Source organism: Qipengyuania sp. (genome assembly GCF_048550555.1).
In the GTDB taxonomy this organism is placed as follows: domain Bacteria; phylum Pseudomonadota; class Alphaproteobacteria; order Sphingomonadales; family Sphingomonadaceae; genus Qipengyuania.
Genome location: NZ_JBLYYF010000017.1, coordinates 1 through 55,869, shown reverse-complemented (window position 1 = coordinate 55,869; position 55,869 = coordinate 1). Strand labels below are relative to the sequence as shown.

Annotated in this window: 53 protein-coding genes and 1 other RNA gene (1 of these 54 only partly in view); 21 read left to right on the top strand and 33 right to left on the bottom strand. The window is 66.3% G+C overall.

Features of this window, described 5'->3' with window-relative positions; all coding sequences use genetic code 11:
• Positions 1–758: the 3' portion of a crotonase/enoyl-CoA hydratase family protein gene (locus tag ACN4E0_RS03910; RefSeq protein ID WP_419565775.1), read on the top strand. The gene continues 1 nt to the left of window position 1, outside the view; only the last 758 of its 759 coding nucleotides appear in the window; the start codon is cut by the window's left edge — 2 of its three bases fall inside, at positions 1–2; it ends in the stop codon at positions 756–758.
• A gap of 43 nt (positions 759–801) precedes the next feature.
• A complete protein-coding gene (locus ACN4E0_RS03905) occupies positions 802–1,965 on the top strand; it encodes an acyl-CoA dehydrogenase family protein (RefSeq protein WP_221600577.1) in 1,164 nt (387 codons plus the stop codon).
• Positions 1,966–2,017: 52 nt separating this feature from the next.
• Here the strand turns inward: ACN4E0_RS03905 and ACN4E0_RS03900 are convergent, their stop codons facing one another.
• The 11 genes from ACN4E0_RS03900 to tsaD form a co-directional block, all read right to left on the bottom strand.
• Entirely contained in the window at positions 2,018–3,028 is a 1,011-nt protein-coding gene (locus tag ACN4E0_RS03900) for a fumarylacetoacetate hydrolase family protein (protein ID WP_419565772.1), read from the bottom strand.
• A gap of 12 nt (positions 3,029–3,040) precedes the next feature.
• Positions 3,041–3,682: a maleylacetoacetate isomerase gene (maiA, locus tag ACN4E0_RS03895; protein ID WP_419565804.1), complete on the bottom strand. Its 642-nt coding sequence runs from the start codon at positions 3,680–3,682 to the stop codon at positions 3,041–3,043.
• Positions 3,682–4,857 carry an acyl-CoA dehydrogenase gene (locus tag ACN4E0_RS03890; RefSeq protein ID WP_419565802.1) on the bottom strand — a complete coding sequence of 392 codons (1,176 nt, stop codon included), beginning with the start codon at positions 4,855–4,857 and terminating at the stop codon, positions 3,682–3,684. The genes maiA and ACN4E0_RS03890 overlap by 1 nt, the downstream gene beginning before the upstream one ends.
• Positions 4,858–4,940: 83 nt before the next feature.
• Positions 4,941–5,327: a four-helix bundle copper-binding protein gene (locus tag ACN4E0_RS03885; protein WP_419565769.1), complete on the bottom strand. Its 387-nt coding sequence runs from the start codon at positions 5,325–5,327 to the stop codon at positions 4,941–4,943.
• Positions 5,328–5,414: 87 nt separating this feature from the next.
• Complete coding sequence (locus ACN4E0_RS03880; protein ID WP_419565767.1) at positions 5,415–5,777, bottom strand: response regulator; 363 nt, start codon at positions 5,775–5,777, stop codon at positions 5,415–5,417.
• A 64-nt stretch (positions 5,778–5,841) separates the two neighbouring features.
• The gene (locus tag ACN4E0_RS03875; RefSeq protein ID WP_419565765.1) at positions 5,842–6,321 is read right to left on the bottom strand and encodes a hypothetical protein; all 480 of its coding nucleotides are present in this window, start codon (positions 6,319–6,321) and stop codon (positions 5,842–5,844) included.
• 107 nt (positions 6,322–6,428) lie between these two features.
• Positions 6,429–7,187 (bottom strand): OmpA family protein, encoded by a 759-nt coding sequence (locus tag ACN4E0_RS03870; RefSeq protein WP_419565763.1) that lies wholly within the window; start codon positions 7,185–7,187, stop codon positions 6,429–6,431.
• A 24-nt stretch (positions 7,188–7,211) separates the two neighbouring features.
• The gene (locus tag ACN4E0_RS03865; protein WP_419565761.1) at positions 7,212–8,909 is read right to left on the bottom strand and encodes a vWA domain-containing protein; all 1,698 of its coding nucleotides are present in this window, start codon (positions 8,907–8,909) and stop codon (positions 7,212–7,214) included.
• 88 nt (positions 8,910–8,997) lie between these two features.
• Positions 8,998–10,500, bottom strand: a complete 1,503-nt coding sequence (locus ACN4E0_RS03860; RefSeq protein ID WP_419565759.1) for a lipopolysaccharide biosynthesis protein — start codon at positions 10,498–10,500, stop codon at positions 8,998–9,000.
• Positions 10,497–11,489 (bottom strand): NAD(P)H-dependent glycerol-3-phosphate dehydrogenase, encoded by a 993-nt coding sequence (locus tag ACN4E0_RS03855; RefSeq protein ID WP_419565757.1) that lies wholly within the window; start codon positions 11,487–11,489, stop codon positions 10,497–10,499. The genes ACN4E0_RS03860 and ACN4E0_RS03855 overlap by 4 nt, the downstream gene beginning before the upstream one ends.
• Complete coding sequence (gene tsaD / locus ACN4E0_RS03850) at positions 11,486–12,514, bottom strand: tRNA (adenosine(37)-N6)-threonylcarbamoyltransferase complex transferase subunit TsaD (protein ID WP_419565755.1); 1,029 nt, start codon at positions 12,512–12,514, stop codon at positions 11,486–11,488. The genes ACN4E0_RS03855 and tsaD overlap by 4 nt, the downstream gene beginning before the upstream one ends.
• A gap of 96 nt (positions 12,515–12,610) precedes the next feature.
• Here tsaD and hemC point away from each other — a divergent pair, with 96 nt between their 5' ends.
• Genes hemC through ACN4E0_RS03835 form a run of 3 tightly spaced genes read left to right on the top strand, consistent with a single transcriptional unit; the run spans position 12,611 to position 15,114 of the window.
• The gene (gene hemC / locus ACN4E0_RS03845) at positions 12,611–13,489 is read left to right on the top strand and encodes a hydroxymethylbilane synthase (protein WP_419565800.1); all 879 of its coding nucleotides are present in this window, start codon (positions 12,611–12,613) and stop codon (positions 13,487–13,489) included.
• Positions 13,486–14,178: a uroporphyrinogen-III synthase gene (locus ACN4E0_RS03840; protein WP_419565753.1), complete on the top strand. Its 693-nt coding sequence runs from the start codon at positions 13,486–13,488 to the stop codon at positions 14,176–14,178. The genes hemC and ACN4E0_RS03840 overlap by 4 nt, the downstream gene beginning before the upstream one ends.
• Before the next feature lie 45 nt (positions 14,179–14,223).
• Positions 14,224–15,114 (top strand): hypothetical protein, encoded by an 891-nt coding sequence (locus ACN4E0_RS03835; RefSeq protein ID WP_419565751.1) that lies wholly within the window; start codon positions 14,224–14,226, stop codon positions 15,112–15,114.
• A gap of 4 nt (positions 15,115–15,118) precedes the next feature.
• On the opposite strand, the gene ACN4E0_RS03830 is transcribed toward ACN4E0_RS03835, so the two are convergent.
• A complete protein-coding gene (locus tag ACN4E0_RS03830) occupies positions 15,119–16,333 on the bottom strand; it encodes an FAD-dependent monooxygenase (RefSeq protein ID WP_419565748.1) in 1,215 nt (404 codons plus the stop codon).
• A gap of 25 nt (positions 16,334–16,358) precedes the next feature.
• Between ACN4E0_RS03830 and ACN4E0_RS03825 the strand changes: the two genes are divergently transcribed.
• Positions 16,359–18,464 (top strand): protein-disulfide reductase DsbD family protein, encoded by a 2,106-nt coding sequence (locus tag ACN4E0_RS03825; RefSeq protein WP_419565746.1) that lies wholly within the window; start codon positions 16,359–16,361, stop codon positions 18,462–18,464.
• Here ACN4E0_RS03825 and ACN4E0_RS03820 read toward each other — a convergent pair.
• From ACN4E0_RS03820 to ACN4E0_RS03810, 3 genes are read right to left on the bottom strand one after another with little or no spacing between them, the layout of a single operon-like run.
• Positions 18,412–18,990: a hypothetical protein gene (locus ACN4E0_RS03820; RefSeq protein ID WP_419565743.1), complete on the bottom strand. Its 579-nt coding sequence runs from the start codon at positions 18,988–18,990 to the stop codon at positions 18,412–18,414. The genes ACN4E0_RS03825 and ACN4E0_RS03820 overlap by 53 nt on opposite strands.
• A 55-nt stretch (positions 18,991–19,045) precedes the next feature.
• Positions 19,046–20,545 carry a S10 family peptidase gene (locus tag ACN4E0_RS03815; protein WP_419565741.1) on the bottom strand — a complete coding sequence of 500 codons (1,500 nt, stop codon included), beginning with the start codon at positions 20,543–20,545 and terminating at the stop codon, positions 19,046–19,048.
• Between the two features lie 46 nt (positions 20,546–20,591).
• The gene (locus tag ACN4E0_RS03810) at positions 20,592–21,389 is read right to left on the bottom strand and encodes a class I SAM-dependent methyltransferase (RefSeq protein ID WP_419565739.1); all 798 of its coding nucleotides are present in this window, start codon (positions 21,387–21,389) and stop codon (positions 20,592–20,594) included.
• A 194-nt stretch (positions 21,390–21,583) separates the two neighbouring features.
• On the opposite strand from ACN4E0_RS03810, the gene ACN4E0_RS03805 reads away from it, so the two are divergent.
• Complete coding sequence (locus ACN4E0_RS03805) at positions 21,584–22,486, top strand: CPBP family intramembrane glutamic endopeptidase (RefSeq protein WP_419565736.1); 903 nt, start codon at positions 21,584–21,586, stop codon at positions 22,484–22,486.
• A 9-nt stretch (positions 22,487–22,495) separates the two neighbouring features.
• Here ACN4E0_RS03805 and uvrB read toward each other — a convergent pair whose 3' ends face one another.
• Positions 22,496–24,682, bottom strand: a complete 2,187-nt coding sequence (gene uvrB / locus ACN4E0_RS03800; protein ID WP_419565734.1) for an excinuclease ABC subunit UvrB — start codon at positions 24,680–24,682, stop codon at positions 22,496–22,498.
• Positions 24,683–24,778: 96 nt separating this feature from the next.
• Here uvrB and ACN4E0_RS03795 point away from each other — a divergent pair, with 96 nt between their 5' ends.
• Entirely contained in the window at positions 24,779–25,327 is a 549-nt protein-coding gene (locus ACN4E0_RS03795; RefSeq protein ID WP_419565731.1) for a DUF3617 domain-containing protein, read from the top strand.
• Positions 25,328–25,382: 55 nt separating this feature from the next.
• A complete protein-coding gene (locus ACN4E0_RS03790) occupies positions 25,383–26,150 on the top strand; it encodes an esterase/lipase family protein (protein ID WP_419565729.1) in 768 nt (255 codons plus the stop codon).
• Between the two features lie 30 nt (positions 26,151–26,180).
• Here the strand turns inward: ACN4E0_RS03790 and ACN4E0_RS03785 are convergent, their stop codons facing one another.
• Both ACN4E0_RS03785 and ACN4E0_RS03780 read right to left on the bottom strand, forming a co-directional pair.
• Complete coding sequence (locus ACN4E0_RS03785; RefSeq protein WP_419565727.1) at positions 26,181–26,807, bottom strand: extensin family protein; 627 nt, start codon at positions 26,805–26,807, stop codon at positions 26,181–26,183.
• 118 nt (positions 26,808–26,925) lie between these two features.
• Positions 26,926–27,294 carry a VOC family protein gene (locus ACN4E0_RS03780; RefSeq protein ID WP_419565725.1) on the bottom strand — a complete coding sequence of 123 codons (369 nt, stop codon included), beginning with the start codon at positions 27,292–27,294 and terminating at the stop codon, positions 26,926–26,928.
• A gap of 257 nt (positions 27,295–27,551) precedes the next feature.
• Between ACN4E0_RS03780 and ACN4E0_RS03775 the strand changes: the two genes are divergently transcribed.
• The 4 genes from ACN4E0_RS03775 to ACN4E0_RS03760 are packed head-to-tail and all read left to right on the top strand — an operon-like array spanning position 27,552 to position 31,526.
• Positions 27,552–28,979 carry a circularly permuted type 2 ATP-grasp protein gene (locus ACN4E0_RS03775; RefSeq protein ID WP_419565722.1) on the top strand — a complete coding sequence of 476 codons (1,428 nt, stop codon included), beginning with the start codon at positions 27,552–27,554 and terminating at the stop codon, positions 28,977–28,979.
• A gap of 16 nt (positions 28,980–28,995) precedes the next feature.
• Entirely contained in the window at positions 28,996–29,940 is a 945-nt protein-coding gene (locus tag ACN4E0_RS03770) for an alpha-E domain-containing protein (protein WP_419565720.1), read from the top strand.
• The gene (locus tag ACN4E0_RS03765; RefSeq protein ID WP_419565717.1) at positions 29,940–30,755 is read left to right on the top strand and encodes a transglutaminase family protein; all 816 of its coding nucleotides are present in this window, start codon (positions 29,940–29,942) and stop codon (positions 30,753–30,755) included. The genes ACN4E0_RS03770 and ACN4E0_RS03765 overlap by 1 nt, the downstream gene beginning before the upstream one ends.
• Before the next feature lie 21 nt (positions 30,756–30,776).
• Entirely contained in the window at positions 30,777–31,526 is a 750-nt protein-coding gene (locus ACN4E0_RS03760) for a peptidase (protein ID WP_419565715.1), read from the top strand.
• Between the two features lie 55 nt (positions 31,527–31,581).
• Here the strand turns inward: ACN4E0_RS03760 and ggt are convergent, their stop codons facing one another.
• Both ggt and putP read right to left on the bottom strand, forming a co-directional pair.
• Positions 31,582–33,366 carry a gamma-glutamyltransferase gene (gene ggt / locus ACN4E0_RS03755; protein WP_419565713.1) on the bottom strand — a complete coding sequence of 595 codons (1,785 nt, stop codon included), beginning with the start codon at positions 33,364–33,366 and terminating at the stop codon, positions 31,582–31,584.
• A gap of 40 nt (positions 33,367–33,406) precedes the next feature.
• The gene (gene putP, locus ACN4E0_RS03750; protein ID WP_419565710.1) at positions 33,407–34,888 is read right to left on the bottom strand and encodes a sodium/proline symporter PutP; all 1,482 of its coding nucleotides are present in this window, start codon (positions 34,886–34,888) and stop codon (positions 33,407–33,409) included.
• Positions 34,889–35,165: 277 nt separating this feature from the next.
• Here putP and ACN4E0_RS03745 point away from each other — a divergent pair, with 277 nt between their 5' ends.
• Complete coding sequence (locus tag ACN4E0_RS03745; RefSeq protein ID WP_419565708.1) at positions 35,166–36,005, top strand: outer membrane protein; 840 nt, start codon at positions 35,166–35,168, stop codon at positions 36,003–36,005.
• A 73-nt stretch (positions 36,006–36,078) separates the two neighbouring features.
• Here ACN4E0_RS03745 and typA read toward each other — a convergent pair whose 3' ends face one another.
• Positions 36,079–37,899, bottom strand: coding sequence for a translational GTPase TypA (gene typA, locus ACN4E0_RS03740; RefSeq protein ID WP_419565706.1), 1,821 nt, complete (start codon positions 37,897–37,899; stop codon positions 36,079–36,081).
• Positions 37,900–38,157: 258 nt separating this feature from the next.
• On the opposite strand from typA, the gene ACN4E0_RS03735 reads away from it, so the two are divergent.
• Positions 38,158–40,857 (top strand): TonB-dependent receptor, encoded by a 2,700-nt coding sequence (locus ACN4E0_RS03735; RefSeq protein WP_419565704.1) that lies wholly within the window; start codon positions 38,158–38,160, stop codon positions 40,855–40,857.
• 397 nt (positions 40,858–41,254) lie between these two features.
• On the top strand, positions 41,255–41,851 hold the full coding sequence (locus ACN4E0_RS03730; RefSeq protein ID WP_419565701.1) for a phage tail protein: 597 nt from the start codon (positions 41,255–41,257) through the stop codon (positions 41,849–41,851).
• 48 nt (positions 41,852–41,899) lie between these two features.
• Here ACN4E0_RS03730 and ACN4E0_RS03725 read toward each other — a convergent pair whose 3' ends face one another.
• Both ACN4E0_RS03725 and ACN4E0_RS03720 read right to left on the bottom strand, forming a co-directional pair.
• Positions 41,900–44,407, bottom strand: coding sequence for an ABC transporter permease (locus ACN4E0_RS03725; RefSeq protein WP_419565699.1), 2,508 nt, complete (start codon positions 44,405–44,407; stop codon positions 41,900–41,902).
• Positions 44,404–45,093 (bottom strand): ABC transporter ATP-binding protein, encoded by a 690-nt coding sequence (locus ACN4E0_RS03720; protein ID WP_419565698.1) that lies wholly within the window; start codon positions 45,091–45,093, stop codon positions 44,404–44,406. The genes ACN4E0_RS03725 and ACN4E0_RS03720 overlap by 4 nt, the downstream gene beginning before the upstream one ends.
• 47 nt (positions 45,094–45,140) lie before the next feature.
• Between ACN4E0_RS03720 and ACN4E0_RS03715 the strand changes: the two genes are divergently transcribed.
• Positions 45,141–45,842, top strand: coding sequence for an arylesterase (locus ACN4E0_RS03715; protein WP_419565696.1), 702 nt, complete (start codon positions 45,141–45,143; stop codon positions 45,840–45,842).
• On the opposite strand, the gene recF is transcribed toward ACN4E0_RS03715, so the two are convergent.
• Positions 45,839–46,918: a DNA replication/repair protein RecF gene (gene recF, locus ACN4E0_RS03710; protein ID WP_419565798.1), complete on the bottom strand. Its 1,080-nt coding sequence runs from the start codon at positions 46,916–46,918 to the stop codon at positions 45,839–45,841. The two genes, ACN4E0_RS03715 and recF, sit on opposite strands and share 4 nt — an antisense overlap.
• A 231-nt stretch (positions 46,919–47,149) precedes the next feature.
• Between recF and ACN4E0_RS03705 the strand changes: the two genes are divergently transcribed.
• Both ACN4E0_RS03705 and ACN4E0_RS03700 read left to right on the top strand, forming a co-directional pair.
• Entirely contained in the window at positions 47,150–47,269 is a 120-nt protein-coding gene (locus ACN4E0_RS03705) for a recombination protein F (RefSeq protein WP_419565693.1), read from the top strand.
• Between the two features lie 153 nt (positions 47,270–47,422).
• Positions 47,423–47,644: a PspC domain-containing protein gene (locus ACN4E0_RS03700; protein WP_419565691.1), complete on the top strand. Its 222-nt coding sequence runs from the start codon at positions 47,423–47,425 to the stop codon at positions 47,642–47,644.
• 105 nt (positions 47,645–47,749) lie between these two features.
• Here ACN4E0_RS03700 and ACN4E0_RS03695 read toward each other — a convergent pair whose 3' ends face one another.
• From ACN4E0_RS03695 to ACN4E0_RS03675, 5 genes are all read right to left on the bottom strand, one after another.
• Complete coding sequence (locus ACN4E0_RS03695) at positions 47,750–48,532, bottom strand: SDR family oxidoreductase (protein ID WP_419565689.1); 783 nt, start codon at positions 48,530–48,532, stop codon at positions 47,750–47,752.
• Between the two features lie 3 nt (positions 48,533–48,535).
• Positions 48,536–49,114 (bottom strand): NUDIX hydrolase, encoded by a 579-nt coding sequence (locus ACN4E0_RS03690; protein ID WP_419565688.1) that lies wholly within the window; start codon positions 49,112–49,114, stop codon positions 48,536–48,538.
• A gap of 162 nt (positions 49,115–49,276) precedes the next feature.
• A complete protein-coding gene (locus tag ACN4E0_RS03685; protein WP_419565686.1) occupies positions 49,277–49,951 on the bottom strand; it encodes a TPM domain-containing protein in 675 nt (224 codons plus the stop codon).
• The gene (locus ACN4E0_RS03680; protein WP_419565684.1) at positions 49,951–50,769 is read right to left on the bottom strand and encodes a TPM domain-containing protein; all 819 of its coding nucleotides are present in this window, start codon (positions 50,767–50,769) and stop codon (positions 49,951–49,953) included. Before ACN4E0_RS03680 ends, ACN4E0_RS03685 begins: the two co-directional genes overlap by 1 nt.
• Positions 50,770–50,780: 11 nt before the next feature.
• Positions 50,781–51,404: a LemA family protein gene (locus ACN4E0_RS03675; RefSeq protein ID WP_419565682.1), complete on the bottom strand. Its 624-nt coding sequence runs from the start codon at positions 51,402–51,404 to the stop codon at positions 50,781–50,783.
• A 137-nt stretch (positions 51,405–51,541) separates the two neighbouring features.
• On the opposite strand from ACN4E0_RS03675, the gene mscL reads away from it, so the two are divergent.
• Both mscL and ssrA read left to right on the top strand, forming a co-directional pair.
• The gene (gene mscL / locus ACN4E0_RS03670) at positions 51,542–52,009 is read left to right on the top strand and encodes a large conductance mechanosensitive channel protein MscL (protein WP_419565680.1); all 468 of its coding nucleotides are present in this window, start codon (positions 51,542–51,544) and stop codon (positions 52,007–52,009) included.
• A gap of 48 nt (positions 52,010–52,057) precedes the next feature.
• Positions 52,058–52,403, top strand: a transfer-messenger RNA (tmRNA) gene (ssrA, locus tag ACN4E0_RS03665).
• Positions 52,404–52,635: 232 nt separating this feature from the next.
• On the opposite strand, the gene ACN4E0_RS03660 is transcribed toward ssrA, so the two are convergent.
• The 4 genes from ACN4E0_RS03660 to ACN4E0_RS03645 form a co-directional block, all read right to left on the bottom strand.
• Positions 52,636–52,896 (bottom strand): hypothetical protein, encoded by a 261-nt coding sequence (locus ACN4E0_RS03660; protein WP_419565677.1) that lies wholly within the window; start codon positions 52,894–52,896, stop codon positions 52,636–52,638.
• A 145-nt stretch (positions 52,897–53,041) separates the two neighbouring features.
• On the bottom strand, positions 53,042–54,310 hold the full coding sequence (locus tag ACN4E0_RS03655) for an N-succinylarginine dihydrolase (RefSeq protein WP_419565674.1): 1,269 nt from the start codon (positions 54,308–54,310) through the stop codon (positions 53,042–53,044).
• Complete coding sequence (locus ACN4E0_RS03650) at positions 54,292–55,308, bottom strand: arginine N-succinyltransferase (RefSeq protein ID WP_419565671.1); 1,017 nt, start codon at positions 55,306–55,308, stop codon at positions 54,292–54,294. The genes ACN4E0_RS03655 and ACN4E0_RS03650 overlap by 19 nt, the downstream gene beginning before the upstream one ends.
• Positions 55,305–55,869 (bottom strand): M20/M25/M40 family metallo-hydrolase (locus ACN4E0_RS03645; protein WP_419565668.1); only part of this gene is annotated, 565 nt, incomplete at its 5' end. The genes ACN4E0_RS03650 and ACN4E0_RS03645, both read right to left, overlap by 4 nt.

The following is a 55,869-nucleotide window of genomic DNA, read 5'->3' as shown; positions in this document are numbered from 1 at the left end:
TGAGCGAAGAGGTACTGACGAGCGAGGAGGACGGCATCCTGGTCGTCACGATCAACCGTCCCGAAGCCAAGAACGCGATGACCAAGGCCGCGGCCGAAGGCATCGCGGCGGCGATGGACCGGCTCGACAGCGACGACAGCCTGCGCGTCGGCATCCTGACCGGGGCGGGCGGCACCTTCTGCTCGGGCATGGACCTCAAGGGCTTCCTGCGCGGTGAGTCGCCCAGCGTGGAAGGGCGCGGATTCGGTGGAATCGTGCAGAAGCCGCCCGAAAAGCCGCTGATCGCCGCGGTCGAGGGTTATGCGCTCGCCGGCGGGCTCGAACTGATGATCGCCTGCGACCTCGTGGTCGCCGATGCGGGCGCGAAATTCGGTATTCCCGAAGTGAAACGCGGCCTCGTCGCCGCCGCCGGCGGGGTGATGATGTTGCCCGACCAGATACCCGAGCGGATCGCCATGGAACTGGCGCTGACCGGCGATTTCATCACCGCTGCGCGCGCCTACGAGCTCGGCCTGATTAACCGCGTTACCGACGACGCGCTGGCCGGCGCGAAGGAACTCGCCAAGAGCATAGTCGCCAACGGCCCGCTCGCGGTGCGCGTCTCGAAGCAGGTCATCAAGCAGTCGCGCGGCTGGCCGATGGACGAGCGCTACACTCGGCAGACCCAGCTGATCGCGCCGGTCTTCGTCTCCGAGGACGCACGTGAGGGCGCCGCCGCCTTTGCCGAGAAGCGCGCGCCGAACTGGAAGGGCAAGTAAGACCCTTCAGCGCGACACGAGAACACCCGAGAGGACCCGAGAGATGCCCGTAATCGACGTACCCCAGCCCGAGTTCATGGAAGACGAGGAGATCGCCATCTTCGCCGACGCCGTGGGCAAGTTCTACCAGCAGCACGCGCCGCAGAAGCGGATCATGAAATGGCGCGAGGACGGCCAGGTCGAACGCGAATTCTGGAACGAGGCGGGGGCGGCCGGGCTGCTCGGCGTCTCGGTGCCCGAGGAATACGGTGGCCATGGCGGCGACTTCCGCCACGACATGGTGGTGATCGACCAGCAGGCCAAGCACGGCGTCGAAGGCTTCGCCGCGAGCCTGCACAACACCATCATCCTGCCCTATCTGGTGCGCCACGGGACCGAGGAGCAGAAGCAGAAGTACCTGCCAAAGCTGGTCACCGGCGAATTGGTCAGTGCCATCGCCATGACCGAACCGGGCGTCGGCAGCGACCTCCAGAGCATCACCACCACCGCGCTCAAGGACGGCAACGGCTACCGCATCAACGGGTCCAAGACCTATATCTCCAACGGCCAGACCGCCGATTTCATCATCGTCGTGGCCAAGACCGATCCCAACGAGCGTGCCAAGGGCATCTCGCTGATGCTGCTCGAGACCGAGGGGGCCGAGGGCTTCCAGCGCGGCAAGAAGCTCGACAAGGTCGGGCTCGACGCGGCGGATACCTCGGAGCTGTTCTTCGACAACGTCTTCGTGCCGGCCGAGAACGTGCTCGGCGGGGTCGAGGGCAAGGGCTTCTACCAGTTGATGGGCGAGCTGGCGCAGGAACGCCTGGTCATCGCGATGGGCGCGGCGACGGGGATCGAGAAGGCGCTCGAAGTCACGCTCGACTACGTCAAGAACCGGAAGGCCTTCGGGCAGACGATCTGGGACTTCCAGAACACCCAGTTCGTGCTTGCCGACCTCAAGGCGCGCGGCACCGCGGCGCGGGTCTTCGTCAACGATTGCATCGCCAAACTGCTCAAGGGCGAGCTCGACGTGGCGACCGCGGCAATGGCCAAATACTGGGTCACCGAGCTGCAGAGCGAGGTCGTCGACAAGTGCCTCCAGCTGCACGGCGGGGCTGGCTACATCAACGAATACCCGATCGCGCGCATGTATCGCGACACGCGCATCGCGCGCATCTTCGGCGGTTCGAACGAGGTCATGAAGATGCTGATCGCCCGCTCGATGTAAGCGAAGCGAGCAGCCGAGTGGGAAGGGCGGCCGGCTGGCCGCCCTTTTCGTATCAGGCCTCGACGACGGCCTGTTCGATCGCGCCGAAGATCGAATGCCCTTCTGCATCCCTCATCTCGACGCGGACGGTGTCGCCCGGCGCCATGAAGCGCGTCTTGGCCTCGCCCTGGGCGATGGTTTCGATCATGCGGATCTCGGCGATGCAGCTGTAGCCGAGGCCGCCTTCGGCCACCGGCTTGCCCGGATCACCGTCGGGCCCCTGATTCGAGACGGTGCCCGAGCCGATGATCGTCCCCGCGCCGAGATCGCGCGTCTTGGCGGCGTGGGCGACAAGATCGGCGAGGCTGAAGGTCGCATCGACGCCCGCATTTGCGCGGCCGAAGGGCTGGCCGTTGTAATCGACCATCAGCGGCAGGTGGATGACGCTGCCCTGCCAGGCATCGCCGAGTTCGTCGGGGGTCACCGCGACCGGGCTGAAGGCACTGGCGGGCTTCGACTGGAAGAAGCCGAAGCCCTTGGCCAGCTCGCCCGGGATCAGGCCGCGCAGCGAGACGTCGTTGACCAGCATGACCAGCTTGATGTGGCTCGCCGCATCCTCCTTGGATACACCCATCGGCACGTCGTCGGTGATCACCGCGATCTCGCCTTCCATGTCGCAGCCCCAGCTGGTGTCCTTGAGCGGGATATCGTCGCGCGGGGCGAGGAAGGTGTCGCTGCCGCCCTGGTACATCAGCGGGTCGTGATAGAAGCTCTCCGGCACCTTGGCGCCGCGTGCCTTGCGCACCAGTTCGACGTGGTTGATGTAGGCCGAACCGTCGGCCCACTGATAGGCGCGCGGCAGCGGCGAATGGGCCTCGCGCTCGTGGAAGCGCTCGCACGGCACCGCCTGGTGCTCGACGTCGATGTAGAGCGCCTCGAGCCTGGGTGCGATTTCCTCCCAATCGTCGAGCGCAGCCTGCAGCGTCGGCGCGATATTGTCGGCGGCGCAATAGCGGGTGAGGTCCTTCGACACGACCACCAGCTTGCCGTCGCGGGTTCCGTCCTTGAGTGTGGCGAGCTTCATGGTTGGCCTCTCTTACTGGTTTTCTGGATTGTCGGGCTGCGCGTCGGGATGGGCGCGCTGGAATTCGGTCAATGCGAGGCAGGCCCTTTCGATCCGTTCGATATGCGGCTTGTCGCCGAAATCGAAGTCGAAGCGCCGCGCGTTGTAAACCTGCGGCAGCAGGCAGACCTCAAAGAAACCGGGGGTGTCGAACAGAAAATCGCCCGTGCCGAGCTGGGCAAGGCGCGCCTCGAGAGGATCGAGCGTCCGGGCGAGCCAATGGCGGTACCAGATCCCGATCTCGTCCTGCGATTTGCCGTATTCGTTCGCGAGGTACTTGAGCACCGGCAGGTTGAGCGGAGCATGCAACTCGGTGGCGATGGCATAGGCCAGCTCGCGCGCGAGATAGCGGTCCTCGATTCCCTCGGGCAGCAGCGGGCGGTCGGGATAGGCCTCGTCTAGCCACTCGATCTGCGCCATCGATTGGACGTAGTCCCTGCCGTCGACCTCGAGCAGCGGGACCGAACCGAACGGGTTGCGGCTGGTGAAGGCCTCGCCCTTCTGTTCGGAGGTCAGCAGGTTTACCGGGACATATTCGTATTCGAGCCGCTTCAGCTCCAGCGCGATGCGCAGGCGGTATGAGGTCGAGCTGCGATAATATCCGTGAAGGCTGATCAAAACGCGGCGATCCCCGTAATGGCGCGGCCGAGGATCAGCGCATGGACGTCATGCGTACCCTCGTAGGTGTTGACCGTTTCGAGGTTCACCATGTGGCGGATGACCTGGTATTCCTCCGAAATGCCGTTGCCGCCGTGCATGTCGCGCGCCTTGCGTGCGATATCGAGCGCCTTGCCGACGTTATTGCGCTTGACAATCGAGATCATCTCCGGCGCGAACTTGCCTTCATCCATCAGGCGACCGACGCGCAGGCTCGATTGCAGGCCGAGCGAAATTTCGGTCATCATGTCGGCGAGCTTCAACTGATAGAGCTGCTTGCTGGCGAGCGGCACGCCGAACTGGTGCCGGTCGAGCCCGTATTGCCGGGCGGCGTGCATGCAGAATTCGGCGGCGCCCATCGCGCCCCAGCTGATGCCGTAGCGCGCGCGGTTGAGGCAGCCGAAGGGCCCCTTCAGGCCCTGAACATCGGGGAGTATTGCGTCTTCGCCGACCTCGACCTCGTCCATCACGATCATGCCGGTGGTCGAGGCGCGCAAGGACAGCTTGCCCTTGATCTTGGGTGCACTGAGGCCCTTCATGCCCTTTTCGAGCACGAAGCCGCGGATCCCGCCGCCATGCGCCTCGCTCTTCGCCCAGACGACGAAGACATCCGCGAAGGGCGAGTTGGAGATCCAGGTCTTCGAACCCGAGATGACGTAGCCACCGTCCACCTTCTTCGCGACGGTCTTCATGCCCGCGGGGTCGCTGCCGGCATCGGGCTCGGTCAGGCCGAAGCAGCCGATCAGTTGGCCGCTGGCGAGGCCGGGGAGGTATTTCTTGCGCTGCTCCTCCGATCCATAGGCATGGATCGGGTACATCACCAGGCTCGACTGGACGCTGGCCATCGAGCGGTAGCCAGAGTCGACCCGCTCGATCTCGCGCGCGATCAGGCCGTAGGCGACATAGCTCGCGCCCGCGCCGCCATATTCCTCGGGCACCGTCGCGCCGAGCAGACCGGCTTCGCCCATCATTGGGAACAGTTCGGGATCGTCGACTTCGTTGGAGAAGTTCTCGATCACTCGCGGCTGCAGCTCGCCTTGTGCGAAGGCGTGGGCGGCATCGCGGATCATCCGCTCGTCCTCGGTCAACTGGTTGTCGAGGTTGAAGGGATCGTCCCAGGCGAAAGGCACCATACCGGCCATGTGGTCTCCTCTGTTTCAACCGTGCCAGTGGCAGGGTTGCCCGCGCGGGGCAAGACCCGCGCGGAGGGGAAGGCTTACTTCACCAGCGGCAGCGCCTTGCGGCAGTCTTCCGCGCATTCGCGGCACATTTCGGCGCAGAGCCGGCAATGCGGGTTGTCGTGGTCGGCGCATTCCTCGGCGCAGGTCTCGCAGGCCACGATGCAGGCCTCGATCTGCGCGCGCAGCACCTCGATATTCTGGGCGGTCCGACGCGTCGCGAGGCGCGCCGTCGCGGCGCATACGTCAGCGCAGTCGAGGCAGTTGCGGATACATTGCGCCATGTCCATCTGCTCGGCCACACAGGCGTCTGCGCAGCTGGTGCAGAACAGCGAACAGAGCATGGCGTGGCGTGCGGCGAGGACCAGTTCTTCGGTCTCGTCCTTCACCTGCGGGTGGGCGGCGATCATCTTTGGGAGCGACATTGAGCATCCTTTCCTGACAGAACATGGGGTCTGCCTGGAGAATGGCTGGCGCCGCCCAGACGTTCCGGCGGCGCCGGAACGGACCCGTCAGGCCGCGTCGGCTGCGCGCTGGATCGTGTCGATCACTGCGGCAGGCGGGCATGGCTTGCTCAACGCCTGCGCGTTGGGGAAGCGCTGCGACACTTCGCCCGGCGTCAACTGGCCGGAGTGGAAGATGACCTTCACATCCTCCGCCATCATCTGCTCGGCGAGCGGATAGACGATTCCGTCGCCCAGCTGGACGTCGAGGATGGCAATGTCGGGCTTGGATCTCTGATACGCCAGCATGGCCGAGGACAAATCCTCGAACGGTCCTTCGACGTCATAACCGGCTTCGGCGACTGTATCGCACAGGTCGTAGCCGACGATCAGTTCATCTTCGGCGACCAGTACGCGTAATTGCTGACCCATCTTCGCTCTCCTCGCATACCGACCCAATGGACTCGAATGCCGGAGGAGAGATTTCGTTCCGGCGTCAGCTCAGCTTTCCGTAACGTTCGGCGAATCCGGCATCGTCGCCCTGCGCCAGAAGCTTGGCCTGGCCGACCCAGTCGTCGCGGCGGATGCGACCCTGGAAGCGCCCGAGTTCGGCGTCGATCCGGTCGATCTCGGCATCGTCCCAGGCGGCGATCTGGGCGAAGCTGCTCACGCCCAGTCCATGGAGCGTGGCGGCGAGCTTGGGGCCGAGTCCCTTGATCCGCGTCAGGTCGTCGGTCCCTGCCGATGGGGCAGCCGGCGCGGCGCCGGCTGCAGGTTCCATCGGCGTTGCCGCGGGCGCGCTGTCGATCAGCGCCCTGTTGCGTTCCGCCGGTGCGGCGCCCTCGTCGAGCACGTCGCGGCTGGTGCCGGTGATGCGCGTCCGGCGCGAGGCGTGGAACACGTACCAGGCGATAGCCACGCCGACGACCAGCGCGGCGACGATCAGGGGCCAGTAGGTCTGCAGCAATTCGTTCACGGGCTAATCCTCCTCATGGTCTTGGCGGCCCCACAGGGTCCAGCCGATGCCGACACCTGCGCCATAGGCGGCAACCATCAGGGCGGCGAGTTCGAACCACAGCGGCATCAGCGGGCTCCCGGCGTGTCGACCGGGGTCGGGTGGAGCGGTTCGGTACGGATGACCGAGAATTCGATGCGGCGGTTGGCCGGATCGCTGGGCGCAAGGCCCTCGACCGGATGGCTCGAACCGACCCCGCTGGCGCGCAGGCCGTCGCGCGGAATGCCGCGGCGGATCAGAGCTTCGCGCACGACCCGCGCGCGCTCCATGCTGAGCGCGATATTGCCCGGTTCGGACCCCTGGTCGTCGGTATGGCCGGTGATCGCGACGATCGAGCCGAGACAGGGGCGCAGCGATTCGGCCACCTCGTCGAGCAGCATCCGGCTGGCGGGCAGCAGCGCGCTGCTCGCTTCCTCGAAGCGGATCGAGCGGGTCCGCAGCAAGCCCTCGACATCTTCCTGGCAATGGAGCGGCTGGTAGGACGGCTCGTCGCTTTCGGCACGCAGCGTGCCATCGGCCCAGGTCACCCCTCCGACGCCGGGGATGGAAGCGACCGCGCGGGCCACCTTGGCACGGGTCTCTTCGTCGAGCATTTCGCCACCCGAGAGCAGCGGATGCCGCGAGAGCGATCCGACACCGTTGGCGAAGCGTGCGGTCACTCCGCTGCCGCCCGCCCTGGCGATCGCCCGCGAAGCTTGCGTCTCGAGCCGGTCGATGAAGTGCGGCGCCATCGGCTCGGCCAGCAGATAGGCGCTCGCGCCCGTCAGCAGGGCTCCGGCCAGGATGGCGATGACGGGGCGGATCGGCATGGCGCTGGCTTTAGCCATCATCCGCCCCACCTGCCAAGCGGCCTATTCGAGTGTATCGGCGGTCTTCACCAGCTGGAGGAACTCCTGCCGCCAGAAGTCGCGCTGCGGGCCGGCCAGCGCAGCGATCTGCGGATAGGAGTAGCTGCCCAGCAGGGCATCGCCGCGCAGCTTCTGGCCGAAGGCCGCGACTGCGGCGGCGAAGGCGAAGTCGCCGCGCGGCGCCTGCGCGCTCCGCAAATCCGAGGCGGGCACGACATGGCTCAGCAACTGCGAGGTCTCGCCGTCGGGACGCTTGTAGCGCAGCTTGACGAAGGCGGCCTCGGCCGTGAGGTCGCGGGCGCGCGCATCGGGCTGGTCCTCGTAGCGGCGGGCGGGAATCCAGCCCGCCGCACCGGCAGGCACGATCTCGTAGATCGCGGTCACCTGGTGGCCGGCCCCGATATCGCCCGCGTCGACCGCGTCATTGTCGAAATCCTCCTCGCGCAGCGCGCGGTTCTCGTAACCGAGCAGGCGGTACTGGCCGACCACGGCGGGGTTGAATTCGACCTGGATCTTCACGTCCTTGGCGATGGTGAAGAGTGTCGCGCCCATCTCGTCGCCGAGCACCTTGCGGGCCTCGAGCGCGCTGTCGATGTAGGAGTAATTGCCGTTCCCGGCGTCGGCGACCTGCTCCATCATCGCATCGTTGAGATTGCCGCGCCCGAAGCCGAGAACGGACAGCGAGACGCCGCTCTCGCGCTTCTGTTCGATCAGTTCCACCAGCGCCTCGCGGTCGGAGGTGCCGACGTTGAAATCGCCATCGGTCGCCAGGATCACGCGATTGACGCCCCCCGCGATGCGGCTGCTCTCGGCAATGCGATAGGCGAGTTCGATTCCCGCTCCGCCCGCAGTCGACCCGCCGGCCTCGAGCTGGTCGAGCGCATCCCTGATCTTGCGCTCGTCGCTGGTGGGTTCGAGCACCAGGCCCGCCGCGCCGGCATAGACGACGATCGCGACGCGGTCCCTGGCCGAGAGCTGGCCGGCAAGCTGGCGCATCGCGGTCTTGACCAGCGGCAGCTTGTCGGGGCTCGCCATCGAGCCCGAGACGTCGAGCAGGAAGACGAGATTGGCCGGCGGTCGTTCCTGCGCGGGCATGTCGTAGCCCGACAGGCCGATCCGCAGCAGGCGCGCATCGGCGTTCCACGGGCTCGCCGCGACGTCGGTGTTGACCGTGAACGGCTGCGCCGGGCGGTCGGGGCGCGGATAGTCGTAGCGGAAGTAGTTGATGAACTCCTCGGTCCGCACCGCTCCCCGGGGCGGCAGCTGCCCTTCGGAAATGAATCGGCGCGCATTGGCATAGGCGCCGGTGTCGACATCGACCGAGAAGGTCGAGACCGGCTCGCTGGCGACCAGCTTGACCGGGGAGACCTCCTCGCCGTCATATTGGTCGCGGCTCGGCTCGGTCGGCACGAAGACCGGCGGGAAGTAGCGGTAGTTCGTATCGACAACGGGTGCGCCCGTCGCGGCATCGACCGCTTCGGTGGCGGCGATCCGTGAGCCCGTGACCGAGATCGCTTGCGCAGCCCTCATCGCCGGCGGTGGCGGGGGAGGAGGCGGTGGTGGCGGAGGCGGCGCATGCCTGGGGCCTGCGGTGTCGGCTTTCGCCCCGGTGACGATGATCTCGTCGCCACCCGACGGCGTGGCGCATCCGGCGATCAGCGCGGCAAGGGCGCAGGCGCCCAGCATCTGGGTGTAACGCATTGGCAGTCCTCCCCGAATTTCGGTGATACAGAGTTACATCACCACGGGGTGAATGCCGACTGAACGGGTGCCAGCCGACGCATTCGGGTCACTCGGACGGGACTTCGTCCTTGTCCAGATTGCGCCGGAACAGGACGCGGTCCTCGGGTCCGAATCCGCGTGTCCAGATGACGAAGCCATAGACTGCCAGGATCGCGGGAATGCCGACGATCAGCTCGGCCCATTCGGGCAATTGCGTGGCCAGCCAGCCGACCACCACGGCAGGCGCCGCCGCCCAGACCAGCGGCCAGCGAAAGGTGTTGATGCTCTGGTCGAGGAATTTGGCCAGCAGCATGGCCTTGACGAGGCTGGCCATGCCCAGCGCCAGCATCAGCGCGATGGCCGCGGCGGCGGCCTTGTAGGGCTCGCCATAGCCACCCGCGACCATCGCCTCGATCAGCACCACGGTCAGCACTCCCTGCAGCGCGATCGTGCCGATCGAGATCCACAGGTTCTTGACCCGCGCGACGTAGATCAGCACGGCTTCGGAGACGACCGCCGTGGCGGCCACCACTTCGGCCGCGAGCAGGAAGGCGAGCGCGCCCGTGCCGCCGACGAATTCGGGGCCGACGAGACCCATCACCGCCTCACCCGGCACGCCCAGCGCCAGCGCGATGCCGGCCTGCATGGCGACGATCCAGAAGCCGACCTGGCAGACCTGCCTGGCGATTGCCTCGTAATTCTTGGTCTTGAGGTTCTTCGTGATGACCGGGCCGAGGATGGGTTCGAAGCTGGTCTTCAGCTTCTGCGGCAGACTGGCGACCTGCTGGGCGATGTAATAGACCCCGACCGCGCTCGGCGCGGCGAACAGTCCGAGGATGAAGATGTCGAGCCGGCGGGTGCCCCATTCGATGGCGTCGGCCGTGGCCAGCGGCAGGGCACGCGCCGTCATGCGGCCCATGTATACCGGGTGCGGGCGCCACCCCTTGGGCGGGCCATAGCTGCGGAAGAAGGACCACAGGCCGGTCGCCAGTCCGGCATAGATCGAGGCGAGATAGGCCATCGACAGGCCGGATTCCGTTGTCGCCGGGAAGTAGTAGAACACGCCGGCCATGATCGAGATGGTCCAGGGTTCGACCACCGCGCGGGCGCGCACGGTGGTGGCGATGTCGTATCTGTAGGCCTGCGCCGCGAGGACGATCTCGGTCAGCGCATAGCCCGGGATGGCGAGCACGATGAAGCGGTCGAGCTCGGTGAACTCGCCGCTCGGGAACAGGGGGGCGGGGACCAGCCAGAAGAAGGCCGCCGCGACCAGCGAAAACAGCAGCGCGAGCAGGATGCCGTCGTAGACAAGGTTCGCCGGATGCGCCTCCTCGTCCTCGGCCAGTCGCTGCGCGAGCCCGCGCTTCTCACCCATGGCGCAGACCAGCGCGACCAGTTCGACCACTACCAGAGCCGAAGCGAATCGGCCCAGCGCATCGGGGCCGTAGAGCCGGCCGGCGATGAACAGGAAGGGCAGCCGCGCGACGAGCCGCAGGATGAAGCCGAAGAAGTTCTGCCGTCCGCCCTTGGCCAGAGCGGATAGGTCTTCGTCCGGTTTTTCTTCGCTCACCCGGCGGCTTCCTGTTCGGCGCGCAGCGGCCGCGCCAGCAGATCGGAAACGACCTTGCGCGGCTCGTCTCCCTTGAGCAGATCATAAACGGAGGTGACGATAGGCATGGCGATGCCATGCCGCGCGGCGAGCTCGACCAGCACGGGCGCGGTATGCGCGCCCTCCGCCACCGTGCGGCGGTCGGCCATCAGTTTCTGCGCGCTGGCGCCTTCGCCGAGCGCCTTGCCGAGCGAGAAATTGCGGCTCGAAGTGGACGAGCAGGTGAGCACGAGGTCGCCGAGGCCGCACAATCCCGCGAGAGTCTCGGCGCGCGCACCCAGGGCCTCGCCGAAGCGCAGCATTTCGGCATAGCCGCGCGCGATCAGCGCGGCGCGGGCGTTCTGGCCGAGGCCGAGCCCGTCGACCACGCCGCAGGCGATGGCGAGCACGTTCTTGACCGAGCCGCCGATCTCGGCGCCGGTGACATCGTCCGAATAATAGGGCCGGAAGGCCGGGCGCGCGATTACCGGAGCGATCCGGTCCCATTGATCCTCGCCGCCCGCGCAGGCGAGCGTGATCGCGGTCGGGAGACCGGCGGCGACCTCATGCGCGAAGGTCGGGCCCGAGAGGACCGCGATCGCACTGTTCGGGGCGGCGTCGCTGGCGACATGATTCATCAGTCGCCCGCTGCCCGCCTCGATCCCCTTCGAGCACAGCACCAGATCGCGCGGATGCGATGGCATGGCGGCGAGCACGCTGCCCATATGCTGGGCCGGCGTGACCACCAGCAGCGTGTCGAGCGCGGCCATTTCGGCGAGGTCGCCCGTCGCGCGAATGGCTTGGGCCAGCTTTGCGGAGGGCAGGAACAGCGAATTGGTTCGCGTGGAATTGATCTCCTTTACCAGTTCCTCCTCGCGCGCCCAGATGAGCACCTCGCGTCCGTCGCTGGCAAGCATCTGCGCGAGCGCCGTGCCCCAGGCCCCGGCGCCCAGTACCCCGACCTTGCTCATGCCTTCACTCCCGCGCCGCGCACCGGTTCGGCTTCCGGATCGAGCGGCCAGCGCGGGCGGGCGGAGATATCGAGCGGGTCCGACTGGCCGAGCCGCTCGATCCCCGCCCAGGCGATCATCGCGGCATTGTCGGTGCACAGCTTGGGCGGCGGCGCGGCGAAGCGCATGCCGTGGTCGGATGCTAGTTGCTCCAGCGCCGCGCGCACCCTGGCATTGGCGGCGACCCCGCCCGCGACCACCAGCGTATCGACATCGTCAATCCCGGCGAGCGCGACGCGCAACCGGTCAGTTGCGCAATCGACTGCCGCCTGCTGGAAGCTCGCGGCGATGTCGGCGATTTCGTATCGGCCGCTCTCATGCGCGCGCAGCACCGCGCTCTTGAGGCCGGCGAAGGAGAAATGCGGCTCTCCGCTGCCGACCATCGGACGGGGCAGGGGGACCACACCGGCATCGCCTTCCCGCGCTGCGCGCTCGACCGCCGGACCTCCGGGAAAGCCCAGCCCGAGAATCTTTGCGGTCTTGTCGAAAGCCTCGCCCAGCGCATCGTCGATCGTGGTCGCAAGGCGGCCGTATTGGCCGACGCCATCGACGCGCAGGATCTGGCAATGGCCGCCGGAGACGAGCAGCAGCACATAGGGGAAGGCAATGCTCTCGTCTGCCAGCCGCGGGCTCAGCGCATGGCCTTCGAGATGGTTGATCGCGATCAGCGGGGTGTCGGTCGCCATCGCCAGCGCCTTGGCACTGACCAGACCGACCATCACGCCGCCAATGAGGCCCGGCCCGGCGGTGGCGGCGATCGCATCGCACTCGCTCAGCGAAATCCCGGCGTCTTCGAGCACCCCAGCGATCATCGGGGCAAGCCGTTCGGCATGCGCGCGCGCGGCGATCTCGGGGACCACTCCGCCGAAGGGCGCGTGGTCTTCATCCTGCGAGGCGATGCGCTGCGCGACGATGCGCCGTTCGCTGTCGACCAGTGCGACCGCGGTTTCGTCGCAGGAGCTTTCTATGCCGAGAACCAGTGCCATCCCGCTTCCCCTTAGCGGCATGGCTCGCTAGGGCAAGCGCACCCTATGTCGACCCAGCCCATTCTCCGTCTCGGAACCCGTCGCTCCCCGCTGGCCATGGCGCAGGCGCACGAGGCGCGTGCGCGGCTCTGCGCAGCGCACGGGTGGGACGAATCGGCGGTCGAGCTGGTTCCGGTTGTGGCCAGCGGCGACAAGGTGCAGGATCGCCCGCTCGCCGAAATCGGTGGCAAGGCGCTGTGGACCCGCGAACTCGACCAGTGGCTGGTCGAAGGTCGCATCGACGCCGCGGTCCATTCGATGAAGGATGTCGAGACGCTCCGCCCCGAAGCCTTCGCCATCGCCGCCATCCTCCCGCGGGCCGACAAGGCCGACCGGCTGCTCGGCGCCGGCTCGATCGCGGCGATCCCCGCCGGCGCGCGCGTCGGGACCAGCGCACCCCGCCGCGCGGCCCAACTGCTCCACCTTCGACCGGACCTCACCGTGGTCGGCATTCGCGGCAATGTCGCGACGCGCATGGCCAAGCTCGAGGCGGGCGAGGCCGATGCCACCTTCCTTGCCGCCGCCGGGCTCGACCGGCTGGGCGAGGACACCATCGGCGTGCGCCTCGATCCCGAAGAATGGCTTCCCGCGCCCGCACAGGCGGCGATCGGGATCGAATGCCGCGGGGACGATGCCGGGGTACGAGAGTTGCTCGGCGCGATCGACCACGCCGAAAGCCATGCGGAAGTGGCCGCCGAACGCCGGCTGCTCGAAGGGCTCGGCGGATCGTGCCACAGCCCGATCGCAGCGCTCTCGCGGAGTACCGCCGGCAGCCTTGCCCTCACCGCGGCCATATTCAGCCCCGACGGCAAGGTCCGTATCGCCGATAGCGCGGATTTCGTTGCGGGGGACGAGAGCGCCCCGCTCGATCTTGCCAGGCGCCTCCTCGACCAAGCTCCGCCCGAGGTCGCCGCCCATTTCGGACAGGCAGGGTGAAGCCGCTGTTCCTTCTCCGGCCCGAGCCGGGCTGGTCGGTCAGTGCGCAGATGGCGCGCGACATGGGCCTCGATGTCCACGGCCGGCCTCTGTTCGACATCGAGCCGATCGAATGGAAGGTCCCGCCGCCGGAAGACTATGACGGCCTGTTGGTCGGCAGCGCCAATGCCTTCCGTCACGGGGGAAAACAGCTCGAAAAGCTCACCAAACTGCCCGTTCATGCAGTGGGCGAGGCGACCGCCGATGCTGCCCGCACGGCAGGATTCCTGATCGGACGGACGGGACGCGGAGGGCTGCAGAACCTGCTCGACGATCTCGCCGGGCGCCAGCTGCACCTGCTGCGGCTGTCGGGCGAGGACCGCGTCACGCTGCGCGTGCCCGACGGGATCACGATCGACACCCGCACGCTCTACCGCGCCGAACCCGGGAGCCTGGCGGAGGATGATATCGCGCTGCTGCGCGAAGGCGGGGTGGTGGCGCTGCATTCGGGCGCGGCGGCCGACCGCTTCAAGGTCGAATGCGACCGCCACGAGCTCGACCGGACGCGGATCGACATCGCTGCGATCGGCCCGCGGGTCGCAGAGCTCGCGGGCGAGAGCTGGGGATCGGTCCACACGGCCGAAGCGCCCGGGGACAGCGAGCTACTGGCCTTGGCACAGAGCTTGTGCCAGACCGGCGGGCATGGATAGAAGGGTTCCCGCGACAGGGGCCGACGGGGCGCGGAACGGAATTCGATGAACACAACACCCAGCACCCGGCGCAAGGGCCCTTCGGCGAGGCCGGTCCTGGTCGCCGTGCTTGCCAGTTTCCTCTTCGGGGGTGCGGTGGCGGGATATGCGGTCTACACCATGGTCGATCGCGCGGCGCCGGCCGACGCGGGCGCGGCGCCTGAACCTCAGACTGCCGCAAGCCCAGTCACCGCGGCCCCTTCACCCACCCCGAGCGCCACCGCGAGCCAGGCGGCGCAGAAGGCGGTCGAACGCGTGGCCGAACAGCAGGGCGGGCTCGACCAGCGGCTGGCGGCGGCGGAACAGCGCCTCGCCCGCCTCGACCTGCAGGCGCAGGCTGCCGCGGGCAACACCGCACGCGCCGAAGGCCTGCTGATCGCCTTTGCCACCCGTCGGGCGCTCGAGAAGGGCGCGGAACTGGGCTATCTCGCCGACCAGCTGCGGCTGCGCTTCGGCGATGCCATGCCCAATGCGGTCGATACGATCATCAGCACCAGCCGCGACCCGATCACGCTCGACCAGCTGATTGCGCGGCTCGAAGGCCTCTCGCCAAAGCTCGCCAAGACGAACGAGAGCACTGGCTTCGAACGCTTCGGCGCGGAGCTGGCGCAATTGTTCGTCATCCGCCGCGAAAGCGCTCCGTCGCCGCAGCCGCAGCGCCGCCTCGATCGCGCGCGGCTGTTCCTCGAGAGCGGGCGGACCGAATCGGCCATCGCCGAGGTGCGCAACTTGCCTGGCGCCGAGCAGGCGACGGGCTGGATCCGCGATGCGGAGCGCTATGCCGCGCTGCAACGGGCGCTCGACCTGATCGAGACCGCGGCCGTGCTCGAACCGCGCCGCCTGCGGGACGGGGCGGGCAACCGGATCGAACAGCCGAGCCCCGTCAAAGAGAACTGACCGCCTAGGCCTTGAGCAGTTCGGGCAGGTCGCCCGAGATGCCGCGCGCCTCGTCCATGAAGAAACGCTTGAGCCAGCCCGAACGCTGGATTCCGGCCATCCCGAAACGGCGCACCGCACTGGCGGTCTTGCCGCGCAGGCCGAAGATCCGCGTCAGGCTGTCGGTCGCGCCCATCACCATGAGCGAATCGAGGGCGCGCCATTTTTCGTATTTCGCGAGCACCTGTGCATCGCCGAGATCGAGCCCGAGCCGCGCAGCCTCGTCGAGCACCTCGACCAGCGCGCCGACATCGCGCAGCCCCAGATTGAGCCCCTGGCCCGCGATCGGGTGCATGCCATGCGCGCTGTCGCCGACCAGCGCGAGGCGCTGCTCGACGATTCTGGCGGTGTGCTGGAAGGTCAGCGGGAAGGAAGACACCTTGCTGTTGAGCGAAAGCTCGCCGAGCAGGTCGCCCATGCGCTTGTAGATCTCGGCGAGAAAGGCGCGTTCGGACAGCTTGAGTACGCCAGCGGCATCCTTTTCGTCGACCGTCCACACCAGGGCGCTGCGATGCTGACCCTCGGGCCCGTCGAGCATGGGCAGGAGCGCGAAGGGGCCGTCGGGATAGAAGATCTCCCAGGCCACGTTCTCGTGCGGCTTGGTGTGGTCTAGCCCGACGATCATCGCACGGTGGCTGTAATCCCAGCTCGCCATCCGGAAGCCCGCTTCCTCGCGGCTGGGAGATCCGCGGCCCTCGGCGCCGACCATCAGCGCGGCTTCGAGCACGCTTCCGTCGCCGAGCGTCGCCGAGACGCCGAACTCGCCGCGCTTGCGCGAAACGACCTCGACCGGGGCATGCCATTCGATCAGCGGCTGCTGTGCCGCGGCCTCGTGCAATGCGAGGCGCAGCTGGCGGTTGGCGAACATGCGTCCGAGCGTTCCCTCGTGCGGCTCGGGGCGGAAGTCGAGCCGTCCGGGCTTCATCTGGTCGAGCACGGCGATGGCGGCGATGTCACAGCCATGCGGTTCGAGCACGTCCTCCAGCCCGATATGGCGGAACAGCCGCCAGCTTGCGGTCGAAATCGCCGAGGCGCGACCGTCGAAGCCCTCGGCGGTCAGGCTGGCCGGATCGGCACGATCGACCAGATGGCTCGAAAAGCCCTTCTTCGCCGCGGCCAGCGCCAGGGTCATGCCCACCAGGCCGCCGCCCAGGATCAGAAGGTCTCGCTTGTCTGTCATGGGGTGTGTCCCTAGAGCGGCCTGCGTGATCGAGGCAAGGATAATGGAGAGGGTCGCCGCGCTGCTTCTGCTGCTGGCGCTGGCCCTGGCCGGGCCGACGGCGGCGCCACTCGCCGCTCAGGGGCCGGGTAGCGATCGCATGCCTGCCGAGCTGGTCGCCGAGGGCGCACCGCAGCCGGGCGAACGCTGGATTGTCGCGCTCCATTTCACCCCGGTTTCCAAAGAATGGCACGGCTATTGGTCGAACCCCGGCGATGCGGGGCTGGGCATCGAGCTCGATTGGGAGTTGCCCGAGGGCTGGGAAGCGGGTGAGCCGCTCTATCCGCTGCCGCACCGGCTCGTCGTCGGCGGGCTGATGAACCACGTCTACGAAGGCGACTACGCGGTGCTGGTGCCGATAGCTGTTCCAAAGAATGCAGCCGTGGCCAATGTCGCGCCGTTGAAGCTGACGGCGCGCTACCTTGCCTGCACCGACACGATATGCGTGCCCCAGCAGGCGCAGTTGACGCTCGATCCCGCGCGCGCCGTGGCCGACCCGCGTTTCGGCGGGTGGCAGGCGAAGATCGTGCCGCAGCTCGACAGCCCGGCGCAGTTCGAGTTCACTTCCAACCGACTGCGGATCGGCATTCCGCTGCCCGCCTCGACCAGGCTGGGCGAGCCGCACCTGTTCCTCGGCACCGCCGAACTCGGCGAAGGGGACAGGCCGCTCTACACCGCCACCCAGAGTTTCATCCGTGAAGGCGACCTGCTGGTGGCCGAAGTGCCGATCGAGCGGATTGCCGTGCCCGACAATGTCGAGCTGGAGGACGCGCCGCGGCCCGAGACGATCACCGGCATCCTCGATTTCGGCGAGGGGCGCGGCGTTCGTTTTGCCGCGGTAGCGGGCGATGTTCCGCTCCAAGGTGTCAAGCCGATCAGCGGCGGGGGCGCGGAGCCCGTGCTGTGGCAGCTCCTGCTCGCCGCGCTCGCCGGCGGATTGCTGCTCAACGTGATGCCCTGCGTCTTCCCGATCCTCAGCCTCAAGGCGCTCGCGCTGGCCAAGGCCGGCGGCGAGGAGCGTGCCGCACGCCACGATGCGCTGGCCTATACGGCGGGCGTCGTGGTCGCCTGCACCGCGCTGGGCGCGACGATCCTGCTGCTGCGCTCGGCGGGCCAGCAGATCGGCTGGGCCTTCCAGCTGCAGGAGCCCGCAGTGGTGGTGGGCCTGTTCCTGCTGGCACTGGCGATCACGGCGAACTTCCTCGGCCTGTTCGAGGTTCCGGGGCTGGCGATTGCGGGCGGCGCGCCTTCGCGCGGCGGTTCCTTCTCGACCGGTCTGCTCGCGGCCTTCGTCGCGACGCCCTGCACCGGGCCTTTTATGGCGATCGCCCTGGGTGCGGCGCTGGTGATCGAGCCGCTTCACGGCCTGCTGGTCTTCGTCGCCCTCGGTCTCGGCCTCGCACTGCCCTTCCTGCTGGTCGGGTTCGTCCCCGCGATCCGCCGTCGTTTGCCGAGGCCGGGCGCCTGGATGGAGCGCTTCCGCCGCTGGATGGCGCTGCCGATGGGGCTCACCGCGCTCGCGCTCGGCTGGCTCGTCTGGCGCATCGGCGGGTGGGACTATCTTGCGCCGGTGCTCGTACTTGCGGCGATCGCGCTCGGCGGATTGCTGCTCGCCGGCAGGGTCCAGCGCCGGGCTCACAGTGGTGCGCTTGCGGTCTTCGGAGGCCTCGTGATCGTGCTCGCGCTCGGCACCGCGCTGCTACCGCAGCCGCAAGCCACGGCAGCGACGGCGCAAAGCCTGCTCGACCCCATCGACTACAGCGAGGCTGCCCTGGCCGAAGCGCGCGCTTCGGGTCGCCCGGTGTTCGTCTGGTTCACCGCCGACTGGTGCGTCACCTGCAAGGTCAACGAGAGCGTTGCGATCGAACGCGAGGCGACGCGCGCGGCTTTCGAAAAGGCCGGCGTCGTCGCCATGCGCGGCGACTGGACGCAACCCGACGAGGAGATCAGCCGCATGCTCACGCAGCAGGGCGCTGCGGGCGTGCCGCTCTATCTGTGGTACGCGCCCGGCGGCGATGCCGAGCAATTGCCGCAGGTGCTTACGCCGGACCTGCTGGCGGAGAAGGCTCGGGCGGCGCGACCTCCTCGCTGAGCGGTTCGTCCAGCGCACGGCAGCGTTCGACCAGCCCGCCCGGCAGGCTGCTCGCATTGAGGATCACGCTGCCCGCCCCGGGCACGGTCGCCTCGACCTCGCGCGCGCCGGTCAGGACATCCAGCCGCGGGTCGGCGGCTGCAACGGCGCCTTCCCAGCGCCAGGTATCCCCGACCTGCGCGGCATCGATCTTGAGCCGCGAGACATGGCCGTTGCCGATCAGCGCGAGGATCGCCTGCGCAGCCGGGTCGGCCTTGGCGAAGCGGGTATAGCCCAGTTCCGGGCCCTGACCGTCGCTGAGGCACTCGAGCGCGAAGAGCGGATGTTCGCCCGGCTTGCCGTAGAGCAACCGCGTGTCGCGTTCGGCCGGAGCCCAGATCGCGCCCTCGGTATCGGGCGAATCGATCGGTTCGGACGGCCCCTCGGCCGGGCTCTCGATCCGCGTTCGCTCGACATAGTCGTCCGAGGCCGGGGGCTTGCATGCCGCCAGCAGGACCAGCGGAACGAGGGAGAGGGTGCGACGCATCGTCCGCGCTATGACACAGGCGTGACGGCATTCAAGCGCGGCGCGCCTTCTATCCTCAGCGGCTGCGGATGAAGGCGCGGATGTCCTGCGACAGCTTCGCCCGGTCCTCGTCGCGGACGTACATCATGTGCCCAGCGTCGTAATAGTGGAAGGCCACGCGGTCCTGCGGGATGCCGGTGCGGCTGAGCGCATATTCCGCGGCGAAGAAGGGCGTCGCAAAATCGTACCAGCCCTGGCCGACGAAGATCCGCATGGCCGAATTCTCGCGCAGCGCCTTGGCAAGGTAGGGGGTGACGTTGAGATAGGCATTGGTGTCGCGCCCGCCGCGGATGTTCCAGTCCCAGTCGCGCACGCCGCCGATGGTGACGTATTGTCGGTCGGTGTCGTAGCCCACCGTATCGCGGAGATAGGCGTTGACCGCCGCGGTGTAGCCGCCGTCGATGCCATAGAAGCTGGGATCGTTGTCGGGATATTCGCCGGCATTGTCGTAATCGCGGCCGGTGTAGCGGCTGTCGAGCCGGCCCACGGTCAACCCGCGATCGCGCAGCAATTCCTTGTAGAAACGGCCCGAGGTGACCCGCAGGTCGGCGTTCTCGAGGAAGGTTTCGCTGAGGCCCGTGAAGCGGGCGAGTTCGCGGCGAACCGAAGCGCGTTCTGCCGCGCTCGCCTTCTGGCCCTTGATCAGGAAGGCGGCATAGGGGCCGATGGCGAATTGCCGTGCTTCCTCGACGAATTGCTCGACCGACGGAGCGCTGGCCTTGCCGTGATAGAGCGCGGTCGCGGCGAAGGAGGGCAGGGTGGTGATATAGCCGAGCTCGGCGCCCTCGGTCTCTGCCCCGGCGGCGAAGTCGAGCACGGTCGAGATCAGGATGACGCCGTTGAGCGCGACGTCGTTGTAGCCGCCCTCGAGCTCGTTCACCACCGCTGCGCTGCGCGTAGTGCCGTAGCTCTCGCCGCCGAGGTATTTGGGGCTGTTCCAGCGGCCGTTTTCGCTCAGCCACTGGCGGATCACCTGCGCCACCGATTGGGCGTCCTTGGTCACACCCCAGTAATCGTTGGGGTCGGTATCGCCGATCGCGTGGCTCCAGCCGGTGCCGACCGGGTCGATGAAGACGAGGTCGGTGACGTCGAGCAGCGAATCCGGATTGTCGAGGATCGGGTAGGGCGGGCCGCCGTCGTCCTGCGCATTGGAAGGGATGGCGACGCGCTTGGGCCCGAAGGCGCCCATCTGCAGCCAAACCGAGCCCGAACCCGGTCCGCCGTTGAAGAGGAAGGTCACCGGGCGCCCGGGATCGCGCGGCTCGGCGACATAGGCGGTGGTGACGATCGCCGCCTTGGGCGCGCCCTTGTCGTCCTTGAGCACCTGTTCGGCGACGGTCGTCGTGTAAGTCACGCTGCGCCCGCCGAAGGTGCCGGTGAACCGCTTCGAGGCGGAATTGGCCTCGTATTCGGTCACTGCCGCAGGCTTGTCGTCCTTGGCCTTATCCTGCGCCTGGGCGGGCGCCGCGGCGAGCATGGCGCCGGCGGCGAGCGCGGCGAGAGAGCGATGGATCATGGATTACCCCTTGTTTGCCCGACCATGTAGGCCGCGGCGGTACGCGTCAACGCGGCTTGACGAACTTGAACAGGAAGCGGTCGGTCTTGCCCCGGACCGCGGGATCGAACACCAGCTTGGTGTGGTCGTCATCGGGATTGGCGAGAAGATCGCTGGTGTCCTCGAGCACGAAACCCGCGCGTTCGAAATCGGCGCGCACCACGGCGGGGTCGATCCGGTGAAGAGCATCGACCAGCTCGCGCGTTTCGCTGCCTTCGCCGACATGGTCGATCACCCCGACTACTCCACCGGGCTTCATCCCGGCATAGAGCGCTGAGACATAGGCAGCCGGGTCGGTGGTCGGGATCTTGTAGCGCTCAGAGGTCCAGTAGATGTCGTGGTAGGACAGGTTGATGATGGCGAAATCGAGCGAGTCCGCGGGCGGCGCGAATTCGTCGAAGGGATAGCGCGATTCGCGCACCTGGGGCACGCGTGCCTCGAGCGCGCTCCATGCGGTCTTGCTGTCCTCGTCGGTATAGAACTGGCTCGGCTGGTAGGCGACGACCTTGCCCTCCGGTCCGACGACATGCGCCATGATCTCGGCCCAGTAGCCGGTGCCGGTCAGCAGGTCGGCGGCGGTCATGCCGGGTTCGAGCCCGAGGAAGCCTAATACTTCGGCGGGCTTGCGGTTCTCGTCGAGGTCGCGCGCATCGGTCGGGCGGTCGGGTGCGGCCACCGCTGCGGCAATAGCTGTCGCCGGATCGGTTGCGGCGCGCTCTTCGGCTGCCGCTTCGTGGGCGAAAGCGTTCGGGCCAATGGCCGCGAGCGTGATCGCCCCGGCCAGTGCAATCGAGAATCGGCGCATGATCTGTTCCCCTTCGATCGGGAAGCTACGACGATCGGTCGGAGCGCGGCAAGCGCGGGCGCGCCATCGCTCGACGAACACCGATCACTGGACGACGAAGGCCCGCCTGATGCGACGGGAATGAGGCAGGACGGCTTGTGCGTGCTGTATTGCGGTAATAATACAGTATTTCGAAACCTGGAGAGTTCGGATTTATGCACAAGGTCGCAATTGCCATCTATGCCGCATGCTGGGGCGCCAGCACCGCCTATCTGGCCCATGCCGGCGCCGAGTGGGCGCTCGCCGTCGCGATCCTCGCAATCTTCGGTCTGATCCTCAGCCCGAGTGCGCTGCTGCTGACTCGCAATGGCTTGGCGATCGTCGGCGATGTGGGCAACCCCCGCGGTGAAAGCCTCGTCCTGCTCGGCTATATCGCCTTCTATGCCTTCGTCATCTTCGGCCCGGTCTACGGTTGGCTCAAGGACGCATTGCCCGACGGGCAGATCGAAGAGGGGGCGCTGTTCCTGTTCAAACTGCTGGTGCATGTCGCGCTGCCCTCGGCGCTGATCTACGCCATGCGCGGCTCGCTCGCCTCGCTGTGGCGGGCGCGGGTGGGACGCGGCCGCGTGGTCCTGTGCCTGCTGCTGTTCAGCGCCGTGTTGATGGCACTCAATGCCGTGGTCAGCCCCTCGCTCGCAAGGCTGGCAGAGGTGCGCCCCGATCTCGGTTCGCAAATCGGCTGGATCGCGCTTTCGTGGATCTGGATGAGCCTCGTCGCGGGGCTGTGCGAGGAATACCTCTTCCGCGGCCTGCTGCAGACGCGGCTGGCGGCTTGGACAGGCTCGGCGATGCTGGCGATCGCGCTCGCCTCGCTGCTGTTCGGCTTGGTCCACGCACCGGGGCTCTATTTGCGCGGCGACGCCGAGACCTTCGGCCATTCGCCCGATGTCCTCCAGGTCATGGCCTATTCGATCGCCGTGCTCTCGCCCGTCGGGCTCTTCTTCGGAGTGCTGTGGCATCGCACGCGCAGCTTGCTGCTGGTCGTCGTCGTCCACGGGGCGATGGACGCGCTGCCCTTCGCGGCGCCACTGGCGAAGCTGTTCACCGCCGCGAGCTGAGGTACCGGGCTAGGGCTTCCACTTGCGCTGCGTCTTGCCGTAGCGGGTCTTGCGCGTACCCGGGCGGCCGGCGTCGCTGCGCCCGACGCGCGGCGCCTTCTTCTCTTCCTCGCCGAGTCCGAGCTCGTCGTTCTCGAGCCGACGGATCTCGTCGCGCAGGCGGCCCGCTTCCTCGAATTCGAGATCGGCGGCGGCGGCGCGCATGCGCTTTTCGAGATCCTCGATATAGGCGCGCAGATTGTGGCCGACGAGGTTGTTGCGTTCGTCGTCGCCCGTGTCGACGGTGACGCCATCCTGCGCCGCGGAATGCGCGACGATGTCGGCGATCTGGCGCTTGATCGTCTGCGGCGTGATGCCGTGCTTCTCGTTGTATTCGCGCTGCTTTTCGCGGCGGCGTTCGGTCTCCGCCATCGCCCGTTCCATGCTGCCCGTGATGCGGTCGGCATAGAGGATCACCCGCCCGTCGACATTGCGCGCCGCGCGGCCGATGGTCTGGATGAGCGAGGTTTCGGAGCGCAGGAAGCCTTCCTTGTCGGCATCGAGGATGCAGACCAGCCCGCATTCGGGAATATCGAGGCCCTCGCGCAGCAGGTTGATGCCGACCAGCACGTCGTAGACGCCGAGCCGCAGGTCGCGGATCAGCTCGATACGTTCGAGCGTCTCGACGTCGGAATGCATGTAGCGGACTCTGACGCCCGCCTCGTGCATGAACTCGGTGAGGTCTTCGGCCATGCGCTTGGTTAGCGTGGTGACGAGCGTGCGATAGCCCTTGGCGGCGGTCGCCTTGCACTCCTCGATGCAGTCCTGGACCTGGTCCTCGACCGGCTTGATCTCGACCGGCGGATCGATCAGTCCGGTGGGGCGGATGACCTGTTCGGCGAAGACGCCGCCGGTCTGCTCCATCTCCCAGGTGCCCGGCGTCGCCGAAACCGCAAAGGTCTGCGGACGCATCGCGTCCCATTCATTGAAGCGCAGCGGGCGGTTGTCGATGCAGCTGGGCAGGCGGAAACCGTATTCGGCGAGCGTGATCTTGCGGCGGTGGTCGCCGCGCGCCATCGCGCCGATTTGCGGCACGGTCTGGTGGCTCTCGTCGACGAACAGCAGCGCGTTTTCGGGAAGGTATTCGAACAGGGTCGGCGGCGGCTCGCCGGGCAGGCGCCCGGTAAGGAAGCGGCTGTAATTCTCGATCCCCGCGCAACTGCCGGTCGCGGCGATCATCTCGAGGTCGAAATTGGTCCGCTGTTCTAGCCGCTGCGCCTCGAGCAACCGGCCTTCCTCATGCAGCTCCTTGAGCCGCTCCTGCAGCTCGAACTTGATCGCTTCGCTGGCCTGTTTCATCGTCGGGCCGGGCGTGACGTAGTGCGAATTGGCATAGACGCGCACCTTGTCGAGGCTCGCACCCTTCTTGCCGGTCAGCGGATCGAACTCGCTGATTTCCTCGATTTCGTCGCCGAAGAAACTGATCCGCCAGGCCATGTCCTCGTAGTGGCTCGGGAAGATCTCGAGATTGTCGCCGCGGACGCGGAAATTGCCGCGCGCGAAGGCGGCGTCGTTGCGCTTGTACTGCAGCGCGACGAGCTTGCGGATCAGCTCGCGCTGATCGACCTGGGTGTCCTTCTTGATGTCGAAGATCATCGCCGAATAGGTTTCGACCGAGCCGATGCCGTAAAGGCACGAGACCGAGGCGACGATGATCACGTCGTCGCGTTCGAGCAGCGCGCGCGTGGCCGAGTGACGCATCCGGTCGATCGCCTCGTTCACCGAGCTTTCCTTCTCGATGTAGGTGTCGCTGCGCGGCACGTAGGCCTCGGGCTGGTAATAGTCGTAATAGGAGACGAAATACTCGACCGCGTTCTCGGGGAAGAAGCTCTTGAACTCGCCATAGAGCTGCGCGGCGAGGATCTTGTTGGGCGCGAGGACGAGCGCCGGGCGCTGCAATTCCTCGATCACCTTGGCCATGGTGAAGGTCTTGCCCGAACCCGTCACGCCCAGCAGCACCTGCGTCTGTTCGCCGTCCCGGGCCGCGCCGGTCAGTTCGGCGATCGCGGTCGGCTGGTCGCCGCTGGGTGTGTAGTCGCTGACGAGCTTGAACGGCCTGCCGCCCATGGACTTTTCCGGGCGCGCGGGCTTGTGGGGGACGAACTCGCCGGTGGTATCCGGCTCTTCCAGCCCTCTTCGAATGACGAGTTCGCTCATGCGCGCACATATGGGGAACGGCGGGGCGGGGCGCAACGGTGCTTGCCACGTGCGGTGCGGCTGCTAGCTTCGCGAACGCAATTCTGGAGACCATTCATGCGCCGTATAGCGATCGCCGCCGCCGCCAGCCTGACCCTTGCCGCCTGCGGAGGCGGTACCGACGCCGACACCGACGGCGATGGCGAGATCTCGATGAAGGAAGCCGCCGCCAAGTCCGAGGACATGGTGAAGCCGCTGCCCGGCCAGTATCGCGCCACGGTCGAATTCGTGAACATGGAAATGCCCGGCGCGCCGAAGCAGGTGCAGGACATGATGAAGGGCATGTTCGACCGCGGGCCGCAGACGCACGAATACTGCCTGACCCAGGAGGAAGCCGACAAGGGCTTCGAGGAAATGGCGCGGCAGGCACGCGAAGACGATGGCGACTGCAGCTTCGAGAAGTTCGACGCCCAAGGGGGACGGATCGACGCGATCATGAACTGCAATGCGGATGGGCAGGGCGCCGCGCGCATGACCATGACGGGGACCGGCAGCGAAACCGCCTCGCAGATGACCATGACGGTCGACGCCGAGGGTCCCGATGGGCAGACCATGAAAATGACGATGAAGAGTTCGCAGGAACGCATCGGCGACTGCGACGCTTAGACGACCGAAGACAATTTCGGGAGCCAATGCGGACCTCGCGCATTATTGCACGGCGATGGCAACATTACCGTTCAGAGACACCGCATTCATCGACCGCGAGGAGCTGGCGCGCCGCTGGGCACTGGCGGCCGAGCCGTCACCCGACGATGCGCGCGGGCCACGCTGGCAGCTCATGCTGCGCGAATTCCTGTGGCCGCTCGAGCCGGTTCGCAGGATGGTCCGCCCCGCGCTCCATATCGCGCGAGCGTCTCATCCCAAGACGGTCATGCTGCTGCCCGGCTTTGGTGCCCATCCCATTCGCATGCGGTGGATGGCGCGCAAGCTGGAGGCGGCGGGCCACACCACCAAGAAATGGGGCCTCGGCTACAATCTCGGCGCCACCGAGGCGCGTTTCCGCATGGTCGAAAAGCGGCTGGTCGACCTCTATCGCCGGACTGGCGAGCAGATCCATCTGGTCGGCTGGAGTCTTGGCGGCGTGATGGCCCGCGAACTGGCCAAGACGCATCCAGACAAGGTCGCCAAGGTCGTGACCATGGGATCGCCCTTCTCGGGCAGCCCGCGCGCCAACAATGGCTGGCGCGCCTATCAGGCGATTGCCGGGCACCGGGTCGACGAGCCCGAGATCGACACGGTGGTGCACGAAAAGCCGCCGGTCGAGACGGTCGCCTTCTGGAGCCCGAAGGACGGGATCGTCCATCCGCGTGCGGCCTGCGGCAAGCCCGGCGAGCGCGACCGTACAGTGGCGTTGCGCTGTTCGCACATGGGCTTCGTCCTGACGCATGAGGCGGTGGAGGCCGTACTGGCCGAACTCGACCGCGACTGACCGCGAGACGCCAAACGGGCGCCGCAGCGCTCAGCGGCAGTAGGTCCCCTTGCCGTATTCGAGATGGAAATGGTCCTGGTGGGCCTGGTTGTAATCGGGGCCGAGTACCGTTCCGAAGCGCTTGCATGCGCTCGTGTGGATCGTGCGCAGGAATTCGCGCTCGTCCTGGCCGGCGTTCCACCCCGCCTTTACGGATATACGCCGCCCGTCGGCCAGAACGAAGGCGGCGACGTCGATCGCTTCGGCGCGCGAATGGGCGCTCAACCGACCGGTTCCGGCGACATTGCGGCAGGAATAGCTGCCCATGGTCTCGATCCGCACCAGCGGGCTGCCGAGGATCTGCTGCGCCGCGCGATCGACGCCATAACGCGCCCAGCCCGCGAAACTGTTGGCAAGCGGGCAGGCTACCACGCCGAGATTGGTCACCGTGAACTGCCTGCGATCCCCACCGACGCCGTCCAGCTTGACGCTGTTGGTGGTCGAACAGCCGGCGCCGTAGAATTTGTCGGGCAGCGGCGCGAACATCGATCCGGTCTGGCCGAGTTCGGCCTGGCACTGGCGCGCTTCGGGCCGCGCCAGGCTGACCGCAGGTGCCGCCGCCTGGCGTGCAACGCGTCCGCTGGGCTGGGATTGCGGGATTGCGCCGCATCCCGCCACGATCAGGAGGAGAGGTAGAAAGCAGGCGTGATGCGAGCGCATGGCCGGCACCATGCACCGATTATCGTTAACATCGCGCTAACCGGTGCGATCGCGGCTTAGCCCGGTGATGCAAGCGTCAGGGGGCCTCGACCTGTTCCCACAGTTCGATCTTTACCCCGTCGGGATCGAGGATCCAGGCAAACTTGCCATAGCCTTCGTCGACGTGGCCGAGCACCTCGATGCCCTTGTCCTCGAGCTGGGCGACCATGCCGTCGCAATCGTCGACCCGCAAATTGATCATGAAACCGCCGACCCCCGGCTTGATGTATTCGTCGTCCTTGAAATTGCTGATCAGCGAATAGGGTTTGTCGCCCGTTTCCTCCGACCAGTCGAGCTGCGGGCCATATTCGCCGTCGATCCCCAGCACGTCGCGATACCAAGCCTGCGTCGCGGCCGGGTCCTTCACCACGTAGAACACCCCGCCGAGGCCGGTTACTTTCGCCATGTTCCATCCTCCCCCAAATGCCGCCGATTCGCGGCGTGGCCATGGGACTATGTTAGCAGACTTCGCTCGAAGGGCATCGACCTCCGCGGTATCCCCGGACCTCTTCGCTACGGCCCGAGTGGTCGCAAGAAATTGTGCATCGCAACAGAAGTTGGGGAACCGCTGCGCGACCGGGCCTTTGTTATGGTGAAGAAGGGCTTTCTGCCCTTGCGCTGCCATCTACGCTAGGCAGTCGACGCAGCCAGTTTCGGGGGACCATGAGCGGCAGCGCAGATCAATTCGACGAGATGCGCGAACCGGACGGTGGCGTTCGCGAAGCCTACCAGGGCTATTGCAACTGGTTCGAGAATCAGCAGACCGCGCTCCTGCGGCGCAAGCATGCCGAAGCCGAGACCAATTTCCGCAAGACCGGAATTACCTTCAACGTCTATGGCGAGGATGAGGCCGAGGAGCGGCTGATCCCGTTCGACATGGTGCCGCGCATCATCAGCGCGGCGGAATGGCGCAAGCTGACGCGCGGCATAGAACAGCGGGTCTCGGCGCTCAACGCCTTCATGCACGATCTCTACCACCGCCAGGAGATCATCCGCGCGGGGCGCATCCCCGAACGGCTGTTCCGCAACAATGGTGCCTGGCTGCCGCACATGGTCGGCTTCACCCCTCCCGGCGGGGTCTACACGCACATCGTCGGGATCGATCTGGTACGTACGGGGCCCGACGAATTCTACGTGCTTGAAGACAATGCGCGGACGCCGTCGGGCGTCAGCTACATGCTCGAAAACCGCGAAACCATGATGGCCATGTTCCCCGAGCTGTTCATACGGCTCCAGGTGGAGCAGGTCTCGGACTATCCCCGCCGCCTGGCCAAGAGCCTGGCCGCCTGCGCTCCGCGGAAGACCGAGGGCAAGCCCGTGGTCGCGGTGCTTACTCCCGGAATCTACAATTCGGCCTATTTCGAGCATGCCTTCCTTGCCGAACAGATGGGCGCGGAACTGGTCGAGGGCAGCGACCTGCGCGTGACCGACGGGCGCGTCGCCATGCGCACGACGAGAGGCTATGAACCAGTCGACGTGATCTACCGCCGGGTGGATGACGACTTCCTCGATCCGCTGACCTTCAGGGAGGACAGCGGGCTCGGCGTGCCGGGCATCATGGACGTCTATCGTGCGGGCGGCGTCACCATCGCCAATGCGCCCGGAACGGGCGTGGCCGACGACAAGGCGATCTATTCCTTCATGCCCGAGATCGTCGAGTTCTACACCGGCGAGAAGCCGCTGCTGCCGAATGTCGAGACGCACCGCTGCGCCGACGAGGACTCCCGCAAATACGTGCTCGACAACCTGGCCGAGCTGGTGGTCAAGGAAGTCCATGGTTCGGGCGGTTACGGCATGCTGATCGGTCCGACCGCCTCGAAGAAGGAAATCGAGGAATTCCGCAAGAAGATCGCGGCCAAGCCCGAAAACTACATCGCGCAGCCGACCCTGGCGCTGTCCACCTGCCCGATCTTCACGAAGAAAGGGCTTGCGCCGCGACACGTGGACCTGCGGCCCTTCGTGCTCGTTTCGCCCGACAAGATCGACATCACCCCCGGCGGGCTCACTCGCGTCGCGCTCAAGAAGGGGTCCCTGGTGGTCAATTCCAGCCAGGGCGGCGGGACCAAGGATACATGGGTGCTGAAGGACTGATGGCCGGGACCCGCTCATGCTAGGCCGGACCGCCAATGGCCTGTTCTGGATGTTCCGCTATCTCGAGCGGGCAGAGAACACGGCCCGCCTGCTCGACGCCGGCCTGCGCATGGCGCTGACCCGCGATATCGTCACTGCGGAAGAAGAGTGGCGCTCGGTTATCGCCACCGCCGGCCAGCGTCCGGCCTACGAGGCCAAGCACGGTACCTATACGGGGCAGCAGGCTTGGAACTTCATCCTGCGTGAGAGCGACAATTCCTCGTCGATCCTCGCCATGTTCGGCCAGGTCCGCCAGAACGCACGCCTGGCCCGCAATGCGATCAGCAGCGAGCTGTGGGAGGAGATCAACGAGAACTGGCTCAAGATCAAGGAACAGCTGGCCAAGCCGGTCGGCGAGAATCGCGTGCTGGAAACGGTGGCGACAATCCGCCGGGCCGGAACGATGGCGCGCGGGGCGATGGAGGGCTCGATGCTGCGCGAAGAGGGCTATCATTTCGCCCAGGCCGGAGCCTTCATCGAGCGCGGCGACAGCGTCGCACGCATCCTCGACATCAAATATTACCTCCTGCTGCCCTCGCTCTCCTACGTCGGGTCGAGCCTCGACAAGGGCCAGTGGGACCAGGTCCTGCGGTCGGTATCGGGCGATCGCGCATTTCGCTGGCTCCATGCCGGCCAGATCGACGCGCGCGGGATCTGCGACTTCCTGATCCTCGACGACTGCTTCCCGCGAAGCCTCGCCTTCTGCCATTCGGAACTGCGCGCCAATCTCGCCGCCCTGGCACGACTGCATGGCGCGGAGGGGGAGAGCAACGTCCTGATGCGCGACGCCGACACGCGCCTCGCCAACCTCACCATCGATGACGTCTTCGACCAGGGCCTGCACCAGTTTCTGGTCGATTTCATGAAATCCAACGCAGCGATCGGCAACGCGATCGCCCAAGACTATCGGTTCCTCAGCTGATGCGCCTCTCGATCCGCCACACCACCCGCTATCGCTTCGACAGCCCGGTGATCCACGCGCTCCAGCGTCTGCGCCTGACCCCTAAGGAAACGCAGGGTCAAGAAATTCTCGAGTGGGAGATGGAATACGACCATGCCCATGCCGAACTCACCTACGAGGACCAGAACCACAACACGGTCACGCTGGTATCGGTGGACAAGGGCGTCCAGGAGGTCACGATCACTTGCAGGGGCAAGGTCGACACGCACGACCACGCCGGGGTCATCGGTCGCCATGCGGGGCACCTCCCGCTGTGGAGTTTCCTCGGCCAGACCGAGCTGACACGGCCCGGGTCCGGCATGCGCAAGCTGGCGCAGGAGATGGAAGGGCGGGGCGAGGATCGCATCGACCTGCTGCATCGACTGTCATCCGAAATCCTCGATCGTGTCGCCTATGAGACGGGCAAGACCGATACCCGCACCACCGCCGAAGAGTCCTATGCGGCAGCGAACGGGGTATGCCAGGATCATGCGCATATCTTCATCGGCATCAGCCGGTCGCTCGGCATCCCGGCACGCTACGTCAGCGGATATCTGATGATGAACGACCGGATCGAACAGGAGGCCGGCCACGCCTGGGCCGAGGCCTATGTAGAGGAACTGGGCTGGGTCGGCTTCGACATCTCGAACGGCATCAGTCCGGATGCCCGCTATGTCCGGGTTGCAACGGGACGCGATTACCGCGATGCCGCTCCCGTGACGGGTATCAGCTTCGGCAACACTTCAACCGTGCTTGAAGTCGATATCGCAGTCGAACAGCAACAAGTGCAGCAGTAGAACTGCCGAAGGACGATCGCGATGACATACTGCGTGGGAATGATGCTCGACATGGGCCTCGTGCTGATGAGCGACACCCGCACCAATTCCGGCGTCGACAATATCTCGGTGTTCCGCAAGATGTTCACCTGGAACGTACCGGGAGAGCGCGTTCTCACCTTGCTGACGGCCGGCAACCTGGCCAGCACGCAGGCGCTGGTCAGCCAGCTCGAAGAACGGATGAAGGCACCCGACGAGCGCGACAACATCATCCTCAAATCGCCGACCATGTTCCAGGTCGCGACCGAGATCGGCAGGCTGCTGCGCACGATCGTGCGCGAACAGCAGGACGCCAATGGCGACAAGGAGCGCGCGCGGTTCTCGGCCTCGATCATCGTGGCCGGCCAGATCGCCGGCATGGAACCCCGCCTGTTCATGATCTATCCCGAAGGCAATTTCATCGAAGCGAGCGGTGACACGCCCTTCTTCCAGATCGGCGAGACCAAATACGGTCGCCCGATCATCCTGCGCGCCTACGACCCGGCAATGCCGGTCGAAGATGCGATAAAGCTGCTCATGGTCAGCTTCGATTCGACGCTGAGGGCCAATCTCTCCGTCGGCATGCCGCTCGACCTGCAGGTCATCGAACGCGATGCCTTCGCCGTCACGCATGAGCAACGCGTGACCTTTGACGATCCCTATTTCCAGGCGATCTCGACAAGCTGGAGCGATGCGCTCAGGAGCGCCTTCCATTCGCTGCCCGACTATCACTTTCCCGAAGCGGGAGAGTGAGCACGCGGCGCTCAGGACGGGGAGCGGCGTACTCCGGACTGTCCGACCGGTCTGCCTAGTACCCGCTGGCCTGTCCGTCCTTCCGCATCTCGGTCGCACCGGTCAGCACGCCCGTTTCGGGATCGCGTGCGATCGCTTGGTAGCCGCCGAACATCATCCCGTCGTCGACCACTTCGACTTTGTGCCCCATCTCGCGCAGTGCGGCGATGGTCTCGGCGGGAATGCCCGGCTCGACGAACAGCGTGCCGAGCGGATCCGCGAAGAGGCCGTCCAGCGCCTCGGTGGGCTGCGGTCCGCCATCGTGGTTGAAGCGCGCCGCATCGCCCGCTTCCTGCAGGTTCATCCCGTAATCGACGATATTCACTAGCACCTGGACGTGGCCCTGCGGCTGCATGCCGCCGCCCATCAGGCCGAGCGTCATGTAGGGTTTGCCGTCCTTCTTCACGAAGGCGGGGATGATCGTGTGGAAGGGCCGCTTGCCCGGCGCGTAGGCGTTTGGGTGCGCGGGATCGAGGCTGTAGAGCTCGCCGCGGTCCTGGAACATGAAGCCCGTGCCGGGCGCGACCAGACCGCTGCCCATGCCGCGATAGTTCGACTGGATGAGGCTGACCATCATCCCGTCGCCATCGACCACGGTCATGTAGGTCGTGTCGCCTTCGCCCTCGAGCTTGGGCTCGCCGGGGCCGAATTCGGGCGTGGCCTTCACCGGGTCGATCAGCTTGAACCGCTCGGCGCCATATGCGTCGGTGAGCAGGTCCTGCGGGAAGCTGGCGAAGTCGGGATCGGCATAGAAGCGCGCGACGTCGGCATAGGCGAGACGCTTGGCCTCGACCATGTAGTGCATCGCCTCCGGACTGCCGCGCTCCCATTGTGAGAGGTCGACGTTCTTGAGGATGTTGACCATCTGCAGCGCGGCGAAGCCCTGGCTGTTGGGCGGCAGCTCGCACAGCTCGTAGCCGTCCTTGTAGGCGACGCAGGCGGGCTCGACCCACTCGCTGCGATGATCGGCGAAATCCTCACGCGTGAACGCGCTGCCGTGTTCCTGAAGGTAGTCGACCATGCCATCGGTCAGCGAGCCGTCGTAATAGGCATCGCGCCCCTCCCGGCCGATCGTCTCCAGCGTATTGGCGAGGTCGGGATTGGTGAAGATCTCGCCCGCCGCGGGCGGCGCGCCGTCGGCGAACCAGAGTTTGCGCGCATTGGAGAAATCGAATTCCGCGCTGCTTTTCTCGAACCGCTTGAGATTGAGCGTCAAATACATGCCGATGACCGGTGCGATCGGATGGCCTTCGCGGGCATAGCGCACCGCGGGGGCTAGATTGTCGGCCATGCTGCGCCGGCCGAACTTCTCGTGCATGGCGAACCACGCATCGACCGTGCCCGGGATGGTGATCGGCAGCGCCCCGAAGGGGGGCAGGGCGTCGGCGTCGCCCAGCTTCGCCTTGAGCTGGTCGAGCGTCTGCCCCTTGGGGCTGCGGCCCGATCCGTTGACGCCGTAGAGCTGCTGCGTCTTGGGATCGTAGATGATCGCGAACAGATCGCCGCCGATGCCGTTGCCGGTGGGCTCCATCAGCCCGAGCGCCGCATTGGCCGCGATCGCCGCATCGACTGCGCTGCCGCCATCCTTGAGCACGTCGAGCGCGACCTGCGTCGCCAGCGGATGCGCTGTGGCGGCCATGCCGTGCTGCGCGATCACCGGGCTGCGGCTCCAGTTCGCGCCCAGCGGGCGGCCGCCGGCGCCGATCTGCTGCTCGATGGGTGGCAGGTCGGGCGCCTCCTGCGCGCTCGCAGGCATGGCAGTGAGGGCCAGGGCAGCTACGCCCGCCAGAAATACTCGCATCATCGTCTCCCGGTTTAGGGGACGGTGTGGCGAAGCCCGATCAGGCTGGCAAGGGGCGTGCCGTCGATCCCGCGGTCGCGTTGCTGACCAGCCAGATGGCGAGCCAGGAGGCGATGAAGCCGGGGACGATCTCGTAGAGGCCCTGATCCATGCCGGGGAGCGCCGAGTTCCAGCCCAGCGCGATCCAAGCGATCACGACACCCGCGCCCGTGACCAGGCCCGCCACCGCGCCCGCGCCGGTCATCCGGTCCCAGGTAAGCGAAAGGATGATCAATGGGCCGAAGGCGGCGCCGAACCCGGCCCAGGCATTGGCGACGAGGCCCAGCACCTTGCTGTCGGGATCGCCCGCGATAACGATCGCGGCGAAGGCGACCAGCGCCACACAGATGCGGCCGACGTTGACGCTTTCGCGCTCGCTGGCGTTCTTGCGCAGGAACAGCTTGTAGAAATCCTCGGTCAGCGAGCTCGATGCGACGAGCAGCTGCGAACTGATGGTCGACATGATCGCGGCAAGCAGCGCCGCCAGCAGGAATCCGGTGACGAGCGGGTGGAACAGCAGGTTGGCAAGGACGATGAAGATCGTCTCGGGGTCGTCGACGACAAGGCCGTTGCGTTCGGCATAGGCGCGGCCGGCGATCCCGATGCCGATCGAGCCGATCAGAGCGACGCCCATCCAGGTCATCCCGATGTTGCGCGCGGTCTTGACCTTCTCGACCGTGTCGATCGCCATGAAGCGAACGATGATGTGCGGCTGGCCGAAATAGCCCAGGCCCCAGGTCACCGCGCTGATGAAGCCCAGCAGCGTCAGCCCATGCGTAAGGTCGAGAAAGCCTTCGACCGGAACGTCGGCCAGCGACCCGCCTGCCTCGCCGCCCGAGCCGAACATGACCACCAGCGGCATCAGGACCAGTGCCACGACCATGATGCAGCCCTGTACGAAGTCGGTCAGGCTGACCGCGAGGAAGCCGCCGACCATGGTATAGGCGAGCACCACCAGCGCGGTCATCCAGATGCCGAGCGTGTAGTCGCTCATGCCCATGTCGCCGAACAGGCCCGCGAAACTGGTTTCGAAGAGCTTGCCCCCGCCGACGAGGCCCGCTGCAGTGTAGACCGAGAAAAACACCACCACGATCAGCGCCGAGATAACGCGCAGCGCCACTGCCTTGTCAGGGAAGCGGTTGGCGAGGAATTCGGGGATCGTCAGCGAATTGCCGTAACTTTCGGTCTGCTCGCGCAGCCGCGGGGCAACGATGAACCAGTTGGCCAGCGCGCCGATGAACAGGCCGATGCCGATCCAGGCCTCGACCAGCCCGCTCGCATAGAGCGCCCCGGGCAGGCCGAGCAGCAGCCAGCCGCTCATGTCCGAGGCGCCGGCCGAGAGCGCGGCAACCGCCGGGTGGAGGTTGCGCCCGGCGAGGAGATAGCCCTCGCTGGTGTCGGTCGAGCGCTTCCAGGACCAGAGACCGATGGCGATCATGAGGATGAAATAGAGGGCGAGTGAGATCAGGGTTCCGGTCTGCATGCGTGCACTCGTAACAAACGTAACCGGGTTTGGCTACTATGACCTCCAAGCTACTAAAGTTTAAGAATAAAACCAGAATCCACGGAGTGTTCGGACTGAAGGCCTTGTCTCCCTTCCTCGCCGGAGGAGATCGATCGCACCCTGGATAGAACAGACGGGCATCGAGCAAGTGTTGCAACTTTGCACCGGTATTTGGAGCCTCTTCGAAGACCGGGAACGAGGTCATGTCTCGGGCGTCTCTAGGGGCAACAGGGTACACGCAACCAACAGGTATTCCATGAGAAATTCGACACTACTGGCCACCGCGGCTTTCGCGGTCGCCTTCGCTTCGCCCGCTGCGGCCCAGGACGCCGATCCGGACTTCTTCAATGGCTTCTATGTGGGCGGCTCGATCAGCGCCGAAACCGTCGACGACGGTCCGGCGGACAGCATCGTTTTCGATACCGATCAGGATGGCAACTATAACGACCAGGTTCTTACCACGACCGGCGCCAATGCCTTCTCGCCCGGCCTGTGCAACGGCCGTCCGGCAGGCGGCCCCGCTTTCGCCGCGTGCAGGGACGACGACACGGGCCTGGGCTATCAGGCCAAGATCGGCTACGACGTCCGCGTCGACGGGCCGGCGGTCGCCGGACTTGTCCTCGAGGCCTCGAAGCCGAATGCGGTCGACTATGCCACCGGCTTCAGCACGACGCCGGCCTCCTATTCGATCTCGGGGGAGGTCGACTACTCGGTGGCCCTGCGTGGCCGCCTCGGCATCTCGCCGGGCAGCGGACGCGGCCTGATTTACGCGACCGGCGGCGCGACCTATGGCAAGATGAAGCACGGCTTCTCGACGACCAATACCGCCAACAGCTTCACCCCGATGAACGAGGACAAGTGGGTCTTCGGCACGCAGCTCGGTGCTGGTGGTGAACTCTACATCACCGACAATCTCTCGCTCAACGTTGAGTACCTGATGACCCGCTACGACAACGACGACTATTACGTCGCCGTAGGCCAGGGCACCGCGCCGGCGACCAATCCCTTCCTGCTGGATTCGGGCGGCACCAACATCCGGCCGGCCGACGACCTGACGGTCCAGTCGATCCGCGCCGGAATCAATTTCCGCTTCTGACCGGTAACAAGCCGGCAAAGGAAAGGGCGGCCCGCACTGCGGACCGCCCTTTTTATTGCCCGGGGCCGAAGCCTTACGCCTGCGCGGCGCGCTTGGCGCGCTTGCGTTCGTGCGGGTCGAGGATCGCCTTGCGCAGGCGGATGCTCTCGGGCGTCACTTCGACCATTTCGTCGTCGTCGATATAGGCGATCGCCTGTTCGAGCGTCATGACGCGCGGCGGCGTCAGGCGAATGGCATCGTCCTTGCCGGTCGAGCGGAAATTGGTCAGCTGCTTCGATTTCATCGGGTTGACTTCGAGATCGTCGGGCTTGGCGTTTTCGCCGATGATCATGCCTTCGTAGATCTTCGCGCCACCGCGGATGAACAGCTCGCCGCGTTCCTCGAGCGCGTTGAGCGCGTAGGGCACGGCTTCACCAGGAACCATCGAGATCAGCACGCCGTTCTGGCGGCCTTCGATCGGCCCGCGATAGCTGTCGTACTTCTCGAACAGGCGGTTCATGATGCCCGTCCCGCGCGTGTCGGACAGGAATTCGCCGTGATAGCCGATCAGGCCGCGGCTGGGGGCGGAGAAGGTGATGCGGGTCTTGCCCTGGCCCGAGGGGCGCATTTCGGTGAGCTCGGCCTTGCGGCGCTGCATCTTCTCGACGACCGTGCCCGAGTGTTCGTCATCGACGTCGATGACGACGGTTTCGAACGGTTCCATGCGCTGGCCGTCCTCGGTGCGGAACAGCACGCGCGGGCGGCTGATGCCGAGTTCGAAGCCTTCGCGGCGCATCGTTTCGATGAGCACGCCCAGCTGCAGTTCGCCGCGACCGGCGACTTCGAAGCTGTCCTTGTCCGCGCTTTCGGTGATGCGGATGGCGACGTTGGTTTCGGCTTCGCGATAGAGACGGTCGCGAATCATGCGGCTGGTGACCTTGCTGCCCTCGCGGCCGGCCAGCGGGCTGTCGTTGACCGAGAACTGCATCGCCAGCGTCGGCGGGTCGATCGGCTGCGCCTCGATCGGGGTCTTCACCGAAGGATCGGCAATGGTGTTCGAGACAGTCGCCTTTTCGAGACCGGCGAGGGCGATGATGTCGCCTGCCTGCGCGCTGTCGACCGGGACGCGGTCGAGGCCGTCGAACGACAGCAGCTTGGTCGCGCGGCCGACTTCGATGACATTGCCGTTGGCGTCGAGCGCGTGGATCGGGTCGTTGACGTCGATCTTGCCCGACTGGACGCGGCCGGTGAGCACGCGGCCCATGAAGTTGTCGCGGTCGAGCAGCGTGGCGAGGAAGCTGAACGGCGCTTCGGTGTCGAGGCCCGGGGCAGGCACGTGATCGACGATCAGCTGGAACAGCGGCTCGAGATTGCCATCGCGGGCATGCTCGTCGTCGCTGGCATAGCCGTCGCGGCCCGAGGCCCACAGGCTCGGGAAGTCGAGCTGGTCGTCATTCGCGTCGAGGCTGGCGAAGAGGTCGAATACCTCGTCGAGCACTTCCTGCGGACGCGCGTCGCCACGGTCGATCTTGTTGACCACGACGATCGGGCGCAGGCCGAGGCCGAGCGCCTTGCCGGTGACGAATTTGGTCTGCGGCATCGGGCCTTCGGCGGAATCGACCAGCAGGATCACGCCGTCGACCATGCTCAGGATGCGTTCGACCTCGGCGCCGAAGTCGGCGTGGCCCGGTGTGTCGACGATGTTGATGCGCGTGCCGTTCCATTCGACGCTGGTGCACTTGGCGAGGATCGTGATCCCGCGCTCCTTTTCCAAATCGTTCGAATCCATCGCGCGTTCTTCGACGCGCTGGTTTTCGCGGAAGGTGCCCGACTGGCGAAAGAGCTGGTCGACGAGGGTGGTCTTGCCGTGGTCGACATGGGCGATAATCGCCACGTTGCGAAGGTCGCGGGACATGAGAATCTGCTTTCGATTAGGGTGCCGTAGCGTCAACGCATGAGGGGCAGACGCGTTTCGGGCGCGCACCTAGCTTAGATGCTGCATTGCGGCAAGACGCTGCGGTGTAACGTGAAAGGCACACACGTCGGGCGAGGTGCGACGCTCGTCGGCTAAACCCTTGAGAGGGCTTGCGGGTCTGGTAACTCGCGGCCCGCTTGCGTGTTTTTGGGGACTGCGCAGCAGACCAAAAGACGTCTTGAGAGAAGAGGACCTTTCATGAAATTCACCACTTTCGGCAGCAAAGCGACCGTTCGTACCGCCCTGCTTGCAGGTGCTGCCGCCCTGGTTCTGCCCGTTGCGGCGCACGCCCAGGATACCGACACCGATTCCGAGGATGCCGAAACGGCGGGACCTGCCAGCGGCAATGTCATCGTGGTCACCGCGACCAAGCGCGAACAGACGCTGCAGGAAACCCCGGTCGCCGTCAGCGTGACCAGTGCCGAGACGATCGAGCGTGCACAGATCCGCGACATCGCCGACCTCGCCACAGTGGTCCCCTCGCTGCGGGTCAGCCAGAACCAGAGCGCGTTTGCGACCAGCTATTCGGTCCGCGGCTTCGGCACCGACGGCAACAACATCGGTCTCGAACCTTCGGTCGCGATGTTCGTCGACGGCGTCTATCGCAGCCGCGCGATCTCGCAGATCTCCGACCTTCCCGACATCCAGCGCGTCGAAGTGCTGCGCGGCCCGCAGTCGACGCTGTTCGGCAAGAACGCCAGCGCCGGCGTGATCTCGATCGTCACCAAGGAGCCGCAGTTCGACTTCGGCGGCATGGTCGAGGCGAGCTACGGCAATTACGATGCCATGGTGGCCAAGGGCTTCGTCACCGGCCCGATCAGCGATTCGATCGCCTTCAGCGTCGGCGCCGGGATCAACAAGCGCGACGGCTTCCTGACCAACGGCGTCAATGGCGAAGACATCAACGACCGCAACCGCTGGTTCACCCGCGGACAGCTGCTGTTCGACAATGGCGGCCCGCTGCGCGTGCGCGTGATCGGCGATTACGACAACATCGAGGAACGCTGCTGCGGCGTGCTCAATGTCGCTCCTTCGGCGGAACTCGGCGCGATCCAGCTGCTTGGCGGCCAGGTCAATGACTTCCGCGACAATCCCGATGGCGACGTGATCTATACCGACGTCGATCCGATCAACGAGATCGAGAACTACGGTATCTCGGGCCAGATCGACTACGAGTTCGGCCCGATCACGATGACCTCGATCACGGCCTATCGCGAGACGCATCTGTCGGCCGACCAGGACGTCGACTTCACCAGCCTCCCGGCGGTGACGGGCGCGAATATCGGCGATGCCGACATCAACACCTTCACCCAGGAACTGCGCTTCGCCTCGGATTTCGACGGCCCGTTCAACTTCCTGATCGGCGGCTACTACTTCGACGAGCGCGTCGACACGTCCGACAGCATCGTCTTCGGCCCGGCCTTCCGCCCCTATGCCAACCTGTTGCTGCAGGGCGCCACGGGCGGCACGCAGACGGTCGATACGCTCGAAGCCACGCTGTCGGCGCTCAACGGCACCGACTACACCGGCCAGTTCTTCGCCAATGGCCAAGGCTTCTTCAACAACATCGTTCAGGACAACGAGGCCTTCTCGGTCTTCGGCAATGTCGATTTCGAGATCACCGACCGTCTCGTCCTGACCCTTGGTGCCAACTACACCAAGGACAAGAAGCAGATCGTGACCAACTCGGTCAGCACCGACGTGTTTTCGAACATCGACCTCGTCCAGTCGGGCAACACGGCGATCACCCGGCAGGGTATCGCGCTCGGCGCGGGCCAGGCGCTCGGCCTGCCGGCAGGCACTCCGGCCACCGCCGCCCAGGTGCAGACGCTGATCGGGATCATCGGTCTGGATGCCTTCAACCAGCTGATCGCCGGTCCGGCACAGGCTTTTGCCGACGCCAACGATGCCAATCCAGCCGTCAACCCGCTGCTCGCGTTGCGGCCGTTCCAGTTCCTGCCGCCGATGCAGAACTGCCCGAACCCCGTCGAAGACTGCGCGACCGATGACGACGATTGGAGCTGGAACGTGCGCCTGGCCTACGAAGTCACGCCGACGCTGAACGTCTATGCCAGCTGGGCGACCGGCTACAAGGCGCCGAGCTTCAACCTCTCGCGCGACAGCCGTCCGCTCCCGACCGACTTCGCCGCCCTGCAGGCCGCCGGCCTGGGTGTCGTGAACCTGCGTCCGGGCACGCGTTTCGCCGCCGCCGAGAATTCGGAAGTCATCGAACTGGGCATTAAGGGCAACTGGAGCCGCGCCGCGGCCAACCTGACCTTCTTCCGCCAGTCGATCGAGGATTTCCAGGCGAACACCTTCACCGGGACGTCGTTCATCCTGTCGAATGCCGGCAAGCAGGAAACCTTCGGAGTCGAGTTCGACGGCCAGTTCTATGCCAGCAACGAGCTGACGCTGAGCCTCGGGATGACTTATCTCGACGCGACGTACGACAGCTTCCCCAATTCGCCGGTCGGCGATCTGACGGGCGAACCGGTTGCGGGCGTTCCCGAACTGTCGGCCGTCTTCGGTGCGCAGTACGACAAGGAAATCAATTCGAACGGCGACCACATCATCCTGCGCGGCGACTTCTCCTACCAGTCGCCGGTTCAGGTGACGGACGGCCTGACCAACTACATCGTCGTCGATCCCGTGACCGGGGCGCGTGATTTCGGTCCCGCGCGCGATGCGGCGCGTGCCTATACCCGCGAGGTGAACAACCTCAACGCCTCGCTCACCTACGCTTTCGACATGGGGCTGGAACTGAGCGTGTGGGGCCGCAATCTGCTCGACGACCGCTACATCACCACGGTGTTCCCGGCGGTGGCACAGGGCAAGGCGGTGTCGGGCTACCCGAACCAGCCGCGCACCTACGGCGTGGCGGCACGCATGCGCTTCTGACGCGATCGCGTTCAGAACAGAAACGGAAGGGGGCCCGCGCGGCCCCCTTTTTGTTGCGGGTAGTCGGTCGGTAACTCCGTGACCCAAAAGCAAGATTTGCCATTGACCCCGTTTCTGTCATGATATGCGAGTCGCCGGCAAATCGAACGATAGTAATTGCGACGGCAGGGGGAGGGGGAGTTCATGGGCCGATTGTCGTGGTGTACGCCATGCACGGCGCCGATGGCCCGCCCGGCTTCCTTGCAGGAACAAGAGCCTATCGCACCGCACCGGCCCGGCCACGGCAATACTTGCCCTCCGGTTTGGGGGAGCGGGCTTTCTTGTGCTGCCGCCGGATGACGTAGGGAAGTATCTCGATTGGGCGAGATTCACGGGGTCCTAATAGGAGACAACAGGTATGAAACGATTTCTTATCGGCACATCTTGCCTTGCCATGATGACGATGGCGGCTCCGGCCGGAGCACAGGACAAGTATATCGGCGAGGTCTTCATGGTCGGCTTCACCTTCTGCCCGCGTGCTACGGCGTCGGCAGAAGGCCAGTTGCTGTCGATCGCTAGCAACACGGCCCTGTTCTCCCTGCTGGGGACGACCTACGGCGGTGACGGGCGAACTACTTTCGCGTTGCCCGATCTTCGCGGTCGGTCGCCGATCGGCCAAGGGACGGGTCCCGGCCTGACACCTGTGGTCCAGGGCCAGACGAGCGGCACGGAAACCGTCACCCTCACGATCAACCAGATGCCGAGTCACAATCACGATGCGCGCGTCCGCGCCTCGAACCAGGCACCCAATACCAACAATCCGGCGGGCAATACCTTCCCCACCTTCGCGTCCGGCACGAACCAGTACACCACCGGCGACGACAATGTGACGATGGGCGATAACGAGGTCCAGATTCGTCCGAACGGCGGATCGCAGCCCTTCAGCATCCGCGATCCGTATATTGGCATGCGCTATTGCGTGGTGACCCAGGGGATTTTCCCCCCGCGCAACTGACCTGCGAGTTCCGCCCGCCTCACGATCGGGGCGGGCGGCACCACCCGTTCACAAGGCGCGCAAGGCTTGCGCGGGCTTGGCGCGCAGGAGCGGGAACGAGGCGGCGAGGGCGAAAGCCAGTACCGCTGCGCTGCCGAGGCCGAGAACGCCGATGATCAAGCCCCAGTCGGGCAGCCAGTCGAATTCGAACAGGCGCGTGACCACCAGCCACGCTGCGAAGCTGCCGATCCCGAGCGCGACCAGCGCGAGCGCGCCGGTGAGCGCGGCATATTCGATCAGCTGCATCACCAGGATCTGCCGCCGGTCTGCGCCGAGCACGCGCAAGATCACCGTATCGTAGGTGCGCGCGGCGCGCGCCGCGGCGATCGCTCCGAGGAGCACGGCGAGCCCCGCGAGCACGGCGACACTGGCGGCGGCGAGGGTGGCGAGACCGACCTGCTCGAGCACCGCGCGCGCCTGTTCGAGGACGCCGCCGACCTCGATCACCGAGGCGGAGGGGAAGGCACCGACCAATGCGCGCAGCAGCGGCCCGGTCGGCGTGCCGGGGCTGAGCTCGATCGTCGCGGCGAGATTGTGCGGCGCATCGCGCAGCGCGTTGGGGCTGAGCACGAAGACGTAGTTGAAGCCCATGCTCTCCCAGTCGATCCGGCGCAGATTGGCGATGCGCGCGCTCCGCTCGACGCCGAGGACGCCGAAAGTGATCAGGTCGCCGATCTTCAGCCCCGCAGCCTCGGCGAAATCCTCGTCCACCGAAACCAGCGGCTCGCCGGTATAGAAGGGCCCCCACCAATTGCCTGCGGTCAGCTCGTTGCCTTGCGGGATATCGTCGGCATAGGTCAGTCCGCGCTCGCCGCGCAGCGCCCAGGCGCCTTCGGGAATGTCGTCCAGATCGGCGGTCCGGGTCATCGCGCCTTCGGGGCCGAAGGCGAGCACCGAACCGCGCAGGGCGGGCACGGTGCGATAGTCCGCCTCGGGGTCGGCCTGCTTCACCAGCGTTTCGAATTCGGTCACCCGGTCGCGCGGAATGTCGAGCACGAAATAGTCGGGCGCGCGGTCGGGCACGCGCCGTTCGATGTTTCCGTCGATCGCGCTCTGCACAGCGGCAAGCAGGACGAAGGCCGCCAGCCCGAAGCCGAGCGCGGTCACCAGCGCGCCGGTCGAGGCGCCCGGACGGTGGAGATTGGCGAGCGCATTGCGCGCGATCGGGCTCCGCGGACGGGGCAGCGTGGCGGCGAGTTTACGGATGGCGAGGCCGAGCAGGGCCAGCAGGCCGAGGATTGCCGCGGCTCCGGCGAGAAACCCGCCCGACAGGAGCGGGTTGTCCGCCGTCAACAGCGCGAGGGCGACGATCGCGGCGAGTCCCCCGCCGACCAGCAGCAGCGCCTGTCGGTCGCGCGCCAGGGGGGCGACACGCGCGCGCATCAGCGCCATGGCGGGGAAATGCCGTGCGCGCAGCAGCGGCGGCGCGGCGAAGACCAGCGCCACCAGCAGGCCATAGGCGAGGGCCAGGGCGATCGCTCCGGGATCGACGATGAAGCCGCTCGACACCGGCAGCAGACCCTCGAGCGCACGTGACAGCAGCGGGACGATGGCGATCCCGACGGCGATGCCCGCAAGGCTTCCAACGAGCGCAGCCGTAGTGATTTGCAGCGCATAGATGCGCGCGATGTCGCGGCTGGTGGCACCGAGAATTTTCAGCGTCGCGATCCCCTGCCGCCGCGCATCGAGATAGGAGGTCACCCCGCCGCCGATGCCGATACCGGCAATGACCAGCGCGGCGAGCCCCACGAGCGTGAGGAATTCGCCCATCCGGTCGACGAACCGGTCGGTCCCGGGCGCCGCGCGGTCGGCGGTGTCGATATCGAAGCCAGCCTGCGGAAAGCGCTTCTCCAGCGCCTCGGCGGCGGCTTCCATGTCGCGGCTGCCGGAAAAGCGCACGCGCGTCTTGGTCTGGTACATCGATCCCGGCGCCACCAGTCCCGCACGTTGCGGCAGGTTTTCGGCCACGATTACGGTCGGGCCGAGCTGGAAGCCTTCGCTCAGCCGGTCGGGCTCGTCGGCGATCATTCCGCCCACCCGCAGCTGCTGCGTACCGATGGTGATGGTGTCCCCGGGTGCCACGCCCAGTCGATCTGCGGCTCCCGGCGAAAGCCAGGCCTCGTCCGCGGGAGGTGGTCCAACGGTGCGACCGTCCTCTAGCCGTAGTTCGCCGTAGAGCGGATAGGCGGTATCGACCGCCTTCAGCTCGATCGGCGCGGCCTCTTCGTCATGCCGCGCCATCGCCTGCATGCGCAGGCCGGCGGAAACAGTGCCCAATTCTTCGAGCGCGGCCCGCTCTTCGACGTTCAGCCCGCGCTGCCACAGCTCGACCTGCAGGTCGCCGCCGAGATAGGTGCGGCCATTGCTTTCGATCTCGCGCTCGATCGCCGCGGTGAGCGAGCCGATCGCGGCCAGCGCGGCGGTGCCGAGGAAGAGGCAGACGAGCAGCAGGCGCAATCCGCGGAAGCGCGCGTTGAGATCGCGCCGCGCGATCCGCCAGGCGGTCGCCCAGCTCATGCGGCGCTGTCGCTCGCGATGCGCCCGTCGGCAAGCGTGAGCACGCGTTCGCAATGCTCGGCCAGTTCGGGGTCGTGGGTGATGACCAGCAGCGTCGCGCCGGTTTCGGCGCGGCGGGCGAAGAGCAGTTCGACGATCTCGTGCCCGGTCGCGGCATCGAGGTTGCCGGTCGGCTCGTCGGCGAAGATCAGCTCGGGACGCGGAGCGATGGCACGGGCGATGGCGACGCGCTGCTGCTCGCCGCCCGACAATTGCTGCGGATAGTGGTCGAGCCGGTGGCCGAGCCCGACCGCCTCGAGCTCGGCGCGCGCGCGCGCTTGGGCATCGCTTTCGCCCGCCAGTTCCATCGGCGTCGCGACGTTTTCGAGCGCGGTCATGGTCGGCAGCAGGTGGAAGGCCTGCAGCACGATGCCGATGCGCCCCCGGCGGGCATGCGCGAGCGCATCCTCGTCCAACGCGGCGAAATCGGCCCCCGCCACCTGCAGGCTGCCGCCGCTGGCACGCTCGAGGCCCGAGAGTACCGCCATCAGCGAACTCTTGCCCGAGCCCGAGGGACCGAGCAGGGCGACGGTCGAACCGCGCGCGATGTCGAGGTCGATCCCGCGCAGGATTTCGACCGGCGCCGCGGCCGAGCCTAGGGTGAGGGTGAGGTTGCGGGCGGAAATCGCGGGTTGAGATGTGGTCACCGGCCTGCGATGGCATGCGCGTCAACCACGCACAAGGATACTCGCCGATGCGTCTGCGGCTTTTGTCGATACTGGTTCTCGCCGGCACCCTGGCCGCCTGCGGCAGTTCGGATGATACGGTGGTCGTCCCGGACGACCCGCGGGCGGAGCAGGCGACTGCCGCGCCCATTGCGGTCGAGGGGCCCGAGCGGCTCATCCTCGCCTTCGGAGACAGTCTGTTCGCCGGCTACGGAGTCGGGCGCGAGAACAGCTATCCGGCCAAGCTCGAGACGGCTCTTCGCACGCAAGGCATCAATGCGGTGGTCACCAATGCCGGGATTTCGGGCGAGACCAGCGGGGCGGGGGCGCAGCGGCTCAAGTTCACCCTCGACGCGCAGGAAGAGAAACCCGACCTCGTGATGCTCGAGCTGGGCGGCAACGACATGCTGCGCGCGATTCCCCCTGCGGCGACGCGCGCCAATTTCGAGACCATGCTCGACGAACTGAAGCGGCGCGAGATTCCCGTGCTGCTGATGGGGATGCGCGCGCCGCCCAATTACGGCCCCGAATACCAGCAGGAATTCGACGCCATCTACGGCACGATGGCGCAGCGCTACGGCGTGGCGATCATCCCCTTCTGGCTCGAAGCGATCTATCAGGACCCGTCGCTGTTCCAGGACGACAAGATCCATCCGACGACCAAGGGGATCGACGTGCTGGTCGCGGATACGTTGGACGAAGTCGAGGCAGCCCTGCCGAAGGAAGGCTAGGCGCGTGCGACCGCGCCGTCGCTGACCCGCCATACGGCGGCTTCGCTCGCGATGCTGTCGAACGGGGCGAGCTCGGTGCCGGTCATCCAGACCTGCGCCCCGCTGCCGCGCAATTGGTCGAACAGGGCTGCGCGGCGCACGGGATCGAGATGCGCGGCGACCTCGTCGAGCAGCAGCAGTCCCGCGCGGCCTTGCGCCGCAAGCCCCGCATGCGCGAGTGTCATCGCCACCAGCATTGCCTTCTGTTCACCGGTGGAGCTCTGCGCCGCGGGGACGCGCTTGGCGGCGTGGACGACTTCGAGTTCGTCGCGATGCGGGCCGGCCAGCGTGCGCTGCGCTGCGCGGTCGCGCCTGCGATTGTCGAACAGCGCCTGCGACAGGCCGTCGGCATGGTCGGGCGCGCCCGGATTGTAGGTGAGGGCGGGGCGCGCGAAGGGCTCGGACGGCATTTCCGCAAGACGCACGGCCAGCGTTTCGACCAGCCGCGCGCGGCCCTGCATCAATGCCGATCCGTGCCGGACCATCTGTGCCTCGATCGCATCGAGCCAGCCGCTTTCGGGCTCGCGCAGGTCGGAGAGGAGACGATTGCGTTCGCGCAGTGCGGCATCGTAGCGCGCGACGTGGCTGGCGTGCTGCGGATCGAGCGCGAGCGCGAGCCGGTCCATATAGCGGCGTCGATCCCCGGCGGGGTCGGTAAAGAGGCCGTCCATGGCCGGGGTCAGCCAGGTCACCGCGAGCCATTCGCCCAGCGACGTGGCGCTCGCCTCCGCGCCATTGATACGCACGCGGCGGCGGCCGGGATTGGCGCTCTCCGAATAGGTTGCGAGGCGGACGCTCTCGCCGTCCTGCGCGAGGCTGGCGCCCACCCCGAAGCCGGTCTCGCTCCCGCTGCGGACCATTTCGGCCAGCGCGGCGCGGCGCAGCCCGCGCCCGGGCGCCAGCAGCGACAGCGCCTCGAGTACATTGGTCTTGCCCGCGCCGTTCTCCCCCACCAGCAGGTTGAAACGCATCGTGCCCGCGAGGTCGGTCGCAGCATGGTTGCGGAAGCCGGTGAGGGAGATGCGGTCGAGCGCCATGGATCGGCTCGCGCGATAGCGCGCGGGCTGCCGCACCGCTACTCGAAAGGCGCAAATCCAATTGTTGGGGAAAATTCCCAACCTTTCGGATTGATTAACATATGGCGCGCTCCTGGTTCAGCAAGGAGTGGCGGAATTCTGCGGTTTTTCAAGTTTGGCACGACGGTTGCAATACATTGGGCAACCCGGATGGTCCGGGTGAAAACGATCCAAGGATCAAGGAGTTACCCAATGTCTGTCTTCGAATATGCCAGCAACCGCGCTCTCGCCGCCGTCTTCGCCCTCGGCGTCTCGGCCATGTTCATGGCCGCCGCCATCGTCCCCGCCAGCCCCGCCGGCTTCGTCGCCTGATCGATCGACCCCGTATATCAATTCGCAAAGGAAAGGAATCATGTTTAGTTCGGAAAACGGCAGCAAGCTCTTCGCAGCAGCCTTCTCGCTGGTGATCTCGGCGGTCTTCTTCGCCGCGGCCATCGTCCCCGCCTCGCCCAACGGACTGATCGCATGAGCGAGCTCAAGTTCCGCGAAGACGATCGCGCCGTCCGCCCGGTTCGCAGCTTCGGGCTCGATCGCGACAACGGCAAGCTGATGGGCGTCTGCTCCGGCATCGCCCGCTACTTCGGCATCGACGCCACCTGGGTCCGCCTGGGCTTCGTCGCAGGAGCGCTGCTCGGTTTCGGCAGCTTCATCCTGATCTACCTCGCGATCGCACTGATCGCAGACTGACCACGGCCCTACGCCAACCGTCCCGGTTTTCGTGCCGGTCGTGGCTCAATCAGAGAAAACCGGGAGGGGCCGCAAGGCCCCTCTCACGATTCTGCCCTCCCGAAATCACATCGCCGAGATTCCGCCGTCGAGCTTGAGTTCGGCCCCGGTCATGAAACGGCTCTCGTCGCTGGCGAGATAGACCACCGCATTGGCGATATCGTTGGGCTCGCCGACGAACCTGAGCGGAATCTGCCGCGCCAGCTTGTCCATCAGCACATCCTTGTCGAGATTGTGGTTTCGCGCCGTCCCGTCGAGGATCGGCGTATCGACGAAGGTCGGGTGCACCGAATTGCAGCGGATCTGCATGTTCTTCTTCGCACAGTGCAGTGCGATCGACTTCGACAGCATCCACACCGCCGCTTTGGACGAATTGTAGGCCGGCATGGTGTCGCTGGCGATCAGCCCCGCGATGCTGGAGATGTTCACGATCGATCCCGGCGCATGCTCGCGCATCAGCGGCAGCGCCTTCTGGCAGCCGTGGAAGATCGAATCGACATTGACCGAAAAACAGCGCTTCCAGTCCTCGAACCTGCAAGTTTCGATATTGCCGCCGACGCCGATCCCGGCATTGTTGACGAGGACGTTGAGCCCGCCGATCTGCTCGCGCGCGGCATCGACCGCGGCTTCCCACGCCTGCGGATCGGTGACGTCGTGCTGGATCGAGGCGGCGGTGCCGTCACCCAGCCGGCCGTTGATCAGGGCCGCGGTTTCCGCCGCGCCCTCGCCGTTGATGTCGGTGCACAGCACGCGCGCGCCTTCTTCGGCCAGCCGCGTCGCATGCGCGCGTCCGAGACCCTGCGCCGCGCCCGTCACCAGAGCGAGCTTGCCCGCACACCGTCCTGCCATGTTCTACTCTCCTGCCAGTAATCCCTGTCCCAGCAGCAAGAGCATGCGCACGTCGATCCCGCAACCGTCGGCGCGCTTGGCCGCGATAAAGCTGGCGATGTCGGGCAGGGGCACGCGGTGGACGGTGATGTTCTCGCCGCCGACCCCGCCACCGTCGCCGACCCTGGTCAGATTGTGTGCGCGGACGAGCGTGAAGCTCTCGCTGACCATGCCGGGCGAGGACCAGAAGCAGCCCATGTCCTCGAGGCTTGCGGCGCGGTAGCCGGTTTCCTCCTCGAGCTCACGCCCTGCCGCGGCGAGCGGGTCCTCGCCGTCGAAGTCGTCCTCGTCGCCGATCAGCCCTGCGGGAAGTTCGAGGCACGGCTTGCCCAGCGGCACGCGGTACTGTTCGACCAGCAGCACATGGCCATGTTCATCCACCGCGAGGATCACCGCGGCACGGATATTGCGCGGGCGGCCGACATACTCCCAGCGGCCGCGCTTCTTGGCGGTGATGTACTTGCCCTGCCAGACGATCTGCTCGTCCGCATCGTGATCGGGGACCGGCGATCCGGGCGACGAAGGCGACACCGTGTCACCCATGGAAAATTCCTTCCAAGATACTGAGGTAGAACAATTCAATGCCGATCGGGCAGGGAGACAGCAGGCCGGTCCCCCCCCGGGGGGGTGAGCCTGCCCATCCCTGGCGTGCGTGGTGGCAAATCGGCGCGCTGTAGGAAAGCGAAACCAAGCTGGCGCGCAGGCTCAGACCTCGATCAGCCGGTCGGGCAGTTCGTTCTGGTCGTCGTCCGCGCGCGGGAAGTGCTCGGACAGCACTTTGCCGACATCGCGCACGCCGGCGGCGAGCCCTTCGGCGAGCCGTCCCTCGGCGATCTCGGCGAGCATGTCCGCCATCGCCTCGCCCCAGACCTCGGCGGGGACCATCTCGGCAATGGGTTCGTCGGCGACGATTTCGGCGCGGTGCTCGCGCATCGACAGATAGAGCAGCACGCCGGTGCGGCCATGCGTGCGGCGTTCGGCGCCCACCTTGAAGTGCCGGACAGCGGCGTCGCGCACGCGCGCGCGCTTCACCGCGGGTGGAACCAGCCAGAACTTGAGCGGCTGCCACAGCTGGATCAGCAAAACGCCGAAGAATTTGAGCAGGCCCAGGGCGAGCGCGATCGAGAGCACTTCGCCATGGGTCCAGTCATGCGTCCAGCCGCCCATGAGCATGTCGAACCTGGCGAGGAAGAGCTGGGGAAAGGCGGCGAACAGGCTCATCGCGGTGAAGCTGGCGGCGATCGCCCACCACAGCGCGACGTCGGAATAGCCGTCGCTGCGGTCGGCCAGCACGGTAACGATCTCGCCCGAGGTCGTCAGCTCGGCGTCGGCCACCGCCTCTGAGACGACGCTATGCTGCGCTTCGTTCAGATAGCCCATTACCACCCCCCGGAGGCGCCGCCGCCCCCGAAACTGCCGCCGCCACCCGAAAAGCCGCCGCCGCCGCCAAAGCCGCCACCGCCGCCCCAGCCGCCACCGTCATGGTCGGACAGGCCGCGGGCGATCGCCTTGCCCGCTTCCCACAGCACGATGTCGCGTGCGGCATTGCCCCATGGCCCGCGGCGATACCGCCGCCTGCGCCCGCGACCGCTCAGCATCGGCAGGATGAAGAAAAAGAAAACGAAGCCGAACCAGATCAGGGCCCCGATCGGGAAGCCGCCCTCGCTGTCGCGCTGCTCGCTTGCCTGCTGCGCTACCTTGGCGGCCTCCTCGGGCGGCAGTTCGAGCTGATTGATGATCTGGTCCGCGCCCCAGGCGATTCCGCCCGAATAGTCGCCGTCGCGGAAATAGGGCTTCATGCCCTCGACATATTCGAAGGCGAGCCCGTCGGGGATCACCCCTTCGAGCCCATAGCCCACTTCGACCCGCATCTTGCGCTCGTTCGGCGCGACAATGAGGATGATCCCGTCGTTCCGCTCGGCATCGCCCAGCGCCCATGCGCGACCGAGGCGATAGCCGTAATCGGCGATGTCGTAGCCCTGCAGGTCGGGGATCGTCACGATCACGAACTGGCGCTGGCTGCGCTCCTCGAAGGCGTCGAGCTTCTCGGTCAGCGCCGCTTCGGTCGCGTCGTCGATGATATTCGCCGCATCGACCACCGGCGCGGTGCCGCGCTCGGGGAAGTCCTGCGCGGCGGCGGGCAGGGCGAAGCCCAGCACCGCCGCCAGCGGCAGGATCAGGCGGACAAGCAGGCGCACCGTCGCGCCGCTCAGTTCGCGGTGTCGCTATCCGAGCGCATGTCGAGCGTCGGGGCGACTTCGGCACCCTCGGTGACGGCTTCGTAGGGCACCATCGGCTCGGCGCCATGGATGATGTTCGCGCCGATCGTGTCGGGGAAGGTGCGGATGGTGGTGTTATACTGGCGCACCGCTTCGTTGTAGTCGCGGATCGCCACGCGGATGCGGTTCTCCTGCCCCTCGATCTGGGTCATGAAGCGGCCGAAGTTCTCCTGGCTCTTGAGTTCGGGATAGGCTTCGACATTGGCCATCAGCCGCGACAGCGCGCCGCCGAAGGTGTTCTGCGCCTGCTGGTACTGCTCCATCTTGGCGGGATCGCTGAGATCGTCGCCATCGAGCTTGATCTCGGGACGGGTCGCCGAGGCGCGGGCCTGGACCACCGCTTCGAGCGTGGCACGTTCCTGTTCGGCCGAACTCATCACGATCTGCTCGAGATTGGGCACCAGATTGGCGCGCTCCTGGAACGCTGCTTCGACGTCGGCCCATTTGGCCTTGGCGTTCTCCTCGGCCGCGGGGACCGAATTGATCCCGCAAGCCGACAGCACCAGCACGGCGGCAGCGAGGACGGAGGTGCGAAAGGCAGCCAAGCGGTTCATGGAACATCCCTCTTGTGGTAAATGTGTCTTGCCTAGATAGCACACCTGCGCGGCCATTCAAGATTAACGCGCGCTTGTGACCGGTCGGGGGCCATGGCAAGGACCGGGGGACATGCAAGGGTTAAGGGGACATTCCGGTGTTGAAAGATTTCAAGGCATTCATCGCCAAGGGTAATGTGATGGATCTCGCCGTCGCCGTGATCATCGGCGCGGCCTTCGGTGCGATCGTCAAATCTTTGACCGACGAGATCATCATGCCGGTCGTCGGCGCGCTTTTCGGCGGAGCGGACTTCTCGCGCTATTTCATCCTGCTCGACGTGCCCGCGGGCTATGAGGGGCCGATGGACGATTACGCGGCCCTGCAGGAAGCGGGCGCCGCGATGATCGGTTACGGCAGCTTTCTCACCGCGGTGATCAACTTCCTGATCCTCGCCTCCATCGTGTTCCTGCTGGTGCGTTACGCCAAGAAGGTGATGGCGGAATTCGAGGAGAAGGAAGAGGCCGCGCCCGCGGGGCCGAGCGAAATCGACCTGCTCAAGGAAATTCGCGACGAACTGCGTGCTGCGCGGCCGGACTACGCACCCGAAAAGGGGCCGATGGGCTAGCGGATATTCGGAATGGGGCCCGGCATGCTGACGACCGCGGGCCGGCACTCACTTCACATTAATCGTCGAGCCCCTATATAGGACTTCGCCGGTTTCGGCCGGCTATGGCGATAAATTGCGCTGTGCAATAGGTACAACGGACCCGGGGGCAGTACCCGGCGGCTCCACCACAAACCGCTCGATCGGGCGGGTTTTGACGGGGCCGAACCAGGATCGACGTGTGCTGAAAGACAGTGTTTTCGCCCGGGCTGAGTAACCCGTAAAACTGTTCACAACACACAAGTGCCAACGATAACGAAGCACTCGCTCTCGCTGCGTAATCTGATGGGCTAACGCCCTGATCTTACAAAGCTAAAGCGCGGTTGGACCCACCGGGCAACAGAAGCGGATTCCGGGGCTCCGGGGGTAGCTAGCAACAGAAACCCCCACCTTTCCCGTATCGAACCCGAGCCGCGGCCGATTCCTCCCGGGAATCGACCCCGACGGGACGCTGCCGGCGCTTCGGCAACCCATCTTCCGGTAAGCGCAGGCACAGCTGCGAGGCGGCATCGAATTCGCTTTAGCGCAAGGGGCGCAGTGCAATCATGGTCTTTCGACGGGGCGCGGATGGCCCTGACCGTGACCGCCTATTCCGAAGCGGTGCGCTGCAGCTTCTCGGCTTCGGCGTCCTTGGCATCGCGCTCGTAGCGCAAAGCGTCGAGGATCTTCGCCCCGCCGAGGAAGACCGCACCGCCGGTCGCGGCGAACAGCAGATAGCCGCCGGTGCCGGGGTACTCGAGCGTGTAATGCGCGCCGCGGGTCATTGCGCCCAGGGCAAGGGCGAAAATGATCAGATACGCTTCCACGCGCGTCTTGATCACGAACAGCCGTTGCACCTTCCTGAGCACTTCTATCCCGGTCCCTCTGGTTAACCCGCTCCAAGCAACTCCCGTGCCAGCAACGGAATTCTGCGGGTCCTGATGGTTAACCCGAGGCGCGACTGTAAAACCGACCGACGCGCCGGTAAAGAGCGTTAACTCCCGGCCGGCCGGCTCAGGCGAGTTCGTCGAGCGAGAGTACCCCGAGCAGCGCTTCGCGAGCGTCGATCACTGTCCTTGCGAGGCGCTCGGTACCGATGTCCGCGGGATCGATTCGTTCGGGCCACATCTCAGCGATGACTGCCTCGATCCGCTGCGCCCTGGCCTCGTCGAGCAGGAAGCGCGCATCGACCGTCGCCGGGTCGGCGACCACGCGCAGGCGCAGGCAGGCGGGCCCGCCGCCGTTCGCCATCGACTGGCGCACATCGACCGGGATGACCTCGCGGATCGGGCCGTTGGTGGCGAGCATCTCCTCGCACCATCCGCGCACGCTGTCGCTCTCCCAGCATTCGCCCGGCACCACCAGCGCCATGCCGCCAGCGGGCTGCGTCACCAGCTGCGCGTTGAAGAGATAGGTCCGGATTGCCTCCTCGAGGCTGACCGCGCTGGCCGGGACCTCGATCGCGTGGAGCCTGGGGAAGGCCGCGAGCAGCGCCTCATAGGCATCCTCGCGATCGGCGAAGGCCTGTTCGTGCGCGAAGAGGACGGTCTCGTTGGCGACCGCCACCACATCGTTGTGAAAGGCGCCCGCCTCGATCGCGGCGGGGTTCTGTTCGATGAAGACGCAGCGCTTTGGGTCGAGCCCGTGCAAGCGCGCGACCGCGCGGCTCGCCTGTTCGTGCTGGCGCGCAGGAAAGCGGCCGCCGGGTCGGCCGTAGACGAAGACCTCGATCCCGGGGGCGTCGTGGCTCTCGGTCAGGCGCATGTGGTTGGCCGCGCCTTCGTCGCCGAAGCTCGGCGGGACGGCGTCGTGGACCCTGAAATAGCGCTCGTCGCCGAAGGCGATCCTCAGCTGCGCCTGCGTATCGGGCCATTCCTGCGCGCGGTGGAGCATGGTGACGAGATTGGCGGGCGTCAGGTGGCAGCGCCCGTCACCGGTGTCGGGGGCGGGGCTGACCGTGGCGGCATTGGCGGTCCACATCGAACTGGCCGACCAGGCAGCCGCCAGCAGCGCGCGATCGCTCTCGGCATCGACGGCGAGCCGGCCGAGCAGGCTCGCGTTCGGTCGCGGCAAGGGCAGCAGGAAACCCTGCGTCAGGCCGCGTTCCATATTGCCGCGCATCTTTGCCAGGCCCTGCAGCGCCGCCGCACGCGGGAAGGACGAATCGCCGCCATGGCTGGCGCTGGCGATGTTGCCGAGGCTGAGGCCGGCGTAATTGTGGCTCGGGCCGACGATGCCGTCGAAATTGATTTCGACCAGCCGGCTCACCGTGCCACGCTCCATACCTCGTCTCCTTCGCCGACGCCGAGCGTCTCGGCGCATAGCGCGTCGATCGCTACGCTGCCGTCATCGGCGACCTCGCGCATGCCATAGGCGCTGCGGAAGGTGCCCAGCGTCCCGGTGGCGACCAGCGCGCGTTCGCCGATATCGAGATCGGTGCCGGAAAGCTTGCCCGGGACGGCCTGGCTGATGCTGCGCACCTGGTCGGTGCGTGCGGTCATGGTCGGCCCGCCGTCGAAGATGTCGACATAGCCCTCGAAGGAGAAACCCTCGTTCTCCAGCATCCGCATGGCGGCGCGTCCAGTGGGGTGGGGCACGCCGATGACCTTCTTCGCCTCTTCACCGAGCATGGCGACATAGACCGGGTGCTTGGGCATCAAATCGGCGATGAACTGGTTGCCGTTGATGGCGTTGAAATAATCGGCTTCCTGGAAGGTCATGCCGAAGAAGCGCCCGGCGACCCCGTCCCAGAAGGGCGATCCGCCGCGGTCGTCGATCACCCCGCGCAATTCGGCGAGGATCCGGTCGGCAAACCGCGACCGGTGCATCGCGACGAAGAGGTAGCGACTGCGCGCGAGCAGCAGGCCGAGCCCGCCGGCGCGCTCGCCGGGATGGAGGAACAGCCCGCCGACTTCGGAGCAGCCTTCGAGATCGGTCGTCAGGCTGAGCAGTTCGGCGCGCACCGTGCGGTCGAGCTCGCGGCTGTGCTGTGTCAGCGTGTTGAGCCGATAGCTGTAGAAGGGCCATTGCTGGCCGACCTGGCTGAACAGCTGGCAGGTCCCGCGCACCTGCCCGGTGTCGGTATTCTCGAGCACCAGCGTGAACTGGTCGTCGCCGAGTTCCTCGTAGGCCCGCGAAAAGGCCTCGTCGGCGCGCTCGAGCTTCTTCGTGAGCGCGGCGCGATCGGCGGGGAGGTTGGTGAACCCGCCACCGGTCAGCTTGGCCATCTCGTAGAGGTGCTCGAGGTCATCGATGTGCGCGGCGCGCAGGCGAAAGGTCACAAATGGTCTCCGGTGGACAGCCTGGCGAGCACCCGTGCCGAGAGGGCGGCGCGTTCGCGCAGGCTGGGGACGATCATGAACTCGTCCGGTGAATGAATCGCGCCCCCACGCACGCCCATGGTGTCGACCACGGGCACGCCGGTGGCGGCGATGTTGTTGCCGTCGCAGACGCCGCCGGTCGGCTGCCAGCCGATGTTCTGGCCGAGTTCGGCGCCGCAGCTCTTGACCAGGTCGAACAGGCGCTGGGCCTTTGCGTCGACCGGCTTGGGGGGGCGGGTGACGCCGCCGTGCCGGTGGATGTCAACCTCGTGCTCGACCTTGATGGCGGCGAGGGCGCGATCGAGTTCGCCGTCGAAGCGGTTCATCGCCTCGGTCGACTTCGGGCGGATGTTGAAGCGGAGCACGGCGAGGTCGGGAACGACATTGTTGGCGCTGCCGCCCTCGATCTTCGCAGGATTGACGGTGATGTCGTCACCCGCAAGCGCGGCGATGCGCAGCACGAGGTCGGAGGCGGCGACGATCGCATTGCGCCCATCCTGCGGATTGCGCCCGGCATGGGCG

What these genes read in the sequence shown, in the direction of transcription:
- tsaD (WP_419565755.1), bottom strand. Translation starts at nt 12,514, where the DNA reads ATGGCACTGGTTCTCGGCATAGAAAGCTCCTGCGACGAAACCGCGGTC.
- hemC (WP_419565800.1), top strand. Translation starts at nt 12,611, where the DNA reads ATGGCGCAGGCGCACGAGGCGCGTGCGCGGCTCTGCGCAGCGCACGGG.
- ACN4E0_RS03810 (WP_419565739.1), bottom strand. Translation starts at nt 21,389, where the DNA reads ATGCGCCGATTCTCGATTGCACTGGCCGGGGCGATCACGCTCGCGGCC.
- putP (WP_419565710.1), bottom strand. Translation starts at nt 34,888, where the DNA reads ATGCAGACCGGAACCCTGATCTCACTCGCCCTCTATTTCATCCTCATG.
- ACN4E0_RS03885 (WP_419565769.1), bottom strand. Translation starts at nt 5,327, where the DNA reads ATGTCGCTCCCAAAGATGATCGCCGCCCACCCGCAGGTGAAGGACGAG.
- ACN4E0_RS03905 (WP_221600577.1), top strand. Translation starts at nt 802, where the DNA reads ATGCCCGTAATCGACGTACCCCAGCCCGAGTTCATGGAAGACGAGGAG.
- ACN4E0_RS03760 (WP_419565715.1), top strand. Translation starts at nt 30,777, where the DNA reads ATGACATACTGCGTGGGAATGATGCTCGACATGGGCCTCGTGCTGATG.
- ACN4E0_RS03735 (WP_419565704.1), top strand. Translation starts at nt 38,158, where the DNA reads ATGAAATTCACCACTTTCGGCAGCAAAGCGACCGTTCGTACCGCCCTG.
- uvrB (WP_419565734.1), bottom strand. Translation starts at nt 24,682, where the DNA reads ATGAGCGAACTCGTCATTCGAAGAGGGCTGGAAGAGCCGGATACCACC.
- ACN4E0_RS03695 (WP_419565689.1), bottom strand. Translation starts at nt 48,532, where the DNA reads ATGGCAGGACGGTGTGCGGGCAAGCTCGCTCTGGTGACGGGCGCGGCG.
- ACN4E0_RS03715 (WP_419565696.1), top strand. Translation starts at nt 45,141, where the DNA reads ATGCGTCTGCGGCTTTTGTCGATACTGGTTCTCGCCGGCACCCTGGCC.
- ACN4E0_RS03900 (WP_419565772.1), bottom strand. Translation starts at nt 3,028, where the DNA reads ATGAAGCTCGCCACACTCAAGGACGGAACCCGCGACGGCAAGCTGGTG.
- ACN4E0_RS03835 (WP_419565751.1), top strand. Translation starts at nt 14,224, where the DNA reads ATGAACACAACACCCAGCACCCGGCGCAAGGGCCCTTCGGCGAGGCCG.
- ACN4E0_RS03795 (WP_419565731.1), top strand. Translation starts at nt 24,779, where the DNA reads ATGCGCCGTATAGCGATCGCCGCCGCCGCCAGCCTGACCCTTGCCGCC.
- ACN4E0_RS03675 (WP_419565682.1), bottom strand. Translation starts at nt 51,404, where the DNA reads ATGAACCGCTTGGCTGCCTTTCGCACCTCCGTCCTCGCTGCCGCCGTG.
- ACN4E0_RS03815 (WP_419565741.1), bottom strand. Translation starts at nt 20,545, where the DNA reads ATGATCCATCGCTCTCTCGCCGCGCTCGCCGCCGGCGCCATGCTCGCC.
- ACN4E0_RS03655 (WP_419565674.1), bottom strand. Translation starts at nt 54,310, where the DNA reads ATGGAGCGTGGCACGGTGAGCCGGCTGGTCGAAATCAATTTCGACGGC.
- recF (WP_419565798.1), bottom strand. Translation starts at nt 46,918, where the DNA reads ATGGCGCTCGACCGCATCTCCCTCACCGGCTTCCGCAACCATGCTGCG.
- ACN4E0_RS03790 (WP_419565729.1), top strand. Translation starts at nt 25,383, where the DNA reads ATGGCAACATTACCGTTCAGAGACACCGCATTCATCGACCGCGAGGAG.
- ACN4E0_RS03700 (WP_419565691.1), top strand. Translation starts at nt 47,423, where the DNA reads ATGAGCGAGCTCAAGTTCCGCGAAGACGATCGCGCCGTCCGCCCGGTT.
- ACN4E0_RS03730 (WP_419565701.1), top strand. Translation starts at nt 41,255, where the DNA reads ATGAAACGATTTCTTATCGGCACATCTTGCCTTGCCATGATGACGATG.
- ACN4E0_RS03765 (WP_419565717.1), top strand. Translation starts at nt 29,940, where the DNA reads ATGCGCCTCTCGATCCGCCACACCACCCGCTATCGCTTCGACAGCCCG.
- ACN4E0_RS03690 (WP_419565688.1), bottom strand. Translation starts at nt 49,114, where the DNA reads ATGGGTGACACGGTGTCGCCTTCGTCGCCCGGATCGCCGGTCCCCGAT.
- ACN4E0_RS03770 (WP_419565720.1), top strand. Translation starts at nt 28,996, where the DNA reads ATGCTAGGCCGGACCGCCAATGGCCTGTTCTGGATGTTCCGCTATCTC.
- ACN4E0_RS03855 (WP_419565757.1), bottom strand. Translation starts at nt 11,489, where the DNA reads ATGAGCAAGGTCGGGGTACTGGGCGCCGGGGCCTGGGGCACGGCGCTC.
- ACN4E0_RS03870 (WP_419565763.1), bottom strand. Translation starts at nt 7,187, where the DNA reads ATGGCTAAAGCCAGCGCCATGCCGATCCGCCCCGTCATCGCCATCCTG.
- ACN4E0_RS03685 (WP_419565686.1), bottom strand. Translation starts at nt 49,951, where the DNA reads ATGGGCTATCTGAACGAAGCGCAGCATAGCGTCGTCTCAGAGGCGGTG.
- ggt (WP_419565713.1), bottom strand. Translation starts at nt 33,366, where the DNA reads ATGCGAGTATTTCTGGCGGGCGTAGCTGCCCTGGCCCTCACTGCCATG.
- ACN4E0_RS03725 (WP_419565699.1), bottom strand. Translation starts at nt 44,407, where the DNA reads ATGAGCTGGGCGACCGCCTGGCGGATCGCGCGGCGCGATCTCAACGCG.
- ACN4E0_RS03705 (WP_419565693.1), top strand. Translation starts at nt 47,150, where the DNA reads ATGTCTGTCTTCGAATATGCCAGCAACCGCGCTCTCGCCGCCGTCTTC.
- ACN4E0_RS03820 (WP_419565743.1), bottom strand. Translation starts at nt 18,990, where the DNA reads ATGCGTCGCACCCTCTCCCTCGTTCCGCTGGTCCTGCTGGCGGCATGC.
- ACN4E0_RS03775 (WP_419565722.1), top strand. Translation starts at nt 27,552, where the DNA reads ATGAGCGGCAGCGCAGATCAATTCGACGAGATGCGCGAACCGGACGGT.
- ACN4E0_RS03745 (WP_419565708.1), top strand. Translation starts at nt 35,166, where the DNA reads ATGAGAAATTCGACACTACTGGCCACCGCGGCTTTCGCGGTCGCCTTC.
- ACN4E0_RS03880 (WP_419565767.1), bottom strand. Translation starts at nt 5,777, where the DNA reads ATGGGTCAGCAATTACGCGTACTGGTCGCCGAAGATGAACTGATCGTC.
- ACN4E0_RS03780 (WP_419565725.1), bottom strand. Translation starts at nt 27,294, where the DNA reads ATGGCGAAAGTAACCGGCCTCGGCGGGGTGTTCTACGTGGTGAAGGAC.
- ACN4E0_RS03830 (WP_419565748.1), bottom strand. Translation starts at nt 16,333, where the DNA reads ATGACAGACAAGCGAGACCTTCTGATCCTGGGCGGCGGCCTGGTGGGC.
- ACN4E0_RS03805 (WP_419565736.1), top strand. Translation starts at nt 21,584, where the DNA reads ATGCACAAGGTCGCAATTGCCATCTATGCCGCATGCTGGGGCGCCAGC.
- ACN4E0_RS03865 (WP_419565761.1), bottom strand. Translation starts at nt 8,909, where the DNA reads ATGCGTTACACCCAGATGCTGGGCGCCTGCGCCCTTGCCGCGCTGATC.
- typA (WP_419565706.1), bottom strand. Translation starts at nt 37,899, where the DNA reads ATGTCCCGCGACCTTCGCAACGTGGCGATTATCGCCCATGTCGACCAC.
- ACN4E0_RS03890 (WP_419565802.1), bottom strand. Translation starts at nt 4,857, where the DNA reads ATGGTGCCTTTCGCCTGGGACGATCCCTTCAACCTCGACAACCAGTTG.